General features: G+C 68.0%; 34 protein-coding genes and 4 pseudogenes. 30 read left to right on the forward strand and 8 right to left on the reverse strand.

Annotated features, from left to right (window positions below):
- Positions 1-83 precede the first annotated feature (83 nt).
- Positions 84-374: pseudogene (locus ABTZ59_RS33155) on the reverse strand (transposase); the annotation flags it as partial.
- Between ABTZ59_RS33155 and ABTZ59_RS33160 the strand changes: the two are divergent.
- From ABTZ59_RS33160 to ABTZ59_RS33225, 13 genes and pseudogenes are all read left to right on the forward strand, one after another.
- Positions 317-487, forward strand: a pseudogene (locus ABTZ59_RS33160) (CoA-binding protein); the annotation flags it as partial. The pseudogenes ABTZ59_RS33155 and ABTZ59_RS33160 overlap by 58 nt on opposite strands.
- 109 nt (positions 488-596) lie before the next feature.
- Positions 597-1,199, forward strand: a pseudogene (locus ABTZ59_RS37460) (NACHT N-terminal Helical domain 1-containing protein).
- Positions 1,175-1,507 carry a hypothetical protein gene (locus ABTZ59_RS33170; RefSeq protein WP_351422708.1) on the forward strand — a complete coding sequence of 111 codons (333 nt, stop codon included), beginning with the start codon at positions 1,175-1,177 and terminating at the stop codon, positions 1,505-1,507. Before ABTZ59_RS37460 ends, ABTZ59_RS33170 begins: the two are co-directional and overlap by 25 nt.
- Before the next feature lie 506 nt (positions 1,508-2,013).
- Positions 2,014-5,679: a LamG-like jellyroll fold domain-containing protein gene (locus ABTZ59_RS33175; protein WP_351422715.1), complete on the forward strand. Its 3,666-nt coding sequence runs from the start codon at positions 2,014-2,016 to the stop codon at positions 5,677-5,679.
- 268 nt (positions 5,680-5,947) lie between these two features.
- Positions 5,948-12,376, forward strand: coding sequence for an RHS repeat-associated core domain-containing protein (locus ABTZ59_RS33180; protein WP_351422722.1), 6,429 nt, complete (start codon positions 5,948-5,950; stop codon positions 12,374-12,376).
- A gap of 1,168 nt (positions 12,377-13,544) precedes the next feature.
- Complete coding sequence (locus tag ABTZ59_RS33185) at positions 13,545-13,919, forward strand: SCO4402 family protein (protein ID WP_351422725.1); 375 nt, start codon at positions 13,545-13,547, stop codon at positions 13,917-13,919.
- Positions 13,885-15,258 carry an outer membrane protein assembly factor BamB family protein gene (locus ABTZ59_RS37465; protein WP_503003804.1) on the forward strand — a complete coding sequence of 458 codons (1,374 nt, stop codon included), beginning with the start codon at positions 13,885-13,887 and terminating at the stop codon, positions 15,256-15,258. The genes ABTZ59_RS33185 and ABTZ59_RS37465 overlap by 35 nt, the downstream gene beginning before the upstream one ends.
- A 428-nt stretch (positions 15,259-15,686) precedes the next feature.
- The gene (locus ABTZ59_RS33200) at positions 15,687-16,088 is read left to right on the forward strand and encodes a WXG100 family type VII secretion target (RefSeq protein WP_351422728.1); all 402 of its coding nucleotides are present in this window, start codon (positions 15,687-15,689) and stop codon (positions 16,086-16,088) included.
- A gap of 23 nt (positions 16,089-16,111) precedes the next feature.
- Positions 16,112-16,414, forward strand: a complete 303-nt coding sequence (locus ABTZ59_RS33205) for a WXG100 family type VII secretion target (RefSeq protein WP_351422731.1) — start codon at positions 16,112-16,114, stop codon at positions 16,412-16,414.
- Positions 16,414-18,000, forward strand: a complete 1,587-nt coding sequence (locus tag ABTZ59_RS33210; RefSeq protein ID WP_351422735.1) for an RNase A-like domain-containing protein — start codon at positions 16,414-16,416, stop codon at positions 17,998-18,000. Before ABTZ59_RS33205 ends, ABTZ59_RS33210 begins: the two co-directional genes overlap by 1 nt.
- 35 nt (positions 18,001-18,035) lie before the next feature.
- Complete coding sequence (locus tag ABTZ59_RS33215; RefSeq protein WP_351422740.1) at positions 18,036-18,707, forward strand: hypothetical protein; 672 nt, start codon at positions 18,036-18,038, stop codon at positions 18,705-18,707.
- A 30-nt stretch (positions 18,708-18,737) separates the two neighbouring features.
- Entirely contained in the window at positions 18,738-19,043 is a 306-nt protein-coding gene (locus ABTZ59_RS33220) for an RNase A-like domain-containing protein (protein ID WP_351422745.1), read from the forward strand.
- Between the two features lie 12 nt (positions 19,044-19,055).
- Positions 19,056-19,745 (forward strand): contact-dependent growth inhibition system immunity protein, encoded by a 690-nt coding sequence (locus tag ABTZ59_RS33225; protein WP_351422749.1) that lies wholly within the window; start codon positions 19,056-19,058, stop codon positions 19,743-19,745.
- 1,298 nt (positions 19,746-21,043) lie between these two features.
- Here the strand turns inward: ABTZ59_RS33225 and ABTZ59_RS33230 are convergent.
- Positions 21,044-21,376 (reverse strand): type II toxin-antitoxin system PemK/MazF family toxin, encoded by a 333-nt coding sequence (locus ABTZ59_RS33230; protein ID WP_351422754.1) that lies wholly within the window; start codon positions 21,374-21,376, stop codon positions 21,044-21,046.
- A 207-nt stretch (positions 21,377-21,583) separates the two neighbouring features.
- Between ABTZ59_RS33230 and ABTZ59_RS33235 the strand changes: the two are divergent.
- Positions 21,584-22,607: pseudogene (locus ABTZ59_RS33235) on the forward strand (IS701 family transposase); the annotation flags it as partial.
- Positions 22,608-22,860: 253 nt separating this feature from the next.
- Positions 22,861-23,289, forward strand: coding sequence for a hypothetical protein (locus tag ABTZ59_RS33240; RefSeq protein WP_351422757.1), 429 nt, complete (start codon positions 22,861-22,863; stop codon positions 23,287-23,289).
- A gap of 19 nt (positions 23,290-23,308) precedes the next feature.
- On the opposite strand, the gene ABTZ59_RS33245 is transcribed toward ABTZ59_RS33240, so the two are convergent.
- Positions 23,309-23,539: a hypothetical protein gene (locus tag ABTZ59_RS33245; RefSeq protein ID WP_351422760.1), complete on the reverse strand. Its 231-nt coding sequence runs from the start codon at positions 23,537-23,539 to the stop codon at positions 23,309-23,311.
- A gap of 187 nt (positions 23,540-23,726) precedes the next feature.
- Here ABTZ59_RS33245 and ABTZ59_RS33250 point away from each other — a divergent pair, with 187 nt between their 5' ends.
- Positions 23,727-24,185, forward strand: a complete 459-nt coding sequence (locus tag ABTZ59_RS33250) for a hypothetical protein (protein ID WP_351422765.1) — start codon at positions 23,727-23,729, stop codon at positions 24,183-24,185.
- 211 nt (positions 24,186-24,396) lie between these two features.
- Here the strand turns inward: ABTZ59_RS33250 and ABTZ59_RS33255 are convergent, their stop codons facing one another.
- Complete coding sequence (locus ABTZ59_RS33255; protein WP_351422770.1) at positions 24,397-25,650, reverse strand: MFS transporter; 1,254 nt, start codon at positions 25,648-25,650, stop codon at positions 24,397-24,399.
- 79 nt (positions 25,651-25,729) lie between these two features.
- On the reverse strand, positions 25,730-26,506 hold the full coding sequence (locus ABTZ59_RS33260) for an IclR family transcriptional regulator (RefSeq protein ID WP_351422774.1): 777 nt from the start codon (positions 26,504-26,506) through the stop codon (positions 25,730-25,732).
- 68 nt (positions 26,507-26,574) lie between these two features.
- Here ABTZ59_RS33260 and pcaH point away from each other — a divergent pair, with 68 nt between their 5' ends.
- Genes pcaH through ABTZ59_RS33300 form a run of 8 tightly spaced genes read left to right on the forward strand, consistent with a single transcriptional unit; the run spans position 26,575 to position 32,829 of the window.
- Positions 26,575-27,336, forward strand: a complete 762-nt coding sequence (pcaH, locus tag ABTZ59_RS33265; RefSeq protein ID WP_351422782.1) for a protocatechuate 3,4-dioxygenase subunit beta — start codon at positions 26,575-26,577, stop codon at positions 27,334-27,336.
- Entirely contained in the window at positions 27,329-27,889 is a 561-nt protein-coding gene (pcaG, locus tag ABTZ59_RS33270) for a protocatechuate 3,4-dioxygenase subunit alpha (protein ID WP_351422787.1), read from the forward strand. Before pcaH ends, pcaG begins: the two co-directional genes overlap by 8 nt.
- Complete coding sequence (locus ABTZ59_RS33275; protein ID WP_351422791.1) at positions 27,886-29,085, forward strand: lyase family protein; 1,200 nt, start codon at positions 27,886-27,888, stop codon at positions 29,083-29,085. The genes pcaG and ABTZ59_RS33275 overlap by 4 nt, the downstream gene beginning before the upstream one ends.
- Positions 29,078-29,866 (forward strand): alpha/beta fold hydrolase, encoded by a 789-nt coding sequence (locus ABTZ59_RS33280; protein ID WP_351422796.1) that lies wholly within the window; start codon positions 29,078-29,080, stop codon positions 29,864-29,866. Before ABTZ59_RS33275 ends, ABTZ59_RS33280 begins: the two co-directional genes overlap by 8 nt.
- A complete protein-coding gene (gene pcaC, locus ABTZ59_RS33285; RefSeq protein ID WP_351422799.1) occupies positions 29,863-30,270 on the forward strand; it encodes a 4-carboxymuconolactone decarboxylase in 408 nt (135 codons plus the stop codon). Before ABTZ59_RS33280 ends, pcaC begins: the two co-directional genes overlap by 4 nt.
- The gene (locus tag ABTZ59_RS33290; RefSeq protein WP_351422803.1) at positions 30,267-30,947 is read left to right on the forward strand and encodes a 3-oxoacid CoA-transferase subunit A; all 681 of its coding nucleotides are present in this window, start codon (positions 30,267-30,269) and stop codon (positions 30,945-30,947) included. Before pcaC ends, ABTZ59_RS33290 begins: the two co-directional genes overlap by 4 nt.
- Positions 30,944-31,669: a 3-oxoacid CoA-transferase subunit B gene (locus tag ABTZ59_RS33295; protein ID WP_351422806.1), complete on the forward strand. Its 726-nt coding sequence runs from the start codon at positions 30,944-30,946 to the stop codon at positions 31,667-31,669. The genes ABTZ59_RS33290 and ABTZ59_RS33295 overlap by 4 nt, the downstream gene beginning before the upstream one ends.
- The gene (locus tag ABTZ59_RS33300) at positions 31,609-32,829 is read left to right on the forward strand and encodes a 4-hydroxybenzoate 3-monooxygenase (protein ID WP_351422812.1); all 1,221 of its coding nucleotides are present in this window, start codon (positions 31,609-31,611) and stop codon (positions 32,827-32,829) included. Before ABTZ59_RS33295 ends, ABTZ59_RS33300 begins: the two co-directional genes overlap by 61 nt.
- Here ABTZ59_RS33300 and ABTZ59_RS33305 read toward each other — a convergent pair whose 3' ends face one another.
- Positions 32,830-34,803 (reverse strand): heavy metal translocating P-type ATPase, encoded by a 1,974-nt coding sequence (locus tag ABTZ59_RS33305; protein ID WP_351422817.1) that lies wholly within the window; start codon positions 34,801-34,803, stop codon positions 32,830-32,832.
- A 93-nt stretch (positions 34,804-34,896) separates the two neighbouring features.
- On the opposite strand from ABTZ59_RS33305, the gene ABTZ59_RS33310 reads away from it, so the two are divergent.
- Positions 34,897-35,283, forward strand: coding sequence for an ArsR/SmtB family transcription factor (locus tag ABTZ59_RS33310; RefSeq protein WP_351422821.1), 387 nt, complete (start codon positions 34,897-34,899; stop codon positions 35,281-35,283).
- A 211-nt stretch (positions 35,284-35,494) separates the two neighbouring features.
- Here the strand turns inward: ABTZ59_RS33310 and ABTZ59_RS33315 are convergent, their stop codons facing one another.
- Positions 35,495-35,869, reverse strand: coding sequence for an ArsR/SmtB family transcription factor (locus ABTZ59_RS33315; protein WP_351422830.1), 375 nt, complete (start codon positions 35,867-35,869; stop codon positions 35,495-35,497).
- A gap of 268 nt (positions 35,870-36,137) precedes the next feature.
- Here ABTZ59_RS33315 and ABTZ59_RS33320 point away from each other — a divergent pair, with 268 nt between their 5' ends.
- Both ABTZ59_RS33320 and ABTZ59_RS33330 read left to right on the forward strand, forming a co-directional pair.
- Entirely contained in the window at positions 36,138-37,388 is a 1,251-nt protein-coding gene (locus ABTZ59_RS33320) for a calcium:cation antiporter family protein (RefSeq protein ID WP_351422836.1), read from the forward strand.
- Positions 37,389-38,067: 679 nt separating this feature from the next.
- Positions 38,068-38,715 carry a GNAT family N-acetyltransferase gene (locus tag ABTZ59_RS33330; RefSeq protein WP_351422839.1) on the forward strand — a complete coding sequence of 216 codons (648 nt, stop codon included), beginning with the start codon at positions 38,068-38,070 and terminating at the stop codon, positions 38,713-38,715.
- Positions 38,716-39,032: 317 nt separating this feature from the next.
- Here ABTZ59_RS33330 and ABTZ59_RS33335 read toward each other — a convergent pair whose 3' ends face one another.
- Positions 39,033-39,455 carry a MarR family winged helix-turn-helix transcriptional regulator gene (locus ABTZ59_RS33335; protein WP_351422842.1) on the reverse strand — a complete coding sequence of 141 codons (423 nt, stop codon included), beginning with the start codon at positions 39,453-39,455 and terminating at the stop codon, positions 39,033-39,035.
- 234 nt (positions 39,456-39,689) lie between these two features.
- On the opposite strand from ABTZ59_RS33335, the gene ABTZ59_RS33340 reads away from it, so the two are divergent.
- The 3 genes from ABTZ59_RS33340 (at position 39,690) to ABTZ59_RS33350 (ending at position 42,701) form a co-directional block, all read left to right on the forward strand.
- The gene (locus ABTZ59_RS33340) at positions 39,690-40,418 is read left to right on the forward strand and encodes an SDR family NAD(P)-dependent oxidoreductase (RefSeq protein WP_351422864.1); all 729 of its coding nucleotides are present in this window, start codon (positions 39,690-39,692) and stop codon (positions 40,416-40,418) included.
- A gap of 409 nt (positions 40,419-40,827) precedes the next feature.
- Positions 40,828-41,271: an Rrf2 family transcriptional regulator gene (locus ABTZ59_RS33345; protein WP_351422847.1), complete on the forward strand. Its 444-nt coding sequence runs from the start codon at positions 40,828-40,830 to the stop codon at positions 41,269-41,271.
- 188 nt (positions 41,272-41,459) lie between these two features.
- Positions 41,460-42,701, forward strand: a complete 1,242-nt coding sequence (locus ABTZ59_RS33350; protein ID WP_351422855.1) for an amidohydrolase family protein — start codon at positions 41,460-41,462, stop codon at positions 42,699-42,701.
- Positions 42,702-42,792: the final 91 nt, after the last annotated feature.

The raw sequence follows: 42,792 nt of genomic DNA on the forward strand, positions 1-42,792 counted from the left end.
CTGGAACAACTCCCACAGTTCGTCCGGCACCAGCCGCTCAACGATTCCCACACAGACAGGCTACCGAACCAGCCAAATGAGATGGCTTCTAAGGCCCTGACGTGCGAAGAGCCGACCACGCAACGGGACCACTCCAGCCGGGCAGCCGCGTTGAGCTCGGCCAGTAGCACCTCGTGGAGGCGTTGCCAGACGCCGGCCTCGTTCCAGTCACGCAGCCGGCGCCAGCAGGTCATGCCTGAGCCGAAGCCGAGCTCCTTGGGCAGGTGTTCCCAATGGATGTCGGTGTGCAGCACGTACAGGATCCCGCACAGGACCTGACAGCGAGCTGGCCGGGGCGGTCGCCGACGAGGCGGTCGCCAAGGGCGCGAAGGCGGTGTGGTTCCAGCTCGGGGTGGTTGACGAGGCGGCGTACGAGCGGACCCGGGGCGCGGGGCTGGACATGATGATGGACCGCTGCCCGGCCATCGAGATCCCTCGGCTCGGCTGAGCCGCGGATCATCCGGGTGGGGCCGGTGCGGATCGCCCAGGGCACCGTAGGACCGCAGCGCAGGGTCATCGCATTCCAGGGGGCAGAGTTGGAACCCACGGTCATCGGCGTGCGGCTGGCCTCGGCCGCCATCGGCCCGCTCGTCAAGAAGCTCTTCGTCGGCGAGGGCCCCGGGGCGGGACTGGTCGACAAGCCCGTCTGCACCTCGGCGTACGTTTCCTTCAGGGGCGAGAAGCGCACCCTCACCGACGCCGATGTCAGCCGTCTGGCCGACCGGCTCGTCAGACAGGCCCTGCGGGCCGGCGAGCGGCCCGTCGCGGCCGACGAACAGCAGGCCGTCACCGACGCCCTCGCAGTCACGCTGCGCGCCCTCGGCGACATTACGGTCACCGACCTCGACGCGGTCCGCCTCGGCCACTGAGAGTTCGCCCGTTCCCTGCGGCGTGCGAGTGGCTCCCCCGAACGCCATCTGTCGGCAGACGGCACGTACTTCTACGAGAGTCTGCTCGACACGGCCTGCCTGCACATCCTGCACTTCTTCACGCGGCGCTCGACGTTCGTCGCCCACGCTCTGGTCGAGCAGACCGGCAGCCTCGGCAATCTCGTCGTCAAGCTCGACGAACTGATCCGCCGCAACCCGCTCCCGGTGGTGAGGACGCCGCCTTCGAGCAGCGGTATCTCGCCTACGTGGCGAAGAAGCACGGCAAGCTGACCATCTACGGCATCAACCTCAACAATTCGCCACGACGGTGGCCGCTGGACGTGGCCTATCTCAGCCTCCAGGCGTCACCGTCGTGGAACCAGCGGCTGGTGCTCGATCAGCTCCTCGGTGACGCGGCCGCGACCTCCGAGGAGCGTGCGGCCGTCCTGCTGAGTGCGTCGTCCGTCCGGTCCGCGACGGACGACGGGGGACGCGACGCGCTGGTGACCTCCGCCTCCTGGGATGAGTTGTGGAGAACGGTCGGACGGGAGAGTTGGCGCCGTCAGATTTCCTTAAGTGTCGGAGCGGTCGAGGTTTGATTGACCGCGGTGGCGATACTCATCGGCGCGAATCAGCCATGGTGTTTCACGGTTGTCCGGATCCTGCTTCCTGGAGGTCCCGAGGGTGAAGATCGGAGTGGGTGGATGCGAGTGAGGTGTCGTCGAAGGTGTTCGTGACGGGTCAAGGTCCCTTGATCTGGGGTGAGTTGCGATCCGATCTTTGTGCAGTGTCTGACCAGGGGGGAGATCGACCCTTCTCCCCGAAATCATCGGCAGGTGATTTGAATTTACCGACAGTTTTAGCGTCATTCACCTTTTTGGTAGTTCTCGTAATGTGCGGATAGTGCACCTGAAGGCGGTAAACCGGGTCTATCTGGAGTGTCTCAATTCCTCTGCAAGATCCTTGTCGTGTGAAGAACCTCGGTGTTTTATGTGGCGACTTCAAAAGGGGACTCGGTGCTCGACGCGGTTCGTGTCGTGAGGGGTGGGGCTGGATGCGTGTGCGTTACCGAAGACCTGGTTGGTCGAGTGGTGTACTGACGGTATTGACCGCCGGCGCCTTGCTGCTGGGTCCGCTGCCCGGGCCGGCACAGGCTGCTCCGGGGGCGCTTGTGGCCGCGGCGTCGGACGGTGCGTCGGAGCAGAGTGAGGCCGCGCGGGCGTTGGCGACCGCGCGGGAGTCGGGTGAGCGGGTCGAGGTGGTGGGCGAGCGGTCGCAGGACACGACCGTGTACGCCAATCCCGACGGTTCCACCATGACCATGGAGGAGTCGGCGGTCCCGGTCCGGGTCCGGACGGCTGACGGGGGGTGGCAGGCTCCGGACGCGACGCTCGTGCGGCAGGCGGACGGCACGGTGGCGCCGAAGGCGGCGGCTGTGGTGATGGAGTTCTCCGGGGGCGGTTCGCAGGATCCGCTGGTGCGGATCGAGGCTGGTGGCCGGTCTCTCGCGCTGGGATGGCCCAGTGCTTTGCCCGAGCCGGAGCTGGACGGGTCGAGTGCCCTGTACCGAGAGGTGCTGGACGGCGTCGATCTGAAGGTCGCCGCTACCACCGAGGGCTTCCGGCATGTGCTGATCGTCAAGACGTCTCAGGCCGCCGCGCAGCCCGGGCTCCAGCAGATCGAGTACTCCCTGCAGACAGCGGGACTGGGCGTCGTAGGCAATGACAGCGGCGGCTACCACGCAGTCGACGACAACGGCAACTGGGTGTTCCGCGCTCCCAGGGCCCAGATGTGGGACTCGGCCGGCTCCGGCGGCCCCGAGCCGCCCGCGGCCGGGTCCTCCCGGGCACTCGCCCCGGCCGCGGAAGCCGGTGACGGGGAGCAGGGTGTCGAGCCGAGGGCCGGTGACACGGTGAAGGCGGTGGCCACACGGGTCGACGAGGACTCGCTGACCGTGGTGCCTGACGCCGGCATGCTGGCCGGCACGTCCGCGGCGGACTTCCCGCTCAGTATCGACCCCTCGGTGTCTTGGGGCGAGGCGGAGCGCACCCAGCTGCGGTCGGACGGCTACGAGTCGTACGGCTGGGGCAATGGCAGCGACAACCTGGGCCAGGGCGTCGGCAAGTGCGGTACCTGGGGCGGCTATTACTGCGGCCCTGGGTATATGCAGCGTCTCTACTTTGAGTTCTCCCCGGCGAGCTTGAAGGGCAAGCACGTCCTGGACGCCACGTTCCGGGTGACCGAGCCGTGGGCGTTCCAGTGCGATCCGCGGTGGGTGCAGTTGTACCGGACGGGCAACATCTCGTCCTCCACGACGTGGGCCTCGCGTCCGACCCACATCGATCTGGTGGGTGACCGTAATGTGTCCGCCGGGCGTGGCTCGGCGTGCGACCCCGACTCTCCGGCGGCGCCGATCGAGTTCAACGACGATCCGAACGAGAGCTACGAGAATCTCACGCCGACGGTGAGGTCCTTCGCGGACGGCAAGTTCTCCCGTCTGACCCTGATGCTCAAGGCCAAGGACGAGGGCGACGCCTCGGCGTGGAAGCGGTTCAGGAACGACGCGGTGCTGGCCGTCACCTATGCCGCGAAGCCGGGAGTGCCGACCAGTCCTCTGGTGGCGAACTCGTGTGAGACCCGAGAGTCGGACCCGGCGTGGATCTCGGATCCGACGCCGGCGTTCAGCGGCCAGGTGCAGACGGCGTCCGGTGCTGAGAGCGGGGCGAGTCTGCGGGCTCACTTCTACGTGCAGAGGAAGGGCTCCGACGGGACCTGGTCAGTCGTGGCGACGGAGCCGGTACGGCCCTCCAGCGGGTATGTGGGGGACAACGCGAAGGTGACGGTCGACTCGCCGGTCACCCTCGCGCAGAACACTCTGTACCGGATGAGGGTGTCGACGCGCTCCTACTACAACGGCGCCAGTTACTTGGAGGGCTACACCACGGTGTCCACCAAGGGCTGGTGCCACTTCGAGATCGACTCGACCCGACCCAAGGCACCGACGGTGACCGCGCCCGCCGGAGCGGTGTATGCGGTGTGCCCGGACGATGGTGACGGCTGCGGGGAGGCGAGTGGCGGTCCCGGTGTAGCGGGGAAGTTCACGTTGACCAAGAACTCCGCCGACTCCAACATCGTCGCGTTCGAGTACAAGCTCGCCACCGACAAGGCATGGACGAAGGTGGCGGCGACGAGTTCGCTCACCCGCTCGATCAAGCCGGCCCTTTCGGGTGTCCAGGTCCTGTACGTACGGGCCGTGGACAATGTGGGAACCGGTCAGTCGGGGGAGACCACAGCGATCCGGTTCAACGTCGCCGAGGGCGAAGGCCCGTCGGGTCTGTGGCACTTCGACGACTCAGCCCCCGGCTCCGGGGCGACAGTCGCGGCCGACTCCGGAACGGCACCCGGTAGCCGGCACAACCTGACCCTCCACGAGGCCGGAGCGGGGTGGTCGACGTTCTCCCGGACCGGTGACGCCGGCCGTTCGCTGTGGCTCAACGACACCACCGCCGGCTCCCAGCAGACCGGATACGCGAGTTCGTCAGGTCCTGTGGTGAATTCGCAGTCCTCGTTCACGGTGTCGGCGTGGGCCTACCCGGCGGATGACACGGCGTTCCGTACGGTGCTCTCGCAGACCGGCAGTGACAACAAGGGATTCTCGCTGTATTACTCGCCAAGTGTCGGCCGCTGGGTCTTCTTGATGCACTGGTACGAGAACGGCACGCGCAAATACATCGGTGCGGGCGCCGACGCGACACCGGGCATCACCTTGAAGACCTGGACGCACCTGGCGGGTGTCTACGACGGTGACGCGCACACGCTGAGCCTCTTCGTGAACGGGCAGCGCCAGGGCGACCCGGTCACGGTTCCCGAGGCGGGTTGGGCGACCGCGGTGGACGGCAACTTCCAGATCGGCCGCGCCGGCGGCTACAACGGCACCTACAACGATTACTGGAAGGGCCGAGTGGACGAGGTCGCCGCGTTCCAGACGGCTCTGCCGGACGCCGAGGTCGCCAAGGTGGCCAAGCTTCTGAACGCGGACGAGAGCGCACGGGCTGTGGAACTGGTGGCGGCCTGGCAGCCGCAGGGCAGCACGGGCACCGCCGCCCTGGCGGACAAGGTCAGCGGCTACGGCCGGAGTCTGCAGTTGAGCGGCGGGGCGTCGGTGGTCGACGACGCGATCGTGCTGGACGGTGTCAACGACTCGGTCACCACGCCGGGCCCGGTCGTCGACGACCGGGAGTCCTTCACGGCAACCGTCGAGGTAGAGATGGGCCAGGAGGCCCTGGGCACCAAGCCGAATGGCTACACGGCGCAGGTTCTCGGTCAGCGGACGGCGGATGGGTCGGCGTGGGGTCTGTGGTACCAGCGCACCGGCTCCGAGGAATACATCGACGACGAGACAGGCGACCTACTGACCAGGCCCGTGGGGTTCTGGCGCTTCGGCCGCCTCAACAGCGACGGCTCCTTCACCGCGGTCGACTCCGAGGAGGCGGCGGCCGACGGCGCGGTGCGCCTGACCGGGGTGCACGACGCCCAGGAGGGCACGGTCCGGCTGTATCTCGCCTCCATCCAGAACGGCGTGGACACCGCGTACACCGCGGTCATCGGGGCCGGGGAACTCGCCGGCGGCAAGGGCTTCGTGAACAAGACATGGGGCCACTATCTGCCGGGCCGGATTACGGACATCAGGATCTGGACCGGTGCCGCAGCCGACAGCAGCCAGGTCGGGGACTTGGTGGGCGTCGCCCAGGACGACAACGTGTCCGGCTGATCCGGTAGGGCAGGCGGCCGGCTCCCGGCACGGGACCGGCCGCCTGTTCCTTCCTCTGCTTGCGCGGCGCGGCGTCTGCCTGCGGGCCGCTTTCTCATCCTCAGTTGATCCGTGATCCTGATGGGGGTTGTTGGTGTTCGGAAGACGGATATCTCGCAGCAGTCGTTGGCCTGCTCACGCCAGATATGTGTTGCTCCTTGCAATGTCGGTGGCGATGACTGGTGGCGGTCTGACGCCCGTTGCTCAGGCCGTGGGCCCCTCGCCCGACATGAGGCCCCTGTGGGAACGGCAGGTCACCCCGACCGAAACGGTGACCGGGCTCGGCGCCAAGGAGCAACGCGCGGCAGTGTCCACCGGGCGGAAGAGGAACGAGATCCAGGCCAAGGACGCCAAGGCCGAGCAGAGGGCCGACTGGCCCCAGAGCGGCACCGGCCAGGTGGCCGTGTCCGCCCCGGGGAAGGCCGCCCCGACCGCGGTGGGCGGGTTGCCCGTCGCTGTTGCGTCCCCCCGGGCGGCGCGCTCACCCGCCGAGGGAACCGTGCAGGTCAAGGTTCTGGGCCACCGGGCCGCAACCGACGCGGGGGTCAGAGGAGTCCTTCTGTCCGCCGAAGCCACGAAGGAAGGCGGCAGCGCGGACATCAGCTTGGACTACAGCCAGTTCGCCTCCGCGTACGGTGGCGGCTGGTCGGGACGTCTGGGCCTGGTCCAGCTGCCGGAGTGTGCCCTGACCACACCGGAGAAGCCCGAGTGCCGCACCACCACCGAGGTGGCGTCAGCCAACGACGTCTCCGGCCAGACCGTCACCGGAACAGTCGCTCTGTCGGGCACCGCTCCCACCGTTCTCGCCCTCATGGCGACCACAACGGGAGAATCCGCGTCCGGTGCGGGCACCTACGCGGCAACCCAGCTCTCGCCCTCAGCCACCTGGGCGGCGGGCGGCTCGTCCGGCGCCTTCACCTGGTCCCACCCGATACAGGCCCCGCCCGCCCCCGGCCCGTCACCCGACCTCTCCCTGAGCTACGACTCCGGATCGGTCGACGGGAAGACCGCATCGACGAACAACCAGTCCACTCAGGTCGGCGAAGGGTTCAACTCCTCCGCCAACTCCTACATCGAGCGCACCTACGGCTCGTGCGACGAGGACGGGCAGAAGGACAAGTTCGACCTGTGCTGGAAGTTCGACAACGCCAATTTGGTGCTGAATGGCAAGTCGTCCGAGCTGGTCAAGGACGACACCACGGGCAAGTGGCGGCTGAAGAACGACGATGCTTCGACAGTGACCCGGTCAACCGGGGCCGACAACGGTGACGACAACGGTGAGTACTGGACCGTCACCACCGGCGACGGCACCCGGTACGTCTTCGGCCTGGACAAGCTGACCGGAGCGGGCACCCAGCGCACCAACTCCGTCTGGACCGTTCCAGTGTTCGGTGACGACTCCGGTGAGCCCGGCTACAGCCAGGGCAGCGCGTTCGCGGACCGAGCCGTTACCCAGGCGTGGCGGTGGAACCTCGACTACGTCGAGGACCTGCACGACAATGCCATGTCGTATTGGTACACCAAGGAAACCAACTCCTACGCCAAGAATGGCGCGAGCACCGCCACCGCCTCCTACACCCGGGGCGGCTACCTCACCAAGATCCTCTACGGACAGCGCGCCGACTCCCTGTTCACGGGCGTGACCTCCGGCAAGGCCGAGTTCGCGTACTCAGAACGCTGCACCGCCTCTGACTGCTCCGAGCTGAAGGACTCCACTGCCCCGAACTGGCCAGACGTCCCCTTCGACTCAATCTGTGCCTCTGGTGATGACTGCCCCGCGACCGGCCCGTCGTTCTTCTCGCGCAAACGACTGACCCAGATCGATACCTATGTCTGGTCCGCCGGCACCAGTGCGTTCACGGCCGTCGACACCTGGGAACTCACCCAGGAGTACCTCGACGGTGGAGACATCGGCGACACCACCGACCAGACCCTGACCCTCAAGAGCGTGAAACGCACCGGGAAGAACGGCACAGCCATCAGCCTGAACCCGGTCACCTTCACCTACGACATGCGGCCCAACCGCGTCGACGGCGACCGGGACGACATCCTGCCGCTCACCAGGCCGCGCATCCGCACCGTCACCTCGGAGACCGGGGCCATAACCGACGTGACCCTCTCGGACCCAGAATGTGTACGCGGCAGCGCCATGCCCGCAGCCGAGGACAAGAACGCGTCATCCTGCTACCCGCAGTACTGGCACATCAACGGTGCCGAGGAAGCCTCCGTCGACTGGTTCCACAAGTACCGCGTCACCGATGTGATCACCAGCGACCCCACCGGCCACAGCGCGACCATGGAGAGCCACTACACCTACGCTGATCCGGCCTGGCACTACAACGACTCGCCCTTCACCCCGGCCGACGAACGCACCTGGTCGATCTGGCGCGGCTACCGTACCGTCACCGTCACCCAGGGATCCGGCTCCGGCACGTCGAAGAAGACCTCCCTCTATCTCCAGGGCATGAACGGGGACCGGCTCCTGGCAGCCGACGGCACACTGGACCCGGCCGCCCGTCGCACCGCGACCGTGCCCGGCAAGGATCTCACCGGCCTGGACGTGCCCGACCAGACGGACAGCGAGCAGTTCTCCGGATTCCTCCGACAGGAGATCACCTACAACGGCTCGACCCCCATCTCGGTCACCGTCAATGATCCCTGGTCGAAGAAGACTGCCACCCAGCACAAGTCCTACGCCGACACTGAGGCGTACTACGTCCGCACCAGCAGGACCACCGGCCACACCTACCTGACGGCCACCCAGTCCTGGCGCTCCACCGCCGTCGCCACCACCTACGACGACTACGGCATGGCCATAAAGGCCGAGAACACAGGTGACACCGCCCAGACCGGTGACGAGACCTGCACCCGCACCTGGTACGCGCGCAACGACAGCCTCGGCATCAACTCCCTCACCTCGCGCACCCGCACAGTGGGCAGAGCCTGCTCTGTCGCCGAAGCGGACCTGTCGCTGCCCTCGAACGCGGCGAACTCCGGTGACGTCGTCTCGGACACGGCCACCGTCTACGACAGCACAACCGCCACGGTGTGGACCGCAGCGCAAACCCCCACCAAGGGCGAGGCAGCCTGGAACGGCCGGGCCTCGGCCTACCCGGCCGGCGCGTCCGGTGGCGAGCGAGCACCGACGTCCTGGCAGACCGTCAGCCGCATCACCTACGACACGCTCGGCCGCCCCCTCACCACCACGGATCCCGTCGGCAACCCGACGACCGTCACCTACACCCCCGCCGACACCGGTCCGCTCACCCGTACCCAGACCAAGGACGCCAAGCTCTACAGCACCTACGCCTACATCGACCCAGCACGGGGCCAGACCACCAAGACCTTCGACCCGAACAACCGGACCACAGAAACGGCCTACGACGCGCTGGGCCGCACGACATCGGTATGGCTGCCCAACCGCAGCCGTTCCGGGGGACAGAGCGCCAGTTACGTCTTTGGCTACTCCATCTCCAAAACCGCCCCCTCCTGGACCTCCACCGGCACCCTGAAGGCGGACGGCACCACCTACTCCACCTCCTACACGATCTACGACTCGCTCCTGCGCACCCTCCAGACACAGGCCCCCGGCGCCACAAGCGGCCGGATCCTCACCGACACCCGCTACGACAGCCGGGGCCTGGCCTACGAGGCGTACGCCGACATCTTCGACACCGCCGCACCATCCGGGACCTACACACAGGCCGAGTACGGTGAAGCACCCAGCCTGACCAGCACCGGATACGACGCAGCCGGACGCCCGACCACGACGACGTTCCTGGTCGGCGGCGTACAGAAGTGGCAGACCACCACGACCTACACCGGTGACTCCACCGCCACCAGCGCAGCCGCCGGCGGCTCCGCCAGCCGCACGATCACCGATGCCCTCGACCGCACGGTCGAGACCCGCCAGTACGCCGGCACCTCGCCCACGGACAGCGACTACGGGGGCGGTTTGGGCGTGGGCTTCGCGAGCACCCGGTTCACCTATACACCGGGCGACAAGCAGAAGACGATCACCGGTCCGGACGGCGCGGTCTGGTCGTACGCGTACGACTTGTACGGCCGACAGGTCTCGGCGACCGACCCGGACAAGGGCACCACGACCACCGGCTACACGACACTCGACCAGGAGGCTTGGACCAAATCCGCCAGCGGGCAGGCGGTGATCTCCGCCTTCGACGTACTCGGCCGGGTCACCGACACCTGGAAGTCGGCGGCCAACGCGGACCTGACCAGCCCCACGGTGCTCGCGGCACAGAAGACGGACACCAACAAGCTCACCCACCTCACCTACGACACCGTCACCTCAGGCAAGGGTCAACCCGCCGAGTCCACCCGGTACGTCGGGGGAGTCGGGGGTAAGGCGTACACCCAGACCGTCACCGAGTACGACAGCCGCTACAACGTCACTGGATCGAAGCTCACGCTTCCGTCCAGTGAGCCGCTGGTCACCTCCGGTGCACTCGCCTCGAATGTCCTGAACTTCACCGCTCACTACAAGATCGACGGCACCCTGGAGCAGAGCACCGAGCCCGCGGCCGGCGGACTCGCGGCAGAGACCATCGAATACGACTACTCCGCCCAGGGACTGCCCACCACTCTCACCGCCGGCGGCAAGGGCATCGTCCTGAACACCACCTACACCGACTTGGGCCAGGTCTCGACCCTCCGGCTCGGGGTCTCCGAAGCGACCGGCACGAACAAGGTTGACATCACCAACGGCTACGAGGACGGCACTCGCCGCCTGCTGCAGACACAGGTCCGCGCGCAGACCCACGCGTACGACGCGCTGAACCTGCACTACACCTACAACGACGCCGGGAACGTCACCAAAATCGCCGACACCACCACCCTCGCCGGCGCCGGCAAGGCAGACACCCAGTGCTTCACCTACGACGGCTACCAACGCCTATCCGAGGCATGGACGCCGACCGACGGCGACTGCGCGGACAACAGGCGTACCGTCACCAACCTCGGTGGCGCGGCCCCCTACTGGTCGAGCTACACCTACGACACCGCCGGCCAACGGGCAACCGAAACCACACACGGCAGCAGTGGCTCGACGACCACCACCTACTGCTACAAGGCAGGCACCACCCAGCCCCACACCCTCCTCGCCACGACCACCGGCACCTGCACCGGAATCACCGCCCAGTATGCGTACGACGCTGACGGCAACACGACCACGCGCCCGGACGGCAGCACCACACAAAAGCTCGACTGGGACAGTGAAGGCAAACTCGCGAGCCTGACCGAGGACCCGAGCGGCGCCGCCCGAGCCACGGACTACCTCTACGGAGCCGACGGTAACCTGCTTATCCGCCGTAACACCTCCAGCAACGGGGAGACCGTCCTGTACCTCGGCGCCACCGAGGTACACCTCAAGGCCAACAAGGCGTGGGCCAACCGCTACTACACGCACGCCGGCGCCACCGTCGCCCTGCGCAGCAACCAGTCGGGCACGGACAAGATCACTCACCTCACCGGTGACCAGCACAACACCAACACGGTGGCGATCACGTCCGATACCCAGGTACTGACGAAGCGGTACCTGAACCCCTTCGGCTCCGAACGGGGCAGCGCCATCACCAACTGGCCGGACGACAAGGGCTTCCTCGGCAAGACCACCGACAAAGACACCGGACTCACCCACATCGGCGCACGCGAATACGATCCGGCCCTCGGCCAGTTCATCAGCGTCGACCCCCTCCTGCAGGTCGACATCCCGCAGACCCTCAACGGCTACAGCTACGCCGCGCAGAACCCGGTCACCCAGGCGGACCCGAGCGGCATGGGCCTGGCCTGCGGTCCGCAATTCGGCCTCGCCTGCCCGACACGCCCCGACGGCACCCCTGGCAACGGCCGACCGGGCGAAGCCGTGAAGCCCGTGTACGCATGCCCAAGCCTGACCAATCCGCAGTGCCCGGAGTACACGGGAGGCACCGCAGGTGGCGGTGGCGGCGGTGGCCACAGAGGAGGCGGAAACGGCGGATCCACGGGCGGCGGAGGTAACTCCTCGCAGCAGAAGGCTGTCCACGTCGACGACGGATGCAAAGACTGGGGCTTCCTGTCCAGCACCTGCCGCAGTGTCGGCGAGGTCTTCTACGGCGCCATCAGCAACGTTCCACACGCTGTCGAATACGCCGGCTGGATCTGGGACGACGACTGTTGGGGCGGCGGCCCGGGCACCCCAGGCTGCGACTACGGCGCCCAGTTCGACCGATGGGTCGCCGAGCACGGCTATGACATCGACGGCGACGCGTATCAGGTACCCAGTGTCGCGGCCGCTCTCCTCACCCACAGGCCGACGAGTCTTAAGGGCAGGCCGGTCAGCTTCCCCGCTCCTGGGAAGGTGAAGATCGACCTGACGCATATACTCGATCGGCATACTGCTGGAGGCAAGACCTACAAGCAAAGCGTTCGGGATGTGGAACTGAAGGGCGGTGTCCGCTACAAGGACAAGTTCTACGACGAGATGACTCCCAAGCAGATCGAGAGTGCAGTCCGTCAGTCTTATCGAAACGCTGGGAGCCCGATAAAGACGCAAGGCGATCGATACCTCATGAGGGGTACGGGCAAGGGTATGACGATAGAATTCTGGTACAACAAGGCGACGCAGACCATTGAGACGGCGTATCCGATCGGGCGTGGATGATGTTTCAGGTATCTGTAGACGAAGCCTCACTGGAGAAAGCTGCGTCTGGCGCCATCTGGGGGAATGTTTGGCTTGAGTTCGAAGGGCAATACTTTCCTCATTGGCGATGGAACGACATGGTCGTCCCATACCTGACTGCATTGGCGCAGGGTGTGAGGGATGTTAATAGTCGTCGCCCAGTTCGAGTGATGTTCTTCGATGGCCCCTTCTGGGTCGACATCCAGGCAAAGGGCGACGCTGTGGAGATCGAACCTGGCGGCGACGGGGCTGACGTCCCATCGTGCACAGTGGAACCTGTGGCCCTGTCGTCCAGTGTTCTGGAAGCGGGGCGACTCATCGTTGAGACATGTCAGCTTAAGGGCTGGAGCGACGACGACGACGTCCGCCAGTTGCGATCGGCTCTCCAGCGGCTCTCGTAAAGACCGAAGGACTTATCCAGCTCCCAGGCTGTCTGCGGTTTGGAAGCTGGGCCACGAACTGCAGCCATTCCGGTCACACGAGCGGGTACGGCTGGCGACAGTGGTGACTGCAGGAGGTTCACCACGGCGACTACGGCTGTCTGCACTGGGGGCTTCCCTTCCAGCGTCCGCAGCGTGGGAGGTTTTTCTGCGGCACTATCAGCAATGTCCCCCACGCCGTCGAGTACGTCGGCTGGATCTGGGACGACGACTGCTGGGGCGGTGACCCGGGCACTCCAAGCTGCGACTTCGGAGCTCAGTTCGACAGGCAGGTTGCCGAGCACGGCTACGACATCAACGGCGACGAGTACCAGGTGCCTTCGGCGCTGGCAGCGATCTTCGCTCACAATGGTTTGCGCAAGCCCAAGTCGTCCGGAGGAGTGGGCCCGGGGTGGTTTCCTTATGGCAGCGGCAAGGTGCCCAGCGGTTGGAGTGGTCCCGACATGACGAGAAAGTACAGGAAGGACCTGAACAAGCCAGGCTTCCTCTGGCGTGCTCCCAAGGTCAGGACAGCGTCCGCATAGACAAGGGCCACTCGAACTCCGCGAATGCCACTCAGCAGGTCGATCACGTCGTGATCAACTCCGGCGGCAGGATCGTGGGACTGGATGGTGTGCTTCTGCCGCGAAACGCGAAGATTCAGGACTACCCAGTCGAAGCTCACGTCCCGTTGATTGCATGGCAGACATGGCAGACATGGAGGACATGGAATGCCCCCTGACGACACTGAGCTACGGACACCCTGGCTGCGGGATCAGTTGGTCGACTGGCTCGCGAAGTTGGGAGACCGGGATCGGCAGGAGGTGAACTGGACGTCTGCCGGAGGGTCGGCCTTGGATCACATGTTGGACTTTTTCGACGATACCGGAGTGCTGGACGACCCCATGGGGAGAGTGGGGTTCATTCTCTATGGCGAAGAGGAGGCGAATGTCATGGGAAAACTCAAGTACGCGATCGATCGCGCCATTCAAGCCACTCCTGGGAACGATGCCGGAATGATCCGATCGCATACGTGGGAAACGGTTGTGGCCACTGCTCGGGAAGCCCTGAGTGTCATGGCGGTGGACAGTCCGTACAACGACTGATCCGAGAAGCGGATCGGCTCCGAGGCTCTATCCGGACATCGCCTCACGCCGCACCTACGGTGTTCCACGTATCCATGCCGAACTGCGCCGCCTGGGGCGGCGGGTGAACCGCAAGCGCATCGCCCGCGTAATGCGCGAGCGCGACATCCGCGGCGTCACCCGCCACAGACACCGCTCGCTGACCCGGCCCGACAGGAAGGCGACGCCGGCCCCGGACCTCATCGGCCGCGACTTCCACGCCGAGCGTCCCGGCACCAAGCTCGTCGGCGACATCACCTACCTGCGCACCACCGAGGGCCGGCTCTACTTCGCCTGCTGGCTGGACCTGGCCACTCGCGAGGTCGTCGGCTATGCCATGGCCGACCACCACCGCGCTGATCTCGTCGTTGACGCCCTGGACATGGCCCACGGCCGGGGTGGCCTGCAGCCCGGCTGCGTGATCCACAGCGATCGCCGGCAGCGAATACACAACAGTCCAATTTCGTTACTGGATGCGAGAGTTGAGAATCCGGCGAAGATGCGGGCGCACCGGATCATTTTTCGACAACGCCGCCGCGGAGAGTTTATGGGCTCTGCTCAAAGAGGAGATCGGCACTCGGATCTGGCCCGACCGGGCCACCGCCCGCGCCGAGGTCTTCACCTTCATGGAAACCTTCTACAACCGCCGCCGCCTGCGCAAACACAAGACCTTCGGGCTATTTCACCCCAGCCGAGACCAGGCAACGGCATCAACACGCTCTCGCGGCATAACCATCGAGTGTCCAAGATCACGGGGAAACCTCACTTCAAGAGCTGCCTCTACGCCCTGGACGCGGATACCGGCGACCCACGGTGGCGGATCAGGATCGCCGAGGACCTCTGGGGCAGGGTGTCCACGGTCGCGGTCGACGGCAGCACCGTCTACTTCGGCACCGAGAACGGCGCCTTTTACGCGGCCGACACCACCAGAGGCGAACTTCGCTGGAAGTACCGGACGCAGTCCGACGGCGCGGGGTGGACCGACCCACCCCTTGCCACCGACGGCGTCGTCTACGGCAGCGTCAAAAACAAGCCCCCCACCGAAGAGGGCCCTGGCCGCACGTACGCGTTCGACGCTGACTCCGGCACACAGCTGTGGATCTACGACACGACGTACTCGGCCTCGCCGCTTAACCTCCCCGGCGGCGCGGTGCACTTCAGCGACATCAACGGTTCCCTGCACACCCTGGACCCCCGCACTGGCATGTCCTTGGGGACGCCCGACTGGCCGACGGCACTGACCCGAGCCTGGCCGTCTCCGGCGACAGCGCCTACTTCGACGGCGGCGACGGCGGCCTACACGCGGGGAGGATCTCTCTGACCGAGGGCTGAGCGCCCTGATCGCCCCGACCATCGGGCGGCAAGGAATCCCAGTCGACCTCCAGTGCTCCCCTCACCAAGCCAAGATTGGCATCGGCGAACGCCCCGATGATCGCAGGCATGTGCCGCCACGCATGCTTGTGATTCTCCTGCCGGTGACAACGAAACAGACAAGGGAAGCCCCGCCTGATCGAGAGATCGGGCGGGACTTCTTCGTTTCCGTGCGGGGCGCGTACGCGGTGCAGCGGGGACGGCCCACGTACGCCGACCGTATCGGTGGACGATCGACCGATCCACATGGGGTGAGCGGGCCCGCGTCCGTGGACGATCCGCCGCTGCCGCGCCCTGAAGCGGTATTGCTAGGGTATTGCGTATAGCGGAAGTGGCGCCGGGGGCAACGCTGTTGACCATCACGAACCGGGGGATGCCGTGAGCGGTGAAAGCGGACGGAACAGATTGCGGGTCAAGGGCGATCGACTGACCGATCTCGCCAACGACCTCGACGCGATGCAGGCCCACCTGGACAAGCAGGTCAAGCGCATGGACGCCGTCGTCGACAGCATCGAAGCGGGCTGGCGCGGGCCCGCGGCCAAGGCGTACCGGGCCCTGCACCGGGGCGCGGCCGAGGATGCCGTACGCATCCGCCTGGTCATCCAGCGCCTCGAACAGGCCGTACGGCTGAGCAGGGACGGGTTCTCGGAGCAGGACCTCGACGTCATGGAGCAGCTGCGGAAGATCCAGACCGAGACTGATGTGAAGGCCGAGGCCGCCGAACTCTCGACGCCGAACCCGGCCGCTGCCTCGCCGCGGAGCAGCATCGCCGATTTCTGAGTACGGAAGTACGGAGGAGATGGATGGCGGACGACGAACACATAACGGTCGACTTCGCGACGCTGCAGAGGCTGTCCGGCGAGCTCGAGGACATCCTCAAGAAGCTCAACGAGCAACTGGACCTGCTGTACGGCCGGGCGGAGAAGATTGTCCTCACCTGGGAAGGCGAGGCCCGCGAGGTCTTCGTCGACGAACTCGACAAGTGGGACCACTCCGCCCAGGACCTGCGGGCGGCGCAGAAGTGGCTGCACGAGGTCGTCACCAAGGGGCACATCAACTACGCGGCGGCACACCAGGCGGTGTTGCGGGGTTGGGGCGTCGGCTGATGGCGGGACCGAACTCCGGGCCGCAGCCGGGCGCGCAGGGTCCGGGCCGGAACGGCACCATCGACGTCAAGCCGTCGGACCTGTTCCGGGTCTCGGGCGGCGTGGCGATGCAGCAGACGCCGATGGACAGAGGCGCCAAGGACCTGCTGGACAAGCTGAGGGAGTACCCGGACGCCGGCGGCTTCGGCATCGCTCCCCAGGCCTTCGCCACCTCTTACGTGAAGGTGGGCGACCGCTTCCTTGAGGTGTGGGCGAAGAGTGTTGTCAGCATCGGCGGCGCTGCGGTCGGCTTCACCTCCACGGCCAACAACTACGCCAAGGCCGAGGCGGCCAACGACGCCACGGGCCAGACGAAGGCGGTCACCCAGCCGTTCCCGAAGGTCATCGAGAAAGTGCCGGACTACGGCTCCGTACCGAACCTGAAGTGGGGTGACGACGACGGCGGCGACGGCTGGATCCGTTCGCTGCTTGAATGGGTGCCCGAGCCGATCCGCGAGGTGCTGCGACCGGTCGTGAAGCACGCCTTCCGGATGGGCAGGGTCGCCGAGGTCTACCCGTTCCCGCAGCAGCACTACCTCAACTCGCTGTCCAACGCCTGGATGGCAACGACCATGACGCTTTCCACGGCCGAGAGCGGTCTGACGGGCAATGTCAGCAGTATCACGCAGCAGAGCAACAGCGAATGGCACGATGCCATGCGCCGGTTCTGCAGCTCGCTGTGGGGCACGACGGCGTGGGGCACGAGCACCGCGGGCTACCAGTGGAAGCATGACTCGGCCTCCTCGCAGACCGCCACGCATCCGGTGATGACGGTGCTGTTCGACACTGCTCAGAGGGTCAGCGATCTGCTGTTCCAGTTCGCCGAGGCGGCCGTGTACCTCAACGGCGAGGTCTGGGACGTGTACTGGGACGCGGTAGAGGAGGCCATTCCCAAGGTCGAGGTGAACCTCAAGGATGGCGTCGGCATGGACGACGTCAAGGGGCTCATCAAGGGCGTGGCGAAGGGGGTCGCCAAGGGCGCCGCCCAGCTCGGTGCAGGCATCATCCTCAACATCGACACCGCAACACTGAACGCGATCGTCACCAAGTACAACTCCCGCGTCCACGCACTGGTGCCGAAGCTTGACGCGCTGATGGGGCCGCTGGACGAGGCGCACCGGAGCGCGCCCACGTTCCACGCGGAGGAGGCCCGGGCCGAGGCGTTCGGCGCCAGGGCACTGAACGACTTCAAGAACGAGCACAAATACATGGTTCCGGGTGAGGACCCGAAGGACCATTTCTATCCGCTCGACCTCGCGAGTCAGGAAGGGATCGACAACGCGGACCGGATCGAGAAGTGGATCGAGCGGGTGCAGCAGCGGGAAAGGAACAACCCCGGCTGGGACCCGAACAATTCCAGGATATCCCCGCCGCTGACCCTCACCTTCCCGGACGTTACCGGCCGCACCGTCGAGCGCGCCGACTATGATGCGCACGGCATGAGGGCGACCGCGAGCGAGGTGCACTCCGCGCAGGTCGCCCTGAAGTACAGGAAGGGCATGGACCCACCCTTCGTGGTGATCACGTCATACCCCGTGTCCCCCTGAAACCCTCGGACGTTCTTTATGGAGATGATCGCGACGTGATCTCGCACACCGGCACCCTCTTCAACGACGGACCGGTCAGACGCGTGGTCGAGACGGCTCTGCGCGCCCAGGAGTCGCAGGGCGACCTCGACCTGGACGGCGAGTTCAGGCGCTTCGTTCGCACCGCGTGTGCCGCCGATACGTCGCGCTGGCTGTTTCCTGTCGCGTCCGTTGCCGCCCTGCTCGACCACACGGCCGACCTGTTTCGGTCGGAGGGCGCGGCATTCTTCCCGCGTACGTTCACCGAACGGCTGGACAAGGCGCGGGACGGTGTTCCGGGGGACGAGTACCTGCGCACGCTGGCCGGCCTGATCAGGATGGTCGACCAGGAGCCGGATGCCGGATTCGCCGATCTCCCCCTGGCGGACTGGGAGGCGGCAGCCCGTTTCCCGGAGCTTTTCGGTTTCGGCGCCAACTGGATCTATGACGGCGAGTACCCCTTGCTGTCCGATTCGATCGCGGCTTTCGTCGAAGCCGAGCATCCGTTCTGCAGCGAGACGTTCTCCCGACTGGCAGCAGATGCCCAATCGGTACTCGTGCTCTTTCCGGAGCCCGCGTCGCTGTCCGCCAATGTGACGCGATGGATTCCCTGGGCCTCGCACGACGCACTGCGTGAGATCACCCGAAGAATCGACGACCACATGCGGATCGAGCATTCCGGTTCCTGAAGCACGCCCCGCCCACAGGAAGTTCTGCGCATGATCGTAAGGACCCGCTCGGCCACCTATCCCGACCGAGAAACCGCCCAATGGGCCACTCAGCAGGTGGTGACCGCCAATGAGCAGAAGATCCACCGCTGGCTCGCCCAGGGCACCCGCGCCCGCCTCGCCATCGAGGCTGCCTGGCCCTCCCGCGAGGCGCCCGTCGGACGCGTACTGCTGCTGGCGATGATGCTCGCCGGGCGCGAGCCCGTCGATGTGCGCGCGGCGCGTGCCGTCCTCAAGCGTGAGCCGAACAGCCCGCACGGCTTCGTTGTGCTCACCACCGTCCCGATCTACCTGTAGAGGTCCAGCGCCGTGTCCATGAAGCCGCTCGAGTTCGACCGTCGCTATGGCGAGTTGGACCAGGTGATCTGCGCGTACACCGGCATGTCGGCCGACGATGAGCCGGACGCGCCGAGCGAAGCCCTCCAGGGCTACCTCCGCCACACCTGGCACACCCGCCCCTGGGCCCTGGCCACGGCGGAACAGCAGATCCGTGAGTACGCCCGCAACCCACCGGGCCGGCTGCGCTTGAGCCTCGGTGAGTTTTACCCCGTGCCGGACGTCGGCCTGCCCGAATCGGCGATCCAGGGCTGGCTGTTCGTGATCGCGGACCACTTGAAGCGGTCGGTCGAGGAGGGCGAGGTCCCGCTTCCGGTCGGCTCCCGCACCCACTGGGAGTGGCACGCCCGCTTCCCCGAGCTCGGCCAGTTTCTCGGCGGTTGGTTCTCGCAGGACATGCCGGACGAGTTCCCGGACCACGACGCGGCCGTACGCGACTACATCGCCACCACGGACCCGCAGTTGGTTGCCCGCCTCACGGGCGAGCTCCGCGAACTGCTCGCCCTCGCCCTTGAAGAGTCCGACTACGCCCTCGCGATGGCTGAGCTGGGCATGGAGGTCGACCCGCCCCGGCCGTACTCCCCGAGCGGCTGGCTGGCCCACCTCGCGGACGGTCTGGGCGGATTCAAGGCGGACTACGGACCCGGACCGGCCGCAGGCTGACTGCGCGCTCTGCTTCGCCCTGAGTGCGGGCTCTCCACACCACCTCGCCTGCTGCACGGCCGAGGCCCTGCGGTCCGCGGGGGTGGTTTATCCGCTGTTGCGGAAAGTGCCATGGTGAAGGAGTCGGTTCCGTGGTTCGACCGTGCGACAGCGTAGGCCGGCCAGCCAGCCAGCCAGCGGGTGACGGCTCGTTGCGGCGTCTGTGGGTGCCGGTTCATCCGCGCAGGTCATTGACTTACGAAGGGTCTGTAGAGGTGCACGACGAAGGCAAAGGTCGAACGCGTTCAATAACCTCGTCGGGTGTGCACGTCCGTCGCCCCCTCAGCAAGATGTGGCGTGATCTCCGGCATGTCAATTTTCGCGTTGAAATAGAGGCGATGGCGCTGGAGACCCTGCGCGCGTATGCGGGCGCAGGGAGGTAAAGGCCGGCGTCGTCCCGACGTGCTCAAGATCGCTTGACCGCGCTTCGAGTCACTCGATGGAGGCGTGCGTCCTCGGCTTGCGCCATGGTGACTCTGGCGGCCGTGCAGCGTGCGGTAGATGTTTTGACCCCGCTGTACGGCGCAGTACAGCGAGGTATGGCTGTTCAGATCTTCAATGCGATGTCGAGCGCATTGCTGGGGGTCAAGGGGTCGCAGGTTCAAATCCTGTCGTCCCGACAGTGATGTCGGATATTTTCGCAGCTCAGGTGCCGTCTTCGGATGGCCCCTGGCGCTTTTCCGGGAGCGCTTCGGGAGCGGGTGGGAGCACGGGCCGCTCCCACTCGCTCCCAACCCGCGCGAAGCTGCGAGCGACGTCAATCCACGGTTGATCGTGGGTCGCCCGATGGTGTCGCTCCCGGTGAAGATCTCTGCCGTTCGGCTCCGCTGTTCTGCGCCACCATCACCGCCCGGCAACTGCGCGCTCTGCTGCGGCGACGTTCACACACCCCGCAAAACACCATCGGCGAAGCAGCCGACGAAGAAGTCAACCGCCCCACGCCCACGCCGCACAGGTTGAAGATCAAGCTAGGGCCTGTTGCGAATGTGCTGGTTGCCGCTCGAAAGCGCCGGCTGATCCGACCGGGGCAAGCGCCCGAGCCGATGATCCATGATTAGTGCTGGAAGCGATCGGCTGGAGGAGGAGTGCGGTTGAGCAGGACTGTGCCGGTGATTGCCGGTGAAGCGATGTTCTGGGCCTATTACTCCAGCCGTAGTTCGTGATCTTGTGGGTGGGGGGCGCCGCTGATATGGGCGCGGCCACCGTTGACCATCTGGACGAGATCGGCCGCGTCACCGGTGGCGTCCGTCGTTTTTGGCCTACTCGAGTCCACCGAGGCGAAGGGCATCCTCGATCTCGCCGAGCTTCGCGGACGGCAGGACGCCCGCCCGCCCGATCAGGTCTTCCCTGGTCAGGGTGACCAGCCATGTGCAAGGGATGAGGCCGGGACGTGGAAGTGCGACTCTGAGGACGCCTTCGAGAGGCAGTCCTTCGGGGGCGCCGACTGTCACCTCGACGGCCACGCCGCTGAGATCGGTGCCCGCGGGAGCGACGACCTGCATCGCCAGGAAACTGGACTCCTCTTCTTCGGAGAGCAGTACGACTGCCCTCCGCTCGTCGAAATCTGCCCACCAGACTTCGCCACGTTGCATATGTCCTCCTGACACGGACGGCGCGCCTGCATCGCCCCTTCGGCCGCCGCCTACTCCTGCCACAGATCGTGAGGTTGGCTGGTCAGGGCCGGTGAGAAGCTGGCTGTGGCCACCGCCGATCATCGGTGTGTGAAGACAGAAGATCATGCGGCGGCCGCAGGTCACAGCGTAGTCCCTGCTGGCTGGCGGGATGTGTTCGAGGGCCTGATGGGCCGGATCGCGGGCCGGTTTGCCCGGGTCGAACCCCGTTTTCGGACACGGAAGTTGGTACTGGGGCTGCTTGCAGACCTGCCGCGCAAGAACTGCTGGACGATCGCCGAGCACGTCGGGGACGCCACTCCGGACGGGCTGCAGCACCTGCTGGGGCGGGCAAAGTGGGACGCCGACCTGGTCCGTGACGACCTGCGCGAGTTCGTGCTGGAGCACCTGGCCGACGACGAGGCCGTGCTGGTGGTCGACGAGACCGGTGATCTGAAGAAGGGCACGCACACCGTGGGCGTCCAGCGCCAGTACACCGGCACCGCGGGCAGAATCGAGAACTCCCAGGTCGCCGTCTACCTCACCTACACCTCCCGGCACGGTCACGCGGGCATCGACCGCGCCCTGTACCTGCCGAAGTCCTGGACCAGCGACCAGGACCGCTGCAAACAGGCCGCCATACCGGACGAGGTCGGCTTCGCGACCAAGCCGCAACTGGCCCAGCAGATGATCGAACGCGCCCTGGACGCCGGAGCCCCGGCCGCCTGGGCCGCCGGCGACGAGGTCTACGGCGACAACCCCAAACTGCGCGCCGCGCTGGGAAAGCGCGGGCTCGGCTACGTGCTCGCGGTCTCATGCACCCACCGTGTCCTCACCCCGGCCGGTCCCCAGCGCGCCGACCACCTGGCCAAACGCGTCCCGCGCCGGGCCTGGCAGAAGCTGTCCGCCGGACGCGGCGCGAAGGGACACCGCTGGTACGACTGGGCGCTGGTCGCCATCACCGCAGGCGATCCGACGGGCCACCAGCACCTGATGATCCGCCGCAACCGCACCACCGGCGAACTGGCCTACTACCGCTGCTACTCGCCCCGACCGGTGCCGCTCTCCACGCTGGTCAAAGTCGCGGGAAGCCGCTGGACCGTGGAGGAGACATTCCAGAGCTCGAAGGGCCTGGCGGCAAGTGCGCCACTGGGACTCCTGGCACCGGTGGGTCACGCTCGCCCTGCTCGCCCACGCCTTCCTCGCCGTCACCGCCGCCCTCGAACGCCGCGACCAGGCTCCGACAGACGACGGGACCAGCCCAGGCGGACTTATCCCCCTCACCTGCAACGAGATCCAGCGACTGTTCACCGCCTTGGCCGTCCGGCCTGTCCGCGACACCGCCCACCGACTGCGCTGGTCGACCTGGCGCCGACGCCATCAAGCCCGCGCCCGCCTCAGCCACTACCGCCGCCAGACCACCCTGCAGCCATGAAGATCACGATCTACGGCTGGAGTACTATGACGTGGCGCTCGGCGTTCTCTTCATTGAGGCGGCGCGAGTTGGTGCGCAGTTGCCGGAGGATCTGCGGCCTTCGTGTTGGCCGGAGTTGGAGCGGGATCTTCGAACCCAGGCCATGATGGGCAGCAGGTCCGCTGTGCTGCTCGACGACTTCGCCGTCGAGCAGCGACAGGCACTCCTGAGCTGGGTTGTGGAGGCGGCTCGCCGGATCGAGGACCGCGGCGGCGTGAGCCGAGACGAAGTCTCGTCCTGGTACGAGTTGGAGGAGAGCGCGACCAGCTTCCTACGCGGTGCAGAACACATCGCCGCTGCGCCGCTTGTTGAGCTGGCGCAGGCTCTGGTAGATCTGGCTGCCGGCACGCTCTCCCCAGCTCCAGCCGAGTGTTGTTGGTACTACGGAACTCCGGAAGGGCGGGTTGTGCAGGGCGAATAGGGCGTGCTGTGACCAGGTGTCATAGCCACTCGTTGATCGTTGCGACCAGTACGGTCACTTCGTAGTGGACTGCCGGCTTGTCGTACATCGTGGTCACGGCGCGCTGGCGTTTCAGGCGGTTGATGTCGCACTCCACGGCGTAGCGCTTCTTGTAGGCCTCCTTGTCGAAGGCCGGCGGCCGACCACCTCGGGGGCCGGGTACGCGTTCTTCTCCCGCCGGCGAGACAACCAACTGGTCAAAGCGTTCCACGACTGGCTGCGCGCACGGGTGCACACTGCCCAAGGCTGCGGCAGTGACCCAATTCACATGACGTTCCGTCAACTTAGTTTCTTTTCAGCTGACTTGATTATTTGCCTACCCGTGTGGGCGCCAGTACGGTCGCTGCGGCAGAGGGGATGCATGAGTACATCCACTTGCACAATCTCGGGAGAAAACCATGCGTAGAGCAATATCCGTGCTGTCGGCCGTGTTTGCGATGCTCATCGGCGGCATCGCTTTCGCGCCCACCGCGAGCGCCGCAGGCTACGGGTGCAGCGGGAACCTGATCGACAGCTATGACGTCCGTACCGATGGCGGAACCAAGTGGGGCGTCGCGTACCTCTACTACAGCACCGCCAACGGCGGCACCAACTGCGCCGCGGTCGTCGACACCTACTGGGGCACCGGCACCACCAAGCTCATGGTGGCCAACATCTGGCGGTGCACGGCTGGAACCCAGCCGGGGGGAACGTGCTACATCGATCAGCAGAGCCACGATGATGGCTACTACACGTCGTATGCGGGTCCGGTCTCCGTCACGGGTACCGCTAATCGCTGCATCCACGTGGATGGGACGATCTGGAACCCCTCCCGTACAACGGCCGCGTCCGTCAGCGTCAACGCGGTCCACTGCTAGCAGCCAAGCCTGATGCGGAGCGGCACTCCCATCGCGATACAGAGCGGCTCCCCTGCGGGCAGCTGAGTGATCTTCGGGAAGGCCGCCTATAGCGGCAGGGGCTCCTGCACAGCTCGATGGGTGTCAAAGCCCACGAACGTCAGGAGGCCCTGTGCCGGCAGTCCTCCGCGGGAAGTTCCTCGCGGACCGGCAGCGCCTGGTGGGAGCTCGCTCACGGTGTTGAGCCCAGCATGCCCGGGTGGTCCCGGGTGGGCGCCGGCGGTACGGTCGCCAGGGCGAGTACGGCGATCGCGGCGGCGAGGGCGAAGACGTAGAACCCCCACGGGTACGCCACGCCCGTCGCGACCAATTGCCCGCCGAGGTAGGGGCCGACGATCGCGCCCGCCCTGCCGGCACCGGCGGACATGCCCAGCGCGGTGCCGCGGATCGCGGGCGGGTAGAGGTGTCCGACGAAGGCGTAGACGAGAACCTGCGCGCTGAAGACGAAGACGCCCGCGGCGAGCACGGCGGCGTGCACCACTAGCGAGCTGCCGGTCCTGATGCTGAGGAGCGCGAGGAAGATCCCGGCGAGCCCGAACCAGGCGAGCACGGTTGCTTTGGTGCCGCGCAGGTCGGCGATCGATCCGGCGACGAGCAAGCCGATGACGGCGCCCACGTTGAGCACAAGCAGCAGGGTGAGTCCGCTGGTCAGGGAGTAGCCTGCCTGGCCCATGATCGTGGGCAGCCAGGTGTTGAGACCGTAGACCAGCAGCAGGCCCATGAACGAGGCGGCCCAGATACCGAGACTGATCCGGCGGTAGGCGCCCCGCACCACGTCGGTGCTCCGTGCCGGTTCGGCCTGCCCTTGTGAGACGCGCAGGTATGCCTCGGACTCGGGCAGCTTCGCCCACATCACCGGCAGGCTGGCCAGGCCGAGGATCCCTCCGAGCGCGAACATCCACTGCCACCCCAGGTTCGGGATCACCCACAGGGCCACCAGCGCGGTGAGCACGGCACCGACGTGATAGCCGGTCATCATGCGGGTGACCGCCGTGCCGCCGCGGCCGGCGCTCGCGTGTTCGGACATGAAGGCCAGAGCGGTCGGCAGGCAGGCGCCGAGACCGAGTCCGGCCAGGAAGCGCAGCAACACGAAGGTCGCCACATTCGGTGCGACGGCGATGGCCAGCGTGAACAGGGAGAACGCGGCGATGCAGCCGATCAGGCAGCGCCTGCGTCCGTAGCGGTCGGTGAACGGGCCGATCGCGATGGCGCCGATGCCGACGCCGACCAGGCCGACGGTCGCGGCGGTGGTCAGTGAGGCGGAAGTGAAGCCGAGGGCTTGGGTCTTGGCGATCGTGGGGATGACCGCGCCGAGGACGACGAGGTCGAAGCCGTCGAGGGCGACGGCGATCCAACACAGCAGGACCGGCCAGCGGTTGTCTGGTCGCCGTTGCCCGGTGCGCGGGGTCGATTTCGCTGCTGACATGGGGGCCTCCGTTCGGGTGTCCGTGAGCGTGACAGCTGTCACAGGCGACCCCAACGGTTCTCTTCCGCTGAGCGGAAGGTCAGTCGGGCGAGTGGGAACCGAGGCTCCGTCCGATGCCCTGGGCGGCCACCTGGAGGGCCGCGACCAGGCGCGCCTTGTCGCGGCGGAAGTTCGGCACGACGACTCCGAGTGCGGCCACTACCGCAGCCTCGCCGGGCAGGGTGGGCGCGAGGACCGGCACGGCCAGGGAGCAGGCGCCGAGCGACATCTCCTCGACGGTGCGGGCGTAGCCGTCCCGCGTCACCCGCGCCAACTGCTCACGCAGCCGCGCGGGTTGGGTGATCGTGTACGGCGTGATCCGGGTCAGGTTCGCCAGCGCCCGGTCGCGCACCTGTTCCGGCGCGTGGGCCAGCAGCACCTTGCCGACACCGGTCGCGTGCATCGGTAGTCGGGTGCCGACCTGGCTGACCACCGGCACCGATGCCCGGCCGGAGAGCCGTTCGATATAGAGGACGTGTGTCCTGTCCCGGACGGCAAGGTGCACGGTCGCCAGGGTGGCGGCGTGGATGTCGTTCAGGAACGGCGAGGCGACCTGCCGCAGTTCGGTCTGCACGGGCGCGAGGAGACCGACGTCCCAGATCCGACGGCCCACGACGTACTCCCCGGACGCCCTGCGTAGCAGCGCCCCGCCCAGGACGAGTTCGCCGGCCAGCCGGTGCGCTGTCGTCAGTGGCAGGTTCGCGCGCCGGGCGAGGTCGGCCAGGGTGAGCGTGCGGTGCCGTTCGTCGAAGGCGTACAGCAGCGACAACGCACGAGACACCACCGACACTCCGGGGCTCGACGTGTTCCCGGCCATCAGGTTCCTTCCGCTCAGCGGAAGCATAGGCTCGCTCGCCCTCACCCGGAAGGCCCACGATGTGGGTCATGAGCACGAGCGAGGCGTCACTGGAGACGCAGACCATCGTGAGCGATCAGATCGCACGGCTGCACCGTGCGACGACGTCGGCGCGGACGCAGCCGCGTCTGGACTTCGCGCCGTACCGCAGTTCGGCGCTGCGGCATCCGACCAAGGCATTGTGGCTCGCAGACCCCGAGGGGGCCGAGTTGGTGGCCCCGGCCTTCGGTCACGGCGACGTCGATCCGCTGGAGGCCGAGCTGACGATCCAGGACGGCGGCGAGCCGATCGGCGAACGGCTCATCGTCACGGGGCGGGTTCTCGACGGCTGGGGCAAGCCGGCGCGGCACCAGTTGGTGGAGATCTGGCAGGCCAACGCGGCAGGCCGTTATGCGCACAAACGCGACCGGCATCCCGCGCCGCTCGACCCGCACTTCACCGGGCTGGGCCGGTGCCTCACCGACGGCGAGGGGTGGTACCGCTTCACGACGATCAAGCCCGGCCCGTACCCGTGGCGCAACCACCACAACGCGTGGCGCCCGGCGCACATCCACTTCTCGCTGTTCGGTACCGAGTTCACCCAACGGATGGTCACCCAGATGTACTTCGCGGGCGATCCGTTGTTCGCGTTCGACCCGATCTACCAGTCGATCACCGACGCGGCCGCGCGCGAGCGCCTTGTCGCCGCCTACGACCACGACCTGACCCAGCACGAGTGGGCCACCGGCTACCGCTGGGACATCGTGCTCACCGGCGGCCACGCCACTCCGATGGAGCACGACCATGCCTGAGCCACTGCCGCCCACGCCCGGCCAGACCGTCGGCCCGTTCTTCCACTACGCGCTGCCCTACGCACGCGGCAACGAGCTCGTGCCGCCCGCGACGCCGGGAGTGATCCGGCTGCATGGCACGGTGTACGACGGCGCCGGCGAGCCGGTCCCGGAGGCGCTGGTGGAGATCCGCCAAGCCGACGGCGGGGGCCGGGTGCCGCGTCTGGAGGGCTCGCTGCGCCGCGACGGGATGGCGTTCACCGGCTGGGGACGCGCGGCCACCGACAGCGTCGGCCGCTACTCGTTCACCACCTGCGAACCGGGCCCGGCCGGACCGGGGACCGCGCCGTTCTTCTCCCTCGTGGTGTTCGCCCGCGGTCTGCTCAACCGGCTGTTCACCCGCGCCTACCTGCCCGGAACCACCGCCGACCCGTTCCTGGACTCGGTGGAGCCCACCCGGCGGACGACCCTGCTGGCCGCACGCGAGGACGACGGATGCCTCCGCTTCGACATCCACCTCCAAGGCGACCGCGAGACGGTCTTCCTGCACTTCCCCGGGCACGGTCCGCGATGAGCCTGCTGTCCCCAGGCGCGCACCGGGCCGCCGGGCTGGCCGACGACACGGCGCTGGTGGCCGCGATGCTCGCCGTCGAGGCCGCGTGGCCGCACGCGCTGGCAGCCGCCGGGGCGCTGGACGCCGCGGACGCCCTCGCACTCGACCGGGCCGTCCGTGGCTGGCCAGTCGATCTCGACCGACTGCGCGCAGGCACCGAGGCCGCGGGAAACCCCGTGGCACCCCTGGTCGGCGCGCTGCGCGACGCCGCCCCCGACGACCGGCTGGCCCGCCTGATCCACCGAGGACTGACCAGCCAGGATGTGCTCGACACCGCGCTGGTACTGATCGCACGGAACACCTTGAACCGCGTCCGGGACGACCTGGGCGCCACCGCGCACGCCCTGGCCGCGCTGGCCGGGCGGCAGCGCGACACCGTGATGGCAGGCCGCACGCTCACCCAGTACGCCGTCCCGGTCACATTCGGGCTCAAGGCCGCGCGGTGGCTGTCCGGGGTACTCGATGCCCGCGACGACGTCGAGCACGTGCTGCGCGCGCTGCCGGTCCAGTGCGGCGGCGCCGCGGGGACCCTGGCCCTGGTGGCCGAGACCGGCGCCGACCCGGTCGCCGCGGCTCAGGCGTTCGCCGACCGGCTCGGCCTGGTCCGGCCCGGCCTTCCGTGGCACACCACCCGTACCCCGGTCACCCGGATCGGCGCGGCTCTGGCGAGTGTCTGCGCGATGACGGGGGTGATCGCCTCGGATGTCGCCGTCCTGTCACGGCCCGAGATCGCCGAGGTCCGCGAGGGCGCCGTCCCGGGCCGGGGCGGCTCCTCGACCATGCCGCACAAGCGCAACCCGGTGCTCGCCGTGCTTGTGCGCGGCGCCGCGCACCAGGCCCCGCAACTGGAGGCCCAGCTCCGGCTCGCCGCGGGACTGACCGTGGACGAGCGGCCCGACGGCGCCTGGCACAGCGAGTGGCCCGCACTGCGCCGGTTGCTGGAACTGACGGCCACGGCCGCGTCGCAGACCGCCGAGCTCACCGCGGGCATGGAGGTGGACGCCGAGGCGATGACCGCCCGCGCCCGCGCCGCCTCCGGCCTGCTGCTCGCCGAACGCGGCACACCGGGTGATCCGGCCGACTATCTGGGTGCTTCGGGTGCGTTCGTCGACACCGTTCTGGCCCGGCTCCGGAGGGCAGGGGCGGACCATGACTGAGGCCCCCCGCCTGACCTTCACACGACTGGCGGGCAGCCCCGGCAGGGGAGGCCTGCTGATTGTCGGCCCCTCCCTCGGCACCTCGGTCGCCGCGCTGTGGGGGACCACCGCCACGCTGCTGGCCGGTCATTTCGACGTCATCGGGTGGGACCTCCCCGGCCACGGACGCAGCGTGCCGGCCACGGAGCCGTTTACGGTCGGCGGGCTCGCGGCGGCAGTGCGGCGGGGGACCGCCGGGCTGTGGAACGGCGACCGTCCCGCCTGGTACGCCGGTGTGTCGCTCGGCGGCGCGGTCGCCCTGGAGTTGGCGCTCACGCCCGGCATGTTCGACCGGGTGGTATGCATCGCTGCCGCGGCCCGGATCGGTGACATGGCAGCGTGGCACGAACGCGCGGATCTGGTTCGCCACGACGGGACGAGCGCGCTGGTCCCCGGCTCGAAGCGGCGCTGGTTCGCCCCCGGCTTCGCCGAACGCGCCCCGGACACGGCCGAGCGCCTGGCACGCTCGCTCACCGGGACAGACCGCGAGTCCTACGCCCTGGCCTGCGAAGCCCTCGCCGCGTTCGACCTGCGCGGCCAACTGCACCGGAGCGTGGTGCCGTTGCTCGTCGCGCCCGGGGAACACGATGTCGTGGTCCCACCCTCGTCTGCCGCCCGGACCGCGGCGATCGCGCCTGGCGCGGCGCTGCGCGTCCTCGACGGCTGCGGACACCTGCCGCCCGCCGAACGCCCGGCCGCCGTGGCCGCGTTGCTCACCTCCGCAACCCGGGAGCTCTCATGACCAACCCCTATGACACCGGAATGCGGGTGCGTCGCCAGGTGCTCGGCAACGCGCACGTCGAGCGAGCCGAAGCAGGCAAGACCGCGCTCACCACGGACTTTCAGGAGCTGATCACCCGTTACGCCTGGGGCAGCGTCTGGACCCGCCCCGGCCTGGACCACCGCACCCGCAGCGTCGCCACGCTCACCGCGCTGCTCGCTCTCGGGCACTGGGAGGAGTTCGCGATGCACGTGCGCGCCGCCCGTACCAACGGGCTCACCGAGGCCGAGATCGGCGAGGTGATCATGCACGGCGCGATCTACTGCGGTGTGCCGGCCGCCAACCGCGCGGACGGCGCCTTCACCGCGGGCAGCTCGGGGAGTCGACCCGACGATCGTCAACCGCAACGGTGGCGCCTGAGATGACCACACTCGTCGCCACCCCCGCCGACGCTGTCGCGGGCATTCCGGATGGCGCCACCGTGATGATCGGCGGGTTCGGCACGGCGGGGCAGCCGGTCGAGCTGATCGAAGCGCTCATCGACTCCGAGGTCCGCGACCTCACCGTGGTCAACAACAACGCGGGCAACGGAGACCGAGGCCTCGCCGCCCTGATCGGGGAACGCCGGGTCCGTAAGATCATCTGCTCATTCCCGCGCCAAACCGACTCGCACCGCTTCGACACCGAGTTCCGCGCAGGCCGGATCGAGCTGGAACTCGTGGCCCAGGGCAACCTGGCCGAACGCATCCGCGCCGCGGGCGCCGGGATCGGGGCGTTCTTCACCCCCACCGGCTACGGCACCCCGCTCGCCGACGGCAAGGAGACCCGTGAGATCGGCGGCCGGAACTACGTGCTGGAGTACCCGATCCACGCCGACGTCGCCCTCATCTCCGCGTACGCCGCCGACCAGGCAGGCAACCTGCTCTACCGCAAGACCGCCCGCAACTTCGGGCCGATCATGGCCACCGCGGCCACCATGACCGTCGCTCAGGTACGCGAGTTGCGCCCGCTCGGCGGCATCGACCCCGAGCACGTCGTGACACCGGGCGTGTTCGTCGACCGCGTGGTCCCCGTGCACGCGCAGCCCGAGGAGCGACCGTGACCGTTACTTCGCAACGCCTGGACACCGACGCACTCGCGGCCGTCGTGGCCCGCGACATCCCGCCCGGTTCGTACGTCAACCTCGGCATCGGCCGACCCACCAAGGTCGCCAACCACCTCGATCCCGACGCCGGGATCGTGCTGCACACCGAGAACGGGATGCTCGGCATGGGCCCCGAGGCACACGGCGACCAGATCGACCCCGACCTGATCAACGCGGGCAAGGTCCCGGTCACCGAACTGCCCGGAGCCGCCTACTTCCACCACGCGGACTCGTTCGCCATGATGCGCGGCGGTCACCTCGACCACTGCGTGCTGGGCGCCTACCAGGTCTCCGCCCGGGGCGACCTCGCCAACTGGCACACCGGAGGGCCGGACGCCATCCCCGCGGTCGGCGGCGCCATGGACCTGGCCATCGGCGCCAAGCAGACCTTCGTGATGATGACGCTGCTCACCCGGGCCGGGGCAGCCAAACTGGTTCCCTCATGCAGCTACCCGCTGACCGGCGTCGGCTGCGTCAGCCGCGTCTACACCGACCTCGCCGTCTTTCTCATCGAGGACCACGCGGTGGTCGTCCGGGACGTGTTCGGCATCGCCTTCCCCGACCTGCGAGCCCTCGTCGAGATTCCACTCGTCGACGGCACCGACGCCAAGGAGCGACCATGTCCCGCACTGCCTCCCGCACCACGGTCGGGATCGTCGGAGGCGGCCCGGCAGGGCTGATGCTCTCCCACCTGCTCCATCTGGCCGGCATCGAGTCCGTCGTGATCGAAACCCGCACCCGCGGGGAAATCGGGGAAACCCAGCGCGCCGGCATCCTCGAACGTGACAGCGTTCGCCTGCTGGTCGACTCCGGTGTGTCCGACCGCGTGCTGCGCGAAGGCCACGAGCACCGGGGCATCCAGCTCCGCGTCGGCGGCGTCGGCCACCGCATCGACTTCCAGGCACTGGCAGGCGCTTCGACCTGGCTCTACCCCCAGACCGATGTCTTCCTCGACCTCGCCGAAGCCCGCGCCCGCGACGGCGGGGATGTCCGGTACGGCGTCAGCGAGTCCTCCGTCGCCGACGTCACCAGCGACCGCCCCGCGATGCTGTTCACCGACGCCGGCGGGCGCGACCACGAAGTGCGGTGCGACGTGCTGGTGGGCGCCGACGGCTCGCGCGGCATGACCCGGCACTCGGTCACCGGCCGTCAGGAGTACTTCCGCCGCTACCCGTTCGCCTGGTTCGGCATCCTCTGCACGGCGCCACCCTCCTGCGACGAACTCGTCTACGCCCGCTCCGACCGCGGCTTCGCCCTGATCAGTCGGCGCACCGACACGGTGCAACGGATGTACTTCCAGTGCGCCCCCGACGAGTCCGTCGCCGACTGGCCCGACGACCGCATCTGGGCCGAACTCCAGGCCAGGGTCGTCGGCGAGGACGGATTCACTCTGCGCGAAGGCCCCATCATCGCCAAGACCATCCTGCCGTTCCGCTCCTACGTGTGCGAACCGATGCGCCACGGCAACCTGCTACTCGCCGGCGACGCCGCACACACCGTCCCGCCCACCGGCGCCAAAGGACTCAACCTGGCGCTGGCCGACGTCCGGGTCCTGGCCGAGGTGATCGAACGCGCCGTACGCAAAGCCGGCCGCTCCGCCCTCGACCACTACACCCCGCGCGCCCTGGACCGGGTCTGGAAAGCCCAGCACTTCTCCTACTGGATGACCACACTGCTCCACCGGACACCCGGCGCCTCACCCTTCGACGAGCGCCGCCAACTCGGCGAACTCACCCACCTCGTGACCTCCCACACCGCCTCCGCCCTCCTCGCGGAGGGCTACACCGGCTGGCCGCGGTTCGGTCGGGATGGCAGGGTGACCGACACCAGGAGTGTCTGATCACGCGGCACCTCCTCGGGCGGGGTTGGTCCAAGCGGCTTCGCGCAGCAGACGCAGGCCGTTGAGACCGACGATGACGGTGGAGCCCTCGTGCCCGGCGACGCCGAGCGGCAGCGGCAGGGTGGCGATGAGGTCCCAGGCCACCAGCGCGGTGATGAAGACGCCGGCGATCACCAGGTTCTGGACGACCAGGCGCCGGGCGGTTCGCGAGAGGGCGACGACGCTGGGGATGGTGGCGAGTTCGTCGCGGACGACGACGGCGTCGGCGGTCTCCAGGGCGAGGTCGGAGCCGGCCTTGCCCATCGCGATGCCGGTGTGCGCGGCGGCCAGGGCGGGGGCGTCGTTGACGCCGTCACCGACCACCAGCACCCTGCGGCCTTCGCCCTCCCACCCCCGTACGGCGGCGGCCTTGTCCTCGGGGAGCAGTCCGGCGCGGACGTCGGTGATGCCGACCTGGGCGGCCAGGTGGCGGGCGGCGCGCTCGTTGTCCCCGGTCAGCAGTACCGGGGTACGGCCGGTCAGCTCGGTCAGGGCGGCCACCGTGGCGGCGGCGTCCGGCCGCAGCCGGTCGGCGACGCCGATCACCCCGACCGGGCGTTCGTCGCGCAGGACCAGGACCGCGGTCTGCCCGGCCTGCTCCAGTTCCGCCACCGCCGCGGGCACGGGCCCGGCGCGGTCCGGAAGGCGGGCGGGTGATCCGACCTGGACGGTGCGGCCCTCGACGGTGGCGCTGACGCCCTGGCCGGGGGTGGAGGTGAAGTCGGACGCCTCGTGCGGGTGCAGGCGCCGATCGCGGGCGGCGTCGACGACGGCGCGGGCGAGCGGGTGTTCGCTGGGGTGTTCGGCCGCGGCCGCCAGCGCGAGCAGTCCGTCCTCGTCCAGCCCGGAGCCGGGCAGGGGCCGGACGGCGGTGACCTGGGGCATGCCCTCGGTCAGGGTGCCGGTCTTGTCCAACGCGACCGCGTCGACCTGGCCGAGGCGTTCCATCACGACGGCGGACTTGGCCAGGACGCCGTGGCGGCCGGCGTTGGCGATGGCGGACAGCAGCGGCGGCATCGTGGAGAGCACGACCGCACAGGGCGAGGCGACGATCATGAACGTCATCGCGCGCAGCAGGGCGGGCTGGAGCGCGGAGCCGAAGGCGAGCGGGACCGCGAAGACGGCGAGGGTCGCGATCACCATGCCGATCGAGTAGCGCTGCTCGATCTTCTCGATGAACAGCTGGGTGGGGGCCTTGGTCTTGGAGGCATCCTCGACCATCGTCACGATCCGGGCGATCACCGAGTCCGCCGGGTCACGCTCCACGCGCACGCGCAGGGCGCCGGTGCCGTTGACGGTGCCGGCGAACACCTCGTCCCCGGCCCGCTTGGCCATGGGCAGCGGCTCGCCGGTGATGGTGGCCTGGTCGACATCGCTCGCGCCATCGACGATCTGGCCGTCGGCGCCGACCCGCTCGCCGGGCCGCACCAGGATGGTGTCCCCGACCCGCAGCGTCTCGGCGGGGACGCTCTCCTCGCCGCCGCCGGGCAGCAGCCGGGTCGCCGTCGTCGGCGCGAGATCCAGCAAGCCCCGTACGGAGTCCGCCGTGCGGGCGGTCGCCACCGCCTCCAGGGCGCCGGAGGTCGCGAAGATGACGATCAGCAACGCCCCGTCCAGGACCTGACCGATGGCCGCGGCGCCGAGGGCGGCCACCACCATCAGCAGATCCACGTCCAAGGTCTTGTCCTTCAGGGCCTTCAGCCCCTCCCACCCCGGCTCCCAGCCGCCTGTGATGTAGGTGGCGGCGAACAGCGGGACCCATAGCCACGCCGGTGCGCCGAGCAGGTTGAGCGGGAGGGCGATCAGGAACAGGACCAGCGCGGCCAGCGCCCACCGGGCCTCCGGCAGCGCCAGCGCCCGGGTGCGCCGCCGAGGCGCAGCCGGTCGCGGCCCGGTCGCGGCCGACGCGGGCCGCTGGTCCAGGACAGAAGTCATGACAAAGCAACCCTTCACGGGCGGACGAGGCAACGCACTCACCATACAGGAATAACTGAACAGGTCTTCATGTGTCCTGGGTATGATGTCCGTATGGGCCACGGAACCGACACCGCCAGTAGCGCCACCACCCGCGAGCGCCTCGACGCCGTCGGCACTTCCGATGTCGCCGCCACCCTCCAGGCCCTCGCCACGCCCTCGCGGCTCTACATCCTGGCTCGCCTCCAGGAAGGCGCCTGCTCGGTAAGCGAACTCGCCGACGCCGTCGGCATGGAGGCCTCCGCCTGCTCCCACCAGCTGCGCCTGCTGCGCAACCTCGGCCTGGTCACCGGCGAGCGGCACGGGCGCTCGATCGTCTACGCCCTGTACGACAACCACGTCGCCGAACTCCTCGACCAAGCCCTCTACCACGTCGAGCACCTTCGCCTCGGCGTCCGCGACACCCCGGCCGGTGTGGCCGAGCCCGCGGCCGCGGACTGACACACCGACCGTCGCCGGGGGCGGGCCGCCGCGCCGTCCGGGCGGCGAGGTTCGCCAGCCGTCCGCCGTCTTCGGATAGGTGCTGACCGTCGGCAGGATCAGAGCCTGGGCGCTACGCGGAAGATTCAGCCTTCAGCGCGCGGAGAGCCGTTGCCTCCCCGCTCATGTCGCGTCGGCGGTTCAGCTCCTCGGCCGGGCCCTCAAGCAGGGCTTACGCCGGGGTCGGGTCAGGCGCGAGAGTGCCATCGGGCGCGATGTGCTCGAAGATCTGTTCCACCAAGGTGAGGACGTGAGGGTCCTCGACGGTGTAGATGTGGCGTCTGCCGTCCCGTCGTGCGGTGATCACTCCGGCGAGACGGAGTTTGCTCAGGTGCTGGCTGGTGGTGGCGATGCTCAGCCCGACTCGTGTGGCGAGGCTGCCGACGTCGTAGGGGCCGTGGGTGATGAGCCAGACCAGATGAAGGCGCGACGGGCTGGCCAGGAGCGCGAAGGTCTCCGCCCCGGCCATGATCTGCGCCGGTGTCGGTTCGGACCGCCGGCCCGGCGGGCGCTCGGGCGGGGAATCGGGAGTGGAAGGGTTCGGCATGGTGGCACCCATTCTCCCTCGCCCCGGCCGCCGCCACAGGTCTCATTTCGTTGATTGCGAAACTATCGAATCCGTGTGATGATGGCGGCGTTCCGAAGGGGAGTAGTCCGCAAGCCCACCGGTCGACATACTGAGAACCCCAGCGTTCTCCGTCGGTGGGGCCCACGCGTGGCGTGGGTGGGCGAGACCTTCGGCCAGCTGCAGTCTGCCTGGCCGAGACCCCCTGAACGTCCCGGACGAGGCAGGCCGCCGTCCGGAAGGTACGTCTATGCATGCCAAGCTGCTGCGCCCGCTGGCGCTGTGCGGCACTCTGACCCTGCCCGCGCTGATCACGCGGTTCTCCGGGGTGTCACCGGATCCGGTAGTGGGGCTGTTGCTGTTCGGTATGGCCGTGGTCGCGGCGTCGTTCGTGCTGGCCTGGGCAGCGGAGGCCGCGCAGGTCGATATCTCCGGTGGTCTGGCGATCGCGATCCTCGCGGTGATCGCCGTGCTGCCGGAGTACGCCATCGACCTGTACTTCGCCTACACCGCGGGCAGCGACCCCGAGTATGTCGCCTACGCCGCCGCGAACATGACGGGTTCCAACCGTCTGCTGCTGGGTCTTGGCTGGTCGCTGGTGGTGCTGGTCTCGTTGGCGATCGCGAGGCGCCGGACCGGCCGGACGGTGCGAGAACTGACGCTGGAATCCGAGTACCGGGTGGAGTTGGGTTTTCTGGCGATCGCGTCGCTGGTCGCCTTCGTCATTCCGCTCACCGGACAGATCTCGCTGCTGCTCGGCTTCGCGCTGCTCGGCTTCTTCGGCTTCTACCTGTGGAAGGTCTCGCGCAGCGAGGTCGAAGAACCCGACCTGGTGGGTCCGGCGGCCGTCATCGGCGAGCTTCCCAGGCGTACCCGCCGGATCCTCGTGGTGGGACTGTTCCTCTTCGCCGCCGCCGTCATTCTGGCCTGCGCCGAGCCCTTCGCCCACAACCTCATCGCGACCGGTACCCGGTTGGGCATCGACGAGTTCCTGCTCGTACAGTGGCTCGCCCCGCTGGCCTCGGAGGCGCCCGAGTTCATCGTGGCGATCCTGTTCGCCGTGCGCGGCAACGGCGCCGCCGCGATCGGCACCCTGATCTCCAGCAAGGTCAACCAGTGGACCATGCTCGTCGGCAGCCTTCCCGTCGCATACCTCCTCGGCGGCGGCGGCACAGCACTTCAGCTCGACGGACGCCAGGTGGAGGAGTTCCTCCTCACCGCGACACAGACCCTCCTGGGGGTCGCGGCGCTGCTGGCCCTGCGTTTCCCCCGCTGGGCGGCCTGGACGCTGCTGGGACTGTTCGCCGTTCAGTTCGCTCTGCCCGGCCAGGAGGCCCGCTACGTGCTGTGCGGGGTGTATGCGGCGATCGCGCTGGCCGCGTTCATCCGTAACCGCCGGCACATCCTGCCCACCCTGACCGCGCCCTTCCGCACCACACCCCAGGAGACGGGTGACCAGATGTCCGAGGAGGCGACCGAACGCGCCGGCGGCGCACGCTAGTCCCTGTCCGACACATCCCGCCTGGCTCGCGATGCCCGGCACGCGCGCTCGCCGCGTTGCCGGGCTCGTCCACGTACGACCGGGACATCCACAACGACGACCCTCCACCTTGCGATCGCACGCACCGCCGTGACATCAGCCGCTCCGCGGCGGGCGCGAGCCACGACCTCCGACGGACGGCGCTATGTGTCAGACAGGGCCCAGGGCGTGGATCGAACGCAGCGGTCACCACGGCTGACATGGGCTTCTGGCCTTGCTCGACGGCCAGGTGCGGCTTGGTGGTGACATCGCCGCGCGAGCGCCCCAGCCTGTGATCACGAGGCTCGGTGAACATGCCGCCAGGCGGCTCCTTCCGCAGGTCGCCCTGTTTGCCGGCCCCGGCGGCATGTTGAGGGGCGCGGCGCACCGTGTTGTCGACGCCCGGGTCCCACGTGATCGCACCCTTCGCGTCTGCCAGGGATTGGAGCCGCGTGAGGATCCGGTGCCAGGCGCCGTCCCGCTGCCCTCGGCGGAACAGGTCGTTGCCCCTGATCATTCCCCACTCAAGATCCACTTTCGATCCACGGTGAAGTGCCGTGGCCGAGCAGGTCCACCGGGTCGGGGGCGTAGAAATCCGGCACACACCTCCCCTCGAAAATCCAGTGGTCACGATGGCCTCGGGCGAGAAGAATCCCTGGACATGACCCTGCTGACCCACTGGCCGCTTGCGGGCCTGCGGTTGACCACGCCGCGCCTGGAGCTGCGGTTGCCGAACCCGGATGAACTCGCCGCGTTGGCTTCGTTGGCCGCCGATGGTGTGCATGACCCGAGGGTTCAGCCGTTCACCGTGGCATGGACCGATGTCGGGCCCGAGCAGCGTGCTCGGAGTGTCCTGCAGTACCACTGGCGCTGCTGGGGCGAGTGGGAGCCGGGGAAGTGGGAGCTGAACCTGGTGGCCGTGCGAGACGGGATTGTGGTGGGTACGCAGGGCATCGGGGCGCGGGACTTTTCGGTCCGCCGTGAAGTAGGCACTGGTTCTTGGCTCGGCAGGGCCTATCACCGCCAGGGCCTGGGGACTGAGATGCGCGCGGCTGTCCTCCACCTGGCCTTCGCTGGACTCGGTGCACAGCACGCTGTTTCTGGGGCATATGCGGATAACACAGCGTCGATGGAGGTTTCACGCAAGCTTGGATATCGCGAGGACGGTATTGAGCGTCATGCCGTACGTGCGAAGCCTGCCGTGCTGCGCAGGGTCCGTCTCACCGCTGAACAGTGGCAACAACACCAACTGGTCTCCGTGAAGATGGAAGGGCTGCCGGAGTGCCTGTCATGGTTCGGCCTGGCGTGACCGTGCAGCGACTCGGGGATCATCCCGGGTGGTCTGTGGAACGACGAGTCCAGATTGAGGCGGCGTTGCAAGCCTCTTCTTGAGGTAGCCCGAGGCGGTGCCCCCACGGATTTCGATGGCGGGCACTGTTCGCGTACGACGTTCCGTGCCACCCAGCAACGGCTCGCACTGACAAGGGGATGCGCTGGGCCCCGGCCAACTCCCGTCCGGGGCCCACCGCACGCCGGAGTGGGGATTCCCCAGAACCGGCCTGACGTCAGACCCGCCCGCCAGGGTGGTGCGGGTGACGCTCATCTCCCCAGACTTGCCCCGCCCCTTCAGTCCGCCCGATCGAGCACCCGCCACAGAATCTCGGCGAGGCGGGCGATCTCCTCCGGCTCGCAATCGGCGAACGGGGTCTGATTGAGCGTCAGCCGCACGACGCGCTCGCGGACCTCCCGGCCCCGCTCGGTCAGCACGGCCACCCGTACGCGTCGGTCGGCGGGATCCGCGCCGCGCTCGACGAGCCCGTGGTCGATCAGCTGATTGACGACGAAGCTGAGGTTGGGCGCGTTGCAGTGCATACGGCCTGCCAGCGTCTTCATGGACGGCGCCGGCTCATCCGGGTCGATCAGCCACAGCGCCTGAGCCGTCGCGTTCGTGAGTCCCAGCTCGTCGAACGGCTTGGCAAGGCGGTCTGCGGTGCGCATGAACAGCTCGTGGTGGGCGCGCACCAGCGACTCCAGAGCCTCGTTCGTCATGGCTGAAGACTAGCACTGTGCTTCGAGACTCGAAGCTGTTACGTTGTGCATACTTCGAGACTCGAAGCACTTTGGGTTGCTCCGGCATGCCTCGACGACGGCTGGCCGCATGGGAAGGGAACACGCATATGAGCGTCTACTCCGGCATCACCGCTCTGGTCACTGGCGCCTCGAAAGGCCTGGGCGAGGCGTACGCCCGCGAACTCGCCTTCCGGGGGCGCCCGCTTGATACTTGTGGCCCGCTCCGGCGACGCGCTGCGCCGGAACGCCGAGCGGATCCGGGAAGAACACGGAGTCGAGGTCGAGACCGAGGCGCTCGACCTGGCCGCCACTGACGGAGTGCCCCGGCTGATCGCGGAGCTGGACCGGCGGGGCCGGACTGTCGACCTCCTGGTCAACAACGCAGGCGCCGGTACCGTCGGCCCCTTCCTGGACTCCGCGTCGGCGCGGCATGTCAGCTCGGTCGAGCTGAACGTTGTCGCCCTGATGAATCTGACCCACGCGCTCGGTGGCCGCATGGCCGCACGGGGAAGTGGAGGAATCATCAACGTGGCGTCCACGGCGGCGTTCCAGGCCATGCCGTATCAGGCGACCTACGCGGCGACGAAGGCGTTCGTGCTGTCGTTCACCGAAGCGCTCGCCGAGGAACTCCGTGGCAGCGGGGTGCGGGTCATGGCGGCCCATCCCGGAGCCACCGCCACGGGATTCTTCGACGGCACCACCGCCACGATGAATCCTGCCTTCACCGATCAGCCCGAACGCGTCGCGGCCAGGACCCTCGACGCCTTTGCCAAGGGGGCCATAAACGCCTACCCGGGCCGCGCGAGCATGCGTGCGACCACCTGGGCCGCCCGGCTGCTGCCCCGCACCGCGGTAACGCGTGCGACGGGACGGTTGAACCGGAGCCTGGGCCACCATCACGCGCGTCACCTCGACGCCCCGACGGCACCTGGGCAGCCGTGACCCCGTGCGGCGGGAGCAGGGGCGTGACCGAGACACGCGCCAAAGGGGTCTCCGGGCACGCGTCGCGCCTCGGCGTCCCGGCGGGGGCCTTGCGGTCGGTGGGGAACAGCGGGCCGCGGGTTCGGCGGGCGATGAGGCGGGGGAGGAGCCGGGCGGTGCCGGACTGCCGGTGAATCCACTCGGCCGCCTCGCCCTTGGTGGTGATCCTGCCGCGTTTGTCCTGCGGGTACAGGTCTTCCCCGATACAGGTCTTCCCCGTTCAGGTACGGCACCTCGTCGGCCCGTGCGGCGGACTCGCAGAGCGTCGTCCACTGCGTCCCCTTTGAGGCGGCTCGGTTGATCATCGATAAAACTGCAACTAGTCTAGTTGCAGTTTGATCGGCGACGGCAAGGGAGTCAGGAGCAGGAGATGGCGGGGCTCAGCAGTAGGAGCGCGGTCGCGATTCACGCGTTGGCGATGCTGGCGCACCGGCGTGGGGGCTCGTTGACTTCCGCGGAGATCGCGGACAGTCTCCAGAGCAATCCAGTCCTCGTGCGGCGTATCCTCGGCCGCTTGCGAGACGCTGACCTGGTGTGGTCCACCGAGGGGCGAGGGGGCGGCTGGTTCCTTGCTCGCGCCCCGCGGGACATCACGCTCTATGACGCGTACGCCGCCGTCGAGGAAGGGCAGATCTTCTCGCGGTACACCCATCCGCCCAGCGGGGCGTGCGAGGTCGGACGCGGTATCGGCGACCTGCTTGACGCCGAGTTCCAGAGCGCGGAACGAGCTCTGGAGGAACAGCTCGGCAGGACGACGATCGCCGGCCTGCTGCATCGGATACTGGCCTCCGGCAACGAACCGAGGAATCACTGATCAGGCGCTGACGCATACCCATCCTGTGTCTTGGCGCACGACTTAACTGTAACTGGTTTGGTTGCAGTTTTCGCGGCCGGGCACTCCGGGCCCCCTACCTGACTCTCGATGTCAGCGGTGGGCCGCATGATCCGTCCGCATGTACCGCGGCCCGAACACCTACTCAGAACGCACCAGGAGTGAGAGCGATGCCTCAGGAATCCGAAGCGATTGCGAGCACGGGGGCTCGTGGCCCCGCGACCTACGACCTCGTGATCAGTCGCGCACATGTCTTCGACGGCCACCAGGCGCTCGCCGGTCTGTACGACGTCGCCATCGACGGCGGCGAGATCGCAGCCGTCTCGGCCGAGCCGATCAGGGGCAGACAGGAGGTGGATGCGGCCGAAGGATGGGTCATGCCGGGCCTGATCGACACTCACATCCACTTCTACGACGTGCGCGCGGTCACGGATCCGCAGTCGATGAGGGCCTTCGAGGAGAACGAACTTCCCGGAAGGCTTGGGCTGTTCCTCGACCACGGGGTCACCACCATCAAGTCGGTGGGCGACCCGACAGGCGGCATCCTGGGCATGCGGACCGAAATCGCCGCGGGCACTCTGCGAGGCCCGCGACTGCTGGCGACCGGCTGCGGTATCACCGGGCGCGACGGGCATCCCGCCGCCACTGTCTTCAGGGGCAACGCCTGGGCGCGCGAGCGCTTCACGGGAGAGGTCGACAGCGTGCAGCAGGTCCGCGACCTGGTGCACCACCTCGCCGACCGCAAGGTGGATGCGATCAAACTCCTGTCGGAAGGCGCGTGCGCACACTCCGGGGGGCCGAAGTACCGCTGGCGGAATCCTGCCTTTCCCGACGGTGTCGAGTTGCGACGGCTTTCCCTCGATCTCCTTCGGGCGGGTATCGAGACGGGGCACGAGCGGGGCCTTCGGGTCACCGTCCACACCACCCAGCAAGCGGCGGCACGCGAGGCGATCGAGGCCGGGGCGGACGGTCTGGAGCACGGTGTCACCGTCGAGCCCCTCACCGACCACTCGCTCATCGACCTGATGCTCGAACACGACATCACCTACACGCCCACGCTCTGGATCGACGATGCCCACCCGGACGCCCGTACTAATCTCAAGAAGGTCGCTGACGCCGGCGTGCACATAGCGCTGGGCAGCGACACCTTCAGCGGTCGCGGCCTTTTCGGAGCCAACACTCTGGAAGAGGCCGAACTCATGGTGGCGGCCGGGTTGACGCCCACCCAGGTGCTGACCGCGGGTACCAGCGGCGCATCGCGGCAGTGCGTGCGCCCCGACCTCGGCACGGTGGCCCCCGGCAAGCGCGCCGACCTGCTCGTGCTGAACGCCGATCCCACCGCGGACATCGGCAACCTTCGCGACCTCAGCGTGGTGATCCTGAACGGCGGGCTCGCCGTCGACAAGCGCTAGGGCCTTTCGTTTGGATCAGGCCGGATCAGGGAGCGGGGTCTGGTGCCGTGGATCGCAAGGCGGAGGAGGGAGCCCACGCGGAGCGTAGGCG

Source organism: Streptomyces sp. NPDC094034, from assembly GCF_040303865.1.
Classification (GTDB): Bacteria; Actinomycetota; Actinomycetes; order Streptomycetales; family Streptomycetaceae; genus Streptomyces.

Bases quoted from the DNA above. Each gene is read 5' to 3' on its own strand.
- ABTZ59_RS33180 (WP_351422722.1), top strand. From the start codon at position 5,948: ATGAGGCCCCTGTGGGAACGGCAGGTCACCCCGACCGAAACGGTGACC.
- ABTZ59_RS33185 (WP_351422725.1), top strand. From the start codon at position 13,545: ATGCCCCCTGACGACACTGAGCTACGGACACCCTGGCTGCGGGATCAG.
- ABTZ59_RS33205 (WP_351422731.1), top strand. From the start codon at position 16,112: ATGGCGGACGACGAACACATAACGGTCGACTTCGCGACGCTGCAGAGG.
- ABTZ59_RS33210 (WP_351422735.1), top strand. From the start codon at position 16,414: ATGGCGGGACCGAACTCCGGGCCGCAGCCGGGCGCGCAGGGTCCGGGC.
- ABTZ59_RS33220 (WP_351422745.1), top strand. From the start codon at position 18,738: ATGATCGTAAGGACCCGCTCGGCCACCTATCCCGACCGAGAAACCGCC.
- ABTZ59_RS33230 (WP_351422754.1), bottom strand. From the start codon at position 21,376: ATGCAACGTGGCGAAGTCTGGTGGGCAGATTTCGACGAGCGGAGGGCA.
- ABTZ59_RS33250 (WP_351422765.1), top strand. From the start codon at position 23,727: ATGCGTAGAGCAATATCCGTGCTGTCGGCCGTGTTTGCGATGCTCATC.
- ABTZ59_RS33255 (WP_351422770.1), bottom strand. From the start codon at position 25,650: ATGTCAGCAGCGAAATCGACCCCGCGCACCGGGCAACGGCGACCAGAC.
- ABTZ59_RS33260 (WP_351422774.1), bottom strand. From the start codon at position 26,506: ATGGCCGGGAACACGTCGAGCCCCGGAGTGTCGGTGGTGTCTCGTGCG.
- pcaH (WP_351422782.1), top strand. From the start codon at position 26,575: ATGAGCACGAGCGAGGCGTCACTGGAGACGCAGACCATCGTGAGCGAT.
- pcaG (WP_351422787.1), top strand. From the start codon at position 27,329: ATGCCTGAGCCACTGCCGCCCACGCCCGGCCAGACCGTCGGCCCGTTC.
- ABTZ59_RS33275 (WP_351422791.1), top strand. From the start codon at position 27,886: ATGAGCCTGCTGTCCCCAGGCGCGCACCGGGCCGCCGGGCTGGCCGAC.
- ABTZ59_RS33280 (WP_351422796.1), top strand. From the start codon at position 29,078: ATGACTGAGGCCCCCCGCCTGACCTTCACACGACTGGCGGGCAGCCCC.
- pcaC (WP_351422799.1), top strand. From the start codon at position 29,863: ATGACCAACCCCTATGACACCGGAATGCGGGTGCGTCGCCAGGTGCTC.
- ABTZ59_RS33290 (WP_351422803.1), top strand. From the start codon at position 30,267: ATGACCACACTCGTCGCCACCCCCGCCGACGCTGTCGCGGGCATTCCG.
- ABTZ59_RS33300 (WP_351422812.1), top strand. From the start codon at position 31,609: ATGTCCCGCACTGCCTCCCGCACCACGGTCGGGATCGTCGGAGGCGGC.
- ABTZ59_RS33305 (WP_351422817.1), bottom strand. From the start codon at position 34,803: ATGACTTCTGTCCTGGACCAGCGGCCCGCGTCGGCCGCGACCGGGCCG.
- ABTZ59_RS33310 (WP_351422821.1), top strand. From the start codon at position 34,897: ATGGGCCACGGAACCGACACCGCCAGTAGCGCCACCACCCGCGAGCGC.
- ABTZ59_RS33315 (WP_351422830.1), bottom strand. From the start codon at position 35,869: ATGCCGAACCCTTCCACTCCCGATTCCCCGCCCGAGCGCCCGCCGGGC.
- ABTZ59_RS33320 (WP_351422836.1), top strand. From the start codon at position 36,138: ATGCATGCCAAGCTGCTGCGCCCGCTGGCGCTGTGCGGCACTCTGACC.
- ABTZ59_RS33330 (WP_351422839.1), top strand. From the start codon at position 38,068: ATGACCCTGCTGACCCACTGGCCGCTTGCGGGCCTGCGGTTGACCACG.
- ABTZ59_RS33335 (WP_351422842.1), bottom strand. From the start codon at position 39,455: ATGACGAACGAGGCTCTGGAGTCGCTGGTGCGCGCCCACCACGAGCTG.
- ABTZ59_RS33345 (WP_351422847.1), top strand. From the start codon at position 40,828: ATGGCGGGGCTCAGCAGTAGGAGCGCGGTCGCGATTCACGCGTTGGCG.
- ABTZ59_RS33350 (WP_351422855.1), top strand. From the start codon at position 41,460: ATGCCTCAGGAATCCGAAGCGATTGCGAGCACGGGGGCTCGTGGCCCC.